Below are 57671 nucleotides of genomic sequence, written 5' to 3'. Positions count from 1 at the left end.
TTTGTAAGATAACTGTGAATTATGACGATTGATCATTTTTTGAATCATGTTCATAATTTATATCGTATTCACAAAATTAATCATTATGACAACTTCCGAAAGAAAGCAACGAGAGCGACAAGAAAGGGAACATCTCTTCTTAAAGGCCGCAGGTAAAATGATCGAAAGGTGTGGTTTTTTAAACTTACACATGGCGAAGCTTGCAAAGCAATGTCAGTATGCAACGGGGACCTTGTATCAACATTTTAGTTCAAGAGAGGACTTGCTGGCAGCCATTGTGGCAGAGCAAGTAGCTTGGCGATTAGACGTTTTTGAGTGCATTGCGTCTATGCCGCTAAATAGTCGAGATAAGATGTTAGCACTTACGATTGCGGATCGATTATTTCAGCAGAAAAACCCTCAACATGCTAAGTTAGAACAGTACGTTTTTACCGAAGCGGTTTGGGAAAATGTGTCGCACAATCAACGCCAGAAAATTTTTAGCTGCTGCAAGCCGATCGGCGATGTGGTCAGTCACATTGCGCAAGAGGCATTGAACCGTGGTGAGTTACCCGATCATGGTTATTCAGCGATGGATATATCACTGGCACCTTGGGCCCTATGTCAAGGGCACTACGTTTTAGCTAATGCTCATGGTCTCTTAGAATCATTATCGGTAGCGCCCGATTCTATGCAGTTGTATCGCAATATCACGATGCTATTGAATGGGATGCAATGGCAGCCCTTATTATCATTGGAAGATAAAGTTATTTTAAGAAAAGTTACTGATTTAAAAGCAGAATTAGAAAAAAATGCTCTATTTCGTTAGTTTTTATTCTCTCTATTTTTAGGATCAACCAGCAAGGAGTTTTCATGTTAAAACGCATGATCCTGATGTTAATCGTCAGTACGCTGATTTTTGGGGGCATTTTTGCCTACAAAGCTGTCGGCAACCATTTTATGAATCAATTTTTCGATAATATGCCGATTCCTCCAGTCACTGTGACGGCAAGTGAAGTAACAACTGACCAATGGCAACCTTTTGTTAGTGCCATCGGTAGCTTTGCTGCCATTCACAGTACCGAGCTGACGACGGAGGCGAGTGGGATAATTAATGGTATCTATTTTGATAATGGGACGCGTATCAAAAAAGGCACGTTATTGGTGACACTGGATGATTCCGTTGATAAAGCCGAATTAAAACGGCTACAAGCGGTCGAAGATCTCGCTAAGTTAGAACTCACTCGTTACCAGCGTCTGTATCGAGAAAAAAATGTATCCGAGTCAGAATTACGGTTACGTGAAAGTGAAGCCAAGCAAGCGGCTGCGGCAGTAGAAAGCCAGCAAGCACGGATTGCGCAAAAAACGATTCGTGCGCCTTTTGATGGTGTGGCAGGGATTCGCCAAGTCAGCTTAGGACAACTATTATCGCCTGGCAATACGGTGGTTTCATTGCAATCTTTTGCGCCAATCTACCTTAATTTTACCTTACCAGAACAGCAGTTACCCAATATCGAATTAGGGGAAAGTGTTCAAGTTGGTGTTGATTCTGTACCTGAGCAAACCTTTGTGGGACGAATAACAGCTATTGCTCCGTCAATACGAGAAGCAAGCCGGAGTATTGAAGTTCAAGCTACGCTAGAGAACCAAGATTTAGCATTACGCCCTGGGATGTTTGCACGAGTACAACTCAATACTGGGGAACCTATGACGGTGAGTTTAGTTCCGCAAACAGCGATTCAATTTAACCCTTATGGCAACTCGGTTTTTGTCATTGAGCAGCAAGATGACACGCTTAAGGTTCAACAGCGATTTGTACAAACGGGTGAGCGTCGAGGCGATTTGATCGTGATTGAAAAAGGGCTAGAGGTCGGGGAGCGTATCGTCACTTCTGGTTTATTGAAATTACGTAATGGTGCTCAAATTATTATTAGTGATAATGCTCGAGTTCAGCCAAGTGCTGATGTTGCGCCATCACCCGACAATCAGTAGGAGTCTTCATGCGTTTTACTGATAAGTTTATTCAAAAACCGATCCTGTCTTCGGTGGTGAGTTTATTCATCATTCTTTTGGGCCTACGTGCCATTATGGATATGAATGTCCGCCAATTTCCTGAGATCCAAAATGCGGTGATCAGCGTTAGTACTACTTATGTTGGTGCTGACGCAGACTTAATTCAAGGGTTTATAACCACGCCGTTAGAACGTGAAATTGCTGCTGCCGAAGGGATTGATTACCTCGTTTCCACTTCTGTGGCGGGCAATAGTACCATTGAAGCGTACTTACGGCTCGACTATGATCCGAATGAAGCGTTGACGCAAATTGCCGCTCAGGTGAATAAAGTTCGTTCTGAGCTACCAGAAAATGCTCGTGAGCCGGTTGTTACTTTGCAAGTCGGTGAGAGTGTTGCTGCGATGTACTTATCCTTCTATTCACAAGTGCTGGGGGATAACCAAATCACTGACTACTTAGTCCGAGTGGTCGAGCCGCAATTATCGACATTACCCGGGGTTCAGCGAGCTGAAATTCTTGGGGCACGCACCTTTGCAATGCGTATCTGGTTAGATTCGGTCAAAATGGCGGCATATGGATTGACCGGAAGTGATGTTGCTGCAGCACTAAATAATAATAATGTGCTAGCCGCACTCGGGCGAACCAAAGGTCAAATGGTCGCCATTGACTTGACGGCAGCGACTGATTTACGCGATGCCGAAGGATTTAAAAAATTAGTTGTTGGCAGTGATGGACAAAGTGTTATCCGCTTAGAAGATGTGGCTGATGTTGAACTTGGCGCAGAAAGTTATGAAAGTTCGGTCAGTTTCAATGGGTTAGCGGCAACGTTCATTGGGGTGGAGGTGTCTCCTGACGCAAACGCTTTAGATGTTATTGAATTAGTTCGTCAAGTGTGGGACCGAGATATTATTCCACAGCTCCCACAAGGTTTGTCTGCCTATATCGCTTACGATTCCACTGAGTATATTGAAAATGCGATTGATGAGGTTGTGATCTCCATTGTTTTGGCGCTTGCTATCGTAGTGTTGGTCATTTATGCCTTCCTCGGCTCGATTCGCTCAGTGATTATTCCGGCCGTTGCGATTCCGGTTTCCTTAGTCGGTACCTTTTTCCTCATGTGGCTACTGGGTTTTTCCATTAACCTACTGACATTACTTGCTATGGTACTGGCGATTGGCGTCGTCGTGGACGATGCCATTATTATGCTGGAAAATATCCATCGCCACATTGAAGAAGGGAAGAGTCGTAAAGAAGCGGCCATTCAGGGGGCACGTGAACTTGCGTGGCCAATCATTACTATGTCGACCACGTTGGTAGCGGTATTCTTACCGATAGGTTTTGTCGGAGGCCTAACGGGAGTTTTGTTTGTTGAGTTTGCCTTTACTTTAGCGGCATCGGTCATTTTATCTGGAATTGTTGCTTTAACATTGTCTCCGGTTATGTGTGCCTATATTCTCAAGCCTCACGATACCAATCATGAAAAAGAGAAGTCGTTAGAGCAATGGCTGGATAAACAGTTTGATCGTCTTCACCACGCTTATCAACGCACATTGCATAGTTTGCTTGACAGTAAGAGTGTCATACTCACCTTTGGTGCAATTGTGCTTGTTTCTTGTTATTTCTTATTTGTCACCAGCTCCTCGGAATTAGAGCCCGCCGAAGATCAAGGGTTTATCTTTTCGATTTTAGAAAGTGACAGCTACCACACGTTGGATGCGTTGAGTCAAGCAACCGGAGAGCTAAACCAGTTAGTTGATCACGTTGAGGAGATAGAAAATGTCTTTATCATTAATGGGATGGGGGGAACCAATACCGCGATTGCTGGGATCGTCTTAGCCCCGTGGGAAAGAAGGGAACGAGATACTCATACGGTGTTAGAGAAGGATATTCAACCATTCCTTGCTCAACAACCAGCACTCAATAGTTTTGCATTAGTGCCACCTTCATTGCCTTCTCCTGGTGGAGGTACTCCCGTTGAATTTATTATTGGCTCTACTCAGCCTTTTGAAGCGCTACAAGAAGTTGTCCAAGAAATTCTAGGTCGAGCAATGGCCAGTGGGCGGTTTATTTTTGTCGATAGTGATTTAAAAATTAATCGTCCGCGACAAACGGTTGAGGTTGATCGTGAAAAAGCGGCCTTAATGGGCGTTTCCATGCAGCAAATTGCAGCCGATTTAGGCAGTTTATTGTCAGGTGCTGATACCGGACGCTTCTCACTCGATAATCGTTCTTACCGAGTCATTCCACAAATAGAGCGTAAAGAACGTTTGAATCCGGATCAACTGACTAACTATTACACGCGAAATAAACAGGGTGAATTAGTACCACTATCGGCGTTAGTGACCTTAACCGAATCGGTGCAGCCGCAAGCGCTACGAGGATTTCAACAACTCAATGCAGTAAAAATCTCTGGTGTTCCTCGTCCTGGCGTACCTCTGGGAGAAGCGTTGGGTATCCTCGATAGTATATCTGCTGAAGTGCTACCTGCTGGATTTAGTGTCGATTATGCTGGGCAATCACGGCAGTATAAAAGTGAAGGCCAGCAGCTTGTTGTTACCTTCTTTTTTGCTCTGATCGTGATTTTCTTGATTTTAGCGGCGCAGTTTGAATCATTTAAAAACGCCATTATTATCATGGTCACCGTGCCAATGAGCGTGTGTGGAGCATTGATTTTTATCAGTCTAGGGTTCACGAGTATCAATATATATACTCAGGTGGGGCTGTTAACTCTCGTGGGGCTGATTGCTAAACACGGTATTTTGATTGTTGAATTTGCCAATCAGCTGCAGTTGGAAGGTCGAAGTAAGCGAGAGGCGGTCGAACAAGCGACGGCGATTCGTTTGCGACCGATTCTAATGACCACGGCCGCAACAGTACTTGCGATGATTCCGCTGCTTATTGCCACCGGTGCGGGAGCAGGCTCTCGTTATGCCATGGGGCTGGTAATTGCCAGTGGCATGACCATCGGTACTCTATTTACCTTGTTTGTTGTGCCTGCAATGTATCTATTATTGGCAAAAGATATCAATCAGCACGGTGAGCGTTTAGTCGTACAAGACTAACAACGGCTCACTTGAGTCAATACGATGGCCGCTTCATTTTGATGCGGCCATTTTTGTATAATGAGCGAGAGGAGCATCGCTATAAAATCCCAAGCGGTAATCTACCATCTTGTTGGGATATGTTGTGGTTAAAGGCGAAGAGTATGTTTGTAGTTATTGGGTGAGCGAGACGAGATCGGCTGGGCGGTAATAAACCGATTTAAGTACTTTACCTTGGCGAATAGTTTTCCCTTCCATCACCACATCTTCAGCACATTTGGCAATAATATAGTCGCCCTTTGGGACGGCCATCAGTTTAATGCCTTGTTTGGCATAGAATTCAACTGTATCGGCAAATTCTTGTTCATTACGGCAGACTTTGCTCATATTTGAACTATGAACTTCATCCCAACAAGGAAGAAAATTGATGCCACGGTTCGCCGCAACATTGAGCAGTAAATCAATCAGATAACTAATGGCAATATTATCATTTATCTGCGTATGACCAAGGTGGACGAGACGCCCCATTAAGACATAGATGCTATCGACAATAGCATCGGCTTGCTCGACTTTATTATCCGCTTCGGCAAGTTCTGTTAGTTCTTCAATCGCTAACGAGGTATGTAACGTATCGGCTTGTGCATCTAAGCTAGCGGGGTCGGCCACTGGCAGGTCAAACGTACTACGAAATTCATGAATATCGTGATAAAGGTGGTGATAAATCTCTTGAGTCAGCTTAGATAAGTACATGTTCTGATCCATATTATAAAAATAAAAAATACGCTAACGGGCTTGCTTTATGGACGAGAGACATCAGCAAGCATAGTGATGACCTTGAATCGATAAGACAATCCGCTCAATGCTAGATAAAGAGTATTGAGCGGCGTAGGTATGAAAAGGTCATCAGTAGCGCAAGTCGCTGTATCTGCCATTCCTAAGTGGTAACTAGAACACAAAAGAATGGTCGGATAAAAGTTTAGGCGCGTTTGGGGCTGTTTTTTGACCGGTAAAGCTTAGTTAGTTTATAGGTAAAGCTTAGCTAGCTCTGCCGGCTCGATCTCTTTTCCTTCAAGATTCGCATTCCAGTTCGTACCGATGAGAACACCATCTTCGGCTAAAGTGATCAACCAATCTTCAACAAAAATATCGAGCGGAATTTCTAATACTTCAAAATCGGCCCATTCTTCTACATTATGCAATTGTGCATCTTCTTTACTCGACCAGAAAGGCATCACTTCGCTGTCTTCGAATTCGGTTGATTCACAAGAGAGCCAGCCTTCTTCGTTACGTAGCCCCCAAACCAATTGATTTTCTTGCGATTGATTGATGAAAAGATCTAGGTTAGCTTGCACATCTGCCGTTAATTTGCTCATTTTATTCTCTCACTAAGAATGACGCGGCTAGGGTAGCATTTTCAAGGGTCAAATCCCATTAAGTTTTATGCTGATTACCGTTGATATTTTAGCGAAATAGAAAGGGAAAAAGTGCTTTACGCTGCTGATCGGTGAGTTGGGAAACCCGCTCAATATTAATCTCAGGAATCAACTCCGGGTTTGGATAATGCTTGAGGACTTTTTCTAGACTTTCTTCACGAATCAGGTGAAAAATAGGATAAGGCGAACGGTTGGTGAGGTTCTCGTCATCGTTAGGTTGCGTACCGGCAAAACAGTAGTCTGGGTGAAAGGTGGCAACTTGGAAAATACCTTCCCAATCTTGTTGGCGGATCAGTGCTTCAATCCAATCAATGTAAAAGTTGTAGTCCGTAAAATCGGCCAGTAAGTGAGGAACAACTACCAACGTCGTTTCTAACTCTTCGGGGTCTTTGGTATCGAGCTCAAGGAGTTGATCCAAAATATCTTGCAAAAGAGCTTCTTCGCTTTGCGCTTGGCTGACGTGAATTTTGATTTGCTTATTGCGTTGTGGTTTGGCTGCGAAAGGGCAAAGGTTTAGCCCGATCACGACATCGTTCAGCCATTGATTAACTTTTTGAGTGATAGTTTGTTGGTTGGTCGTTGAGTTCATTGGGCTGCGTTTATTATTTGTCTGGAGTGTGATTCTAGCATGTTAATGGACGGATTTATAAGTTGAAGAAGGCGGTATTTCTTGTGAGCGGGTATGCTGATGGCTGAGTGTCCAACATAAGCTAAAGAGTACACCGTAGATAATTGAGCCGCCAAGTGTCACCATTTTCCAACCCCCATGTTGCCAGCAATAGAGCAGATAGAAACCACCTAAACTGCCCCCCACATAGTAGTGGACGAGATACAAAGCTGTCGCGGTCGCTTTTGCTTGGGGAGCTTTTTGACTAACCCAAGCATAGGCGAGCGTATGAGTAAAAAAGGCCCCAAAACTAATCAAAATTAACCCTAAAAGCATAAATAGAATCGATTCAATGTTAGCCAGCCACATGCCAAGCATGCTCAATATGCCTCCCAGAGCCATACCGATGACGGCGTCAAACCGTTGCGTCCAATGGCTGGTTAATTTAGAGCTGAGCGTGCCAGCTAAATAACAGAGGAAAATGAAAGAAGCTAAGCCAATAGGAAGTGCGTAAGGTTCTGCAACTAAGCGAAAACCCATGACTGAGTACAGATTTACAAACAGTGCGAAATTGGTGGCACCAATCAGCATGGCTAGCCAAAGCGTTCGATTGGTTAAATGCCGAATCATGGCTTTATTATGATGAAAAAACATCCCTCTTTGAGGCGTGAAATGTTGCTGTTTAGGAAGAAGGATAAAAACAAGTACCGCGCCACATAACGTAAAGAGCGCCATGGTGATGACGGCTGTTTGCCAACCTAATGCATCGGTGAGTAGCCCTCCGGCAATGCGTCCGCAGATCCCGCCCAGAGAGTTTGCGGCAATGTAGCCACCAATCGCTTTATTAAAGGCTTGGGGGGAGAGTTCTTCTACCATATAAGCTACCGCAACCGAAGCAAATGCCGCTAATGCAATTCCCATTAGTGCTCGGGTTAAGACCAAAACCCATAAGTGATCGCTGATCAACATCAGCAATCCAATCAATGGCATAGCAAATAGCCCAAATAACATGACTTGGCGGCGTCCAATAGATTCGGAGCCAATGGCCCAAGGGACTAAACTGATTGAGAGAGCCAGCGTCGATGCGGCGAATAACCAATTAATCTGAGTCTCAGAAACCATAAAATGGTGCGCTAAATAGGGTAGCATCGGCTGAAAAAGGTATAAATTACAGAAAACTAAAAAAGACCCAAATGCTAAAGCGAAGGTGACTTGCTGATATTGTGGGCTGTGTAGTTCAATCATAGAGACTTACCCAAGTGGAGTGTAGTGGTTGATGTGATCAAAGTAACAGTCTTCTTTTAATTAATAAAATATATTAAAATTATCGTTGTAATATATTTGGTTAATGGTTAATGGTTAATGGAAACTCGTCATCTAAAACATTTTTTAGCTGTGGCTAAGTGGCAAAATTTTACTTATGCCGCGCAGCAGTTACATATCGCGCAGCCAGCACTGAGTATTTCAATTAAGAAATTTGAGCAGCAACTTGGGGTGAGCCTCTTCAAGCGCGATGATCGTAAAATTACGTTAACTCATGAAGGGCAAGTTTTACTGGAACATGCCAAGCGAATTGATAGGCAAATCAAAGATGCTCAACTTGCCATTGATGAGCTAAAAGGTTTGGTGAAAGGAGAGGTTCGTCTTGGCGCTCCCAGTATGATGGGTAGCTATTTTTTCCCGCAAATTGTTATGGCGTTTAAAAGCCATTTTCCACAACTGAAGATGACGGTGATTGATGCGGGAACTCAATCGATTCGGAAAATGTTATTGTCTGGTGAGTTGGATATTGGGGTGATTTTAAATCAGGATGTGCCGGATGATTTGGAGGTTGATCCGTTACTTTCTTCCCAAATGGTCGCAGTGGTGGGTTCTAAGCATGAGTTGGCAGAACAGAGTGTGATTGATTTTCAGCAATTTTTTTCGCATGAATTAGTGATGTTTAAACCGGGATATTTTCATCGTGAATTTATTGATCATATCTGTAAAAAATATCAGCATACAGCGAATATTTCTTTTGAAACCAATCTATTACCCATGATTCTTAGCATTGTTAAGCATGAATATGCGATTACCGCCTTGCTTGAATTAGTGACAGATAATGAACCTGAAGTCAGGGCGGTTCCTTTTCATCCTCCGTTGTGGCTCGATCTTGCGCTGGCATGGCGTAAAGATGCTTATCTCTCTAATGCGGATAGAACCTTTATCGAGTTCGTCAAACAGTATGTTTAACTTAGCCTTTGCTGTGGTAGATACGTTCAAAGTTACTGGCGTTCCACCCTATCATCAACCGATCGGCAATTTTCAGCACCGGAACGCTGCGAGCACCTAAGGCGTCCAGTTCTTTTCGACCACGTTCCATTTTCGCATTACATAAGCGATATTTTATCCCTTTTGTATCTAAATATTGCTGGGCACTTTTACAGTGAGGGCATTTATCTTTCACATAAAGGACAATACGTTTCATAATCAAGCTCAATGACAGAAAGAGAGCGAGTTTAGCGTTTGAACCGTAGTGATGCAATCGGCGGTGAATCGTTTTTCTCTTTTCGCTAGGGTTTGATTATTTTTAGCCGAGCACATTAATAAACTCAGTTACAGGCCATCAGGTGGATTATGCATTAGCTCTTTTTCTGTCAAAAGCATCGTAACAAGCAGATTTTGAAGTTATTTCCCTGTACACTGGGGTCAACAAAACCTAGTGTTAAATAACAGGTAATTAAGCCATTAATGTCGCTCTAATGAAGAAGTCCTCAAGCTAAAATGAATTAAGCCGATAAAGTCATTAGAGTATTTTCATGGTCAATATGAAGCAAGGGGGCAATATGGATTTTGATTTCTATCTACCCTGTCAGCCTGAGTGGCTTTGTAAGCCTTTCATCGCAATTTTTAGCCTATTGTTATTGATTGGTTTGGCCCTATTTATCCGAATTGGCTATCGAGAATACCTAAAGATTCAACGAGCCAAAAGCGTCAAGCGTCAACGTCGTGTCCATTATCGTGACCGTAAAGGTGGCAAAAATGGTCGACCGACTAACATCAAAAAATAACATTAAGAGAGATTATCGAGCAACGTTTGATACTTTTTCTCTAGTGCATGATTTCCTGCTCGCTGTTCTAATTCAATTAATAATTGTAATGATGCTTTTTGATAGCCATATCGTTGATGTAGCTGCATTAAATGGATACGTGCCGAGTTAAATTCGTTGTCATCCATTTGTAGCTTAGCCAATTGGAGTAGCGAATTCATTCGCGTGGGATCGTGTTCCAAGGCGCGTTTAAAATATTGTTTAGCTTTGAGCGCATCATTAGCTTTTAGGGCACAGAATGCCGCGTTTTCGTAACTCGCAGGGATCAAATAGTAATAAGGTTGCTCTACTGCGCGTATAAAAAACTGATCCGCTTTTGCGTAGTCTCCTTCTTTGCATAAAAATGTTCCGTAATTATTGAGCACGTTACCATTGTGGGGGTTATCGCGCAGTGCTTGTTGATACAAGCGCGCCGCTGATTTTTTTTCACCAACGGTTTCAAAGTAATGTGCCATAGACAGTTGCGAGCGATAGTAGTGAGGAGCGTGTTGCAGGGCGATTTCTAAATTTTGACGAGCTTTGATCCTACTACCGTTTTCTAAATAGCCAAGTCCAAGTTCGATGCGTGACTCTGCCATTTCAATTGGCGTACTGAGCGATTCCGCTTGTTCTTGTTCAGTAATGGTCACGCAGCCCATTAGCCCTATTGATAGAGTTAATGCTGACAGGTATTTCATGGCGTTGCTCCTTAAGACTCAAACCGAAGCTTGGTATATAAGCCATGATAGATAAATCGAACCAAGCAAGAATAGCGTAAGAAAAACAATGCGAGCCAGTTGGCAATCTTAGTGTATCCAAAGCGTGAGGCGCTGCTTTGGATACGATTGATGGAGGCTAGTCGTCTCTAGTAAATCGATCTTCACTAAAGTGTTCGAGATCGTAGGGAGTTTGTTGATATACGCAGTAGTTGAGCCAGTTAGAAAATAATAAATGTCCATGGCTACGCCAACTTGCTCTCGGCTGATTATCTGGATTGTCGTTAGGGTAATAATTAATTGGGATAGGGGGCTGTAGCCCTTCAGCTAAATCTCGCACATATTCTTGATGGAGTGTGTCGGCATCATACTCGGGGTGACCAGTGACAAATACATGGCGTTTATCTTTTGTTGTTGCTAAGTAGACGCCCGCCATCTCAGACGTGGCGAGAAGGTCTAAATCAGTCTGTTGTGCTAGGTAATCCGCATCAAAATCAGCGTAGCGAGAATGTGGAGCAAGGAATGTATCATCAAACCCTCGTAATAGGGGATGAAAGGATTGATGGATATTGTGGTAATAAACCCCAGACAGTTTTTCAGGTCGAGTCTGTTTGGGCAGGTTATAAAGTAGCTTGAGTGCAGCTTGAGCAGCCCAACAAACATATAAGGTAGAGGTTACATGCTCTTTGGCCCATGCCATTATGCGTTGTAGATGGTTCCAGTAAGCAACGTCTTCAAACTGTACTAAACCTAAAGGTGCACCGGTAATGATTAAACCGTCAAAATTACGATGTTGAACCTTATCAAATTGACGGTAAAAAGCGTTAAGATGTTCTTCGGGGGTATTTTTACTGGGCCGATCATCAATCCGCAATAACTCAATATCGACTTGAAGCGGAGAGTTAGATAATAGGCGCAAAAATTGAGTTTCGGTCTCGATTTTCTTCGGCATAAGGTTCAAGAGAAGAACTTTTAACGGTCGGATTTCTTGGGTTGAAGCGCGAGATTCAGCCATGATAAAGATATTCTCTTTGCGTAAAACATCAGTAGCTGGTAGTTGATCGGGAATTTTAATTGGCACGACATTCTCCCTGACTTTTTGTGGACGTCTATACTTCTAGACTTATAGCGTAGTTGTTGGAAAAAGTCGAGAGTAAAATATTGGTCTTAATTTAATGTATACCCCAATCACTTGGAGTTGTAGGTAGGCGACAAGTGCGTGAACCTCCATGAGCATAGACAGGCGATGTGATTGGGGTGAACGAACGTAGCCAATACCCCTGCTAGGAAGGGCATAACTGGTTAACTATTTGCACTGCCAAGTGATTTGGATAAACAAATGGATGAATTCATGATGGCTTTATCGCTTATTTTGATTCGTGGACTTCCTGGATCAGGAAAATCAACGCTTGCTAAAACATTACCGGCAATACACATAGAAGCCGATATGTATTTTATCAATGAGCACGGTGACTATTGTTATCGCCCAGAAGCGCTATCTCAGGCTCATACGTGGTGTCAACAGCAGACGGAGTATTGGTTAGCACGGGGCGAGAGTGTTGTTGTCGCGAATACGTTTGTCCGCCAATGGGAGATGGATGCATACCGTCAGTTAGCTCAAAAGTATCAAGCTCTATTGGAGATTAAAGTATGCCGAGGGCAGTTTGATAATATTCATCATGTGGATACCGCCACTGTCGCTCGCATGCGTAAACAGTGGCAAGAATAGCGTTTAATCTCGATGCACGAGCGATCCTTTACCTGTACGTTTAAATTGCCACCAAGCTAGACACCCCCACCCTAGGGTTTGTAAGCAAAGCAGTGTCCATTGTGGAGCGATCTGTCGCCATTCTGCCCCCATTTGATTCAAAGCTAAAAAACCTTGAATCCCAGGTGTGCTGGGAAATAAATTCGCTAACCATGTGATAGGTTTAGGAAGCGCTTCAATTGGCCAAATAAAACCAGCCGAGAAAACTAATGGCAAGGAGCTGAATAAAACAATGACCGTGACCAGCTCTCGTCTTGGCGTTAATGCTCCAAGCCAAATACCAATGAAGCTGGCACTTAGGAGAAATGGAAATAACAAGCAAAGAAGATCAATCGGTTGTGCTAATGTATTAACGCCTAAACGGCTAAAGCTTGCACCAAAGTAATATAGGCTTAATAGATAATAACAGGCTGAAAAGAGAAGGCTACGTATGAGAATTAAGCGAAGCGGTGACACTCGGCTCCAATATCCGTTACCTTGCTTTTGCGTCCCGACCAGTAAGCCGACAGCCATGATCAGAGTTTGGTGCAAAATAAGTACAAAAACAGCTGGAACTACATAATCTATGTATCCCATACGAGGATTAAATGCCGGTTTTTGATTTGATTTTAGTGAGAAAACATGATCGAGAGCGATACTTAGTGGTTCCCCCTCGACGATTAGGCGGGAAATTTTGACTTTCGCAGCTAAAGTTCCTCCTGCTTGCGCTAAACCTTCAACGATCGTGCCATAGACCAGAAAATAGGCCGCATCTCCGGCGTAGGCTAGCGTTGGGCTTTTCCCAAGCAGTAAGTCTTTATAAAAGTGTTCAGGAATTACTAAAATTCCGCTGACATCACCATGTAGAAAAGCCAGTTTAGCGTCCTCAATAGAAGGATCGCGCTGAACAATACGCACTTGAGGTGTTGCGTCGACCATTCGTTCAAGTTGATAACTGGTTTGACTTTTATCCAAATTCACCACGGTGATGGGCAGCTCTCTTGGTGTTTGTTGGCTATAGGGAAGCGGATAGAGGAAGGAATAAAAGACAACCCCACCTAACATCGTTAGCATGACGACAGGATTCGTGAGTAGTGCTTTAAGCTCCGCTTTCAATAGTTTAAACAAGGTCATGTTCACCCCCTGATACGGTTTCTTTATTTTGATGTTTACGGATCAAGGCAAGGGTGAGCCATAGTGGAATAAAGTAGCCGATCATTGGAACTAAATGATGCAACGATTGAAGGGCAGTTAGCCCATAATTGACCTGTGAAAGCTGTACTTCAATATAGTGACTAATTGGTAATAAGTTTCGCCAAATTAAAGCAAGGCTATTCATATCTGAAGCTGGAAAAGTAACGCCCATGAAGGCAAAACTTGGTGCTGTGAACGCACCAGCAAAGCTCATCGCTCGTGCTGGATCGAGAGTCAGAAAATAAAAAAAGCAGCCCATGATAATACAGGCGATTACGGTAATCGCTTGAGCAAAAAAGATCACAGAGAGGCTACCGTGCATTGGCCATTGCATAAATCGATAAAAACAGACAAGAAAAATAATGCCCTGTAGTAGAAAAATAATTGCATAAGGAGTCAGGGTTGCGGTTAAACGTCGTAGCGGTCGATCCTCGAGCCAGTGGTGTAGACCATATTCTCTATAATTGGCGGTTAAGATCATAATAGTTAGAACGACAATAAAGATTTGCCATACAGCAGGCACGGCGGCTGAGACTAAAAATTGGGTATAATTATTGTTTTTATTAAATAAGGGGGTCATTTGGGTTTGGACAGGAACAGCCCTTCCCATGGCACTTAGCGGTGTTTGATTACCATGAGCTAAGGTTTTTAGCCCTTCTATTTGTGCGTTAAGGGTTCCTTGAGCTTGAAGAATGGCTGAATTGATCAAACGTCCTACTAAGATGTATTGGCTAGTATAAAAAGAGGTTACTTTGGGTTGTTCTCCTCGATAAACTTTTTTATCAAACTGCGGCGGAATGATTACGTAGGCATAAATTTGACTAGTGATTAAATCATCCTTTGCTTGCGCAACGGTTTGATATTGGTGCGTAACGGCAAGGGTTGAAGATGCATCTAAATAGCGAGTCAGTTGACGTGAGAGCTGGCTTTGTGACAAGTCCACAACCCCCACCGGCAAATTGTGTAGCACTCCTTGTGAGAAAATCCACCACAGTAAGGCTCCGATGCATACCGGAACCCATGTTAAGCAAGAGAGTAGCCAATGATCATGGCGTAATAATTGCCATTGTGAAGGTAGATGATGCAGCATAGCTCAGAGCTCAACAGCGACAGTCATACCCATTCTTAAGCCTTCTACAGCCTGAGTCGGGCGAGCTTCAACTTCAAAGGTTCGTAGATCAAAACCTTGAGTGGCATCGGTAGAACGCCAAGTCGCAAAATCACCCATCGCGGCAATATGAGTGACTTTAAACTCAATGGATTGATTTAAAGCGGGAAGAAAGGCTTTGAATGTTTGCCCTTTTGCGAAGTTTTGTAGTCGATCTTCCCGCACATTAAATACTGCCCAAGAATCTTGTGTATCAATTACGGTGACGACAGGAAAACCTTGCGGTGCTAACTCTCCATCATGCAGAAGTACCTGAGAAACTTCACCGTTAAACCAGCTTTCTATACGGGTATCTGCTGCATAGGCTTCAACTTCAGCAACGGCACCTGCTGCCATCCGCTCTTTTTCTAATGCCGCGAGAATGGTTTCTTTGCGCGCTCCTTCCTTAGCCATTTCGTACATTTGAAAGGCTGCGCTTTCTGTATGTTTAGCCGCTTGCCATTGAGTGTTTGCTTCATCACGTTTCTGCTCAGAAATCACCCCGTCTTTATAGAGGTTATTTACCCGTAGATAGGTCTTTTGGGCAAGGTCTGCGGCAGCTTTGGCCGTTAACCATTGATCACGTGCGGCATGAATTTGTTGGTTGCGGGATCCCTTTTCTGCTTCTTGAACTAAAGCTCCAGCGGCTTTTTGACCTGCTAAAGCTTGTTCAAGTTTCGCTTCAATTTCCGGGCTATGTAGCGTGAATATCAACTGTCCCTTTTTGACTTCATCCCCCTTACGAACAAATACCTGATCGATACGCCCAGGAACTTTTGATGAAATGCTGTATTGTTGCGATTCAATTTGTCCCTGAATACGCATGGGCTGAGGCTGATAGGCCTGATAAAATTGGTAGCCGATCCAAGTGATAGCTGTGATGGTAGTGATAGTAAGAAGAGCCAATTTCACTGCTTTCATGATGGTTCCTTTTGTGAAGTCAGGTCTTGGGTAAATTGCATTGTTAGGGGGATAGCCATCTCTGTATAGTGTGAAAATGTGTTCATTTCACTAGAGAGGGCCAAGAGTTTACACAAGGAAATGAGATAATTAAATCCGGCGACAGCTTGTTGAGTACGGATGCTAGCGACATAGAGTTCAGCATCCACCACATCTAAAGAGGTGGCAAGACCTTGGTTAAAGGCCGACTGCCGAAGAATTAGATTTTCCCGTGCGAGGGATAAGCTAGAATCAAGGCCTTGTACTTCTTCGAGCGCTTGTTCTGCTTCCTTATAGGTTTTTTCAACCAAAACCGTAAGATCTTGTTTGGCTTGAGCGCGTAAAAAACGGACTTGTGAAACCGTGCTATTAGCCGCTTTTACCTGCTCACTTCGTCCAGTATTTTCAAGAAGAGGAATACTGACACCGATACCGACCATCCAATCTGGTTTCATTTGGCTAGCCAACGAGTCATCGTCATGTAAACTATAGTTACCAAAGGCATAAACCTCTGGATAGTATTTACCTTTTTCTGCTTTAATCAAACTGCTGGCTTGCTTCTCTTTTGCCGCGAGTAATTGTAAGCCTGGGTAGGTAGACAACGTCTGTTCAACAAAGGCGGATAGTGGTGGTAAGCTCTGGTTGATAAAAAGCGGGCCACCCGGTTCAACAAGCTGATTTTCATTTAATATCTGAGTCAGTGCACTTTGAGCGATATCGAGATCTTTTTCTGCTTTTTTACGATCAATCATCGCTTTATCTAGCGAGGCTTCTGCTTGTAAGCGTTCAACGCGTGCAATTTGCCCCTGTTGCTCAAGTTTTAATGCATTGTTTCGGTGCTGGGTTAGGCCTTGCTCTACCGCCACTCGAGTTTTGAGCACCTCTTTTGCTAACACCACGCTATAGTAATATTTCGCTAAATCTTCATAACGAGCTTGTGTCACCATCGCCAGTTGACTTTGTGCTTCTTCTTTTTTCCCTTCAGCGGCAGTCTGTGCGGCATTAATTCGCCCTCCAGTAAAAATGGGCCATATTGCTCTAATGGAAGAGCTAAATATATCGCGTTCAGATAAATGAGTGGTTATCTTAGCAGGATTAATATTCGAGTTAGAAAGTAACCCCGCAATTATCGACGCCATTGAAGAATCTACCGTTGTATTCTCAATCAGCTGCTTGCCTGATACGGAAAGTTCTTTATCCAGCCGAGTGTAGGTGGCCCCTAGTGTAATACTAGGCAAATCAAGAGCACCTGACGCATTTTGCAAATATTGATAACGTTCAACATTGGCTCTTTCTGCGGCTAATGAATGGTTACTTTGCTGCAAAATTTCCCAAGCTTGCTGGAAGGAAATGGGGGCGGCCGATACTGATGAAATACCCTGTAATGAGCATATCAAGAGAGTGAGTGATTTTGGCTTCATCTTTCCGTTCAGAATTTGGTTTAGAGTTAATACTCTATACTATAGATTTTCTACTGGCTTGAGTAGTTTTTTGTTATGACCAAAATCAGGTTGCTGATTCGAAAACTCGAACCAGCAATGTGTTTATTTACTCATTTTATGAGAAATGGTAAGGGCATAAGAAATCGGCTCGCCATACAAGGTGTTTTGTCCCTTGCATTGTGGTCAACACATCCTTTCCTGACATTTGTGGGAACGCAAGCAAGACGCGTAAACTCTGGCTGTCTTCGGCTTCTAATTCATACGCTCGGACATGAGTAAACGTCGAAAGGAGATGCTCGTTTAGCATGTCTCGTGAAAGGCATATACCTAAAGCATCTTTTTCCATTTTTACTATCCTCCTGACAATGTAAGGGTGAGCTAACTACCATGATTTAATAATTATAATTTAGTCTAGAATGGTAATAACTTTTACGCCTTAGATGATTATATAGGGTAACAATCGGATTGGGTAAAAAATAAGCAAATCTTAGTGTGATCAACCGCAAGTTTTGAAGTGCAAATTTGCAAAAAATAGTTAATAGATTTATCAGTATTTTTCGTCCTTTTTATTTATTTTATTCCTTTAAATCATTATGTTAAAAATGATGATTTTCAATGAATGTTCTTTCATGAAATGGATTTATATGGTGCGTTTTGCAGACCAACATGAACGCAAGTTTTGTGCTTAGTGTGGAAAGTACTTTTTGCTCTGTCTTTGAAATATCAGCGATAGCTAACAAAATAGAGAGTCAATATTGTGTGGTTGATTATATTTACGAAAAGTTGGGTGTATACTAAAGAGATGGAACTATATCGTCGACTTGCCTTAAAGATGTGAGCACTATGAGTAATTCAAGCAGTACTATTTTATTAGAAAGCGGCACTAACGAACTCGAAATTATTGAGTTCCACTTGGAGAAACTGTTGCCTAGTGGTGAAACAAAAACTTGTTACTACGGTATTAATGTGGCCAAAGTTCGAGAAGTGATCCGGGTGCCAGAAACCACAGATTACCCGAATGCTCAGCCTCACATGCTCGGTGTTTTTTCTTCACGCGATATTTTAACCCCTTTGGTGGATCTCGCCGGGTGGCTGGGGGTGCCAACTCGAAAAGGTGTCGATAATAAGTATGTGATTGTGACTGATTTTAACCGCATGACAAATGGTTTTCTGATTGACAGTATTAGCCGCATTCACCGCATATCCTGGAATGATGTTGAGTCACCAAGTCAGTTTCTTGAATCTGGTGAACAAGATTGTGTGGTAGCGGTAGTAAGAAAAGAAAATAAATTGATCATGATTCTGGATTTTGAAAAGATCATTGCTGACATTAATCCAGAACTAAGTATGGAAAAATATGACGTTAAAGTCGATCGTTCTGTTGATCTTAATCAGAAAATGGTGACCAAGCGTAATGCAAAAACGGTGATGGTCGTCGATGATTCAGCTTTTATTCGGAGTTTAATCCAAGATACCTTAAGCTCTGCTGGTTATAACGTTATTGCTTGTAAAGATGGTGGGGAAGCTTATGAAAAGTTGATGGATATTCAACGTATTGCTAACGAAGAAAAGCTGCCGGTCAGTGAGTTAATTAACGCTTTGGTGACCGATGTAGAAATGCCTCGAATGGATGGAATGCATTTGGTCAAGCGGTTACGTGAAAATGAGGCCTATAATAATACTCCTATCATTATGTTTTCGTCATTAATGAGCGATGATAACCGAGCAAAAGCATTATCATTAGGCGCGAATGATACCATTACTAAACCTGAAATTGGTCGGTTAGTCAGTATGATGGATGATTGCATTTTTTAACCATCTTGGTTTCAAATAGGTACTATGACGAACATATTTATTATCCTTGCATTATTGGTTATTTTCTTCGTTTTTATTCAGAAGTACGTTATTCGTCAAGAAAGTGACAAAGATTACTCTTATAAGAAGCAGGGGGCATTACTGAATGCTTCTGAAAGTACTTTTTATCATGCATTAAGAGCAGCAGTGGGTGACCATGGTATTGTGTTAGCTAAAGTAAATATGGCAAATGTCGTTACCCCTGGGAAGAAGTTAAAGAAAAAAAGCCAGTTTGCTGCCTATCAGCGAATCGCTAAAAATTATTTTAACTTTATTGTGTGTGACGCTCGTAGCTTAGAGCCAAGAGTTATTATTGAATTAGACGATGGTAAACCATTAGTTAAGGGTAAATTAGAAAGACAAAAACTTTTATTACATGTTTGCCAATCAGCTAATATCCCATTGATTGGGGCCACCATCAAATACAGCTATCAAGTGGGGAAATTGCGCCGACTACTTGCTGCGCATATTGATTTGATTGAACCTGATAAAGAAATCCGCTTTTGTAAACGCTGCGGTAGCCCTATGGTTATAAAGGTTGCCAGCCAAGGAGAATTTAAAGGGCGAAGATTTTTTACTTGTAGTCGTCAACCTCACTGCACTTATACTGAAAATTACAATGTAGTTTATGAGTTAGAAGAGGTGGAAAATCATCAGAAAGATCTTGAAAATTAAAGAGTCTCAATCTGGGATGAATCGTAAGAAACCTTGGAGGTTTGACAAATTCTAACTTGATTTCGACCATTTTGTTTCGCTCGGTATAGTTCTAAGTCTGCTAGTTTTATTAATTCATTTAAGTTATCACCTTCTCGGTATTCACAGATGCCAACACTGAGTGTGAGCTGAATCCGTTTGTTATGATGAGAGAATAAGTGGTTCGCCATAATATCACGTAATCGTTCACCTACATGTTCAGCTTGACTCAGTGAATGGTCAAATAGCGTGATACAAAATTCTTCGCCTCCGATTCTATAGACATTACTGTCACCGACAATATTAGCGAGTAAGTGACTGGTATCCATCAAGACTTTATCTCCAGCATCATGACCAAATTCATCATTGATTTGTTTGAAATAATCTAAATCAAGAATTAAAAGACATAGTGAAGATTGGTTGTCTTTATGATGTTTAAAATTTTGAAAGGCCGCATTGAGTGATAAACGATTGTGAGCTCCTGTAAGAGAGTCTCTTGATGCTAAATAAGTTAACGTATTTTCAATTTTATTTCGGTTAAACTCATAGCTGTGGGCAATAATCCAGATGCCACAATAGCAAACGATGAGATTGATCAAGGTTACTTCGCTGTTGTAACCGGTTGGATGCAATGATTGGTGAAAAATATTGAGTATTTGGATTGTGAGAACGAGTCCGGTGATGAGTTGTGCTTGCTTTAAGCCTAACAAAACATACAAAAGGACTGGGCAAAGTAGGCTCCATAAAAACAGACCATTGCCCATTGGCTGGCTGTAGGTAGCAATGCTAATAATAGTGACTAAAAAATAGGCATACCACCGAATGTGTCGACTAGAGTGTTGGTTCCGTTTTGTCAACTGATGGATATAGGCTGAATGGCAAGCAAACAATAATTCTAAGCCAGCTAAAAAGTAGAATTGTTGATAGGTAATATTGAACATGGCAAAAAATAGAGCCATAGCCGTCATAAACAGGCTTAACCGAGTTAGAACTGATGTTCTTAACGCATGCGAATTGCCAAATAACTTTGCATCCATGTTTTAAAGACTCAATTGCATATTACCTAATTCATATGCGCTATAGTACTTATTTGGTTTCAGCAATCAATAATATTTTTGAATCTAAATCACAAAAAAAGAAGTCGTTTTGGTTAGCTATTTTATTCGTGCTTGTGGATGTTTACCTTCCATTATCACTACAGTGCCATGTTTATGGCTTAATTCCGCAAGTGTGGCGAGTAAAAAAACAGCAAATTGGTGATGTAAAAGCCAATCAGTTCAAAAACATAGAAAATAGACTTGCACTAGCTAACATCAATCGCTAATATCCTCCTCGTTCTCAAGTGATGCGTCCGTAGCTCAGCTGGTTAGAGTATCGCCTTGACATGGCGGGGGTCGGTGGTTCGAGTCCACTCGGACGCACCAAAGAGAATGTTACTTTTGCGTCTGTAGCTCAGCTGGTTAGAGTATCGCCTTGACATGGCGGGGGTCGGTGGTTCGAGTCCACTCAGACGCACCAGTTTATGTAACAAAGCCCGCTATTTATTGGCGGGCTTTGTCGTTTTTGGCGAATCGGGAGCGGTTGGATCTATTATAACTAATAGAGACGTATGAACACTATTGTGTTAACCCACAAGGCTCGATTCTCAAACTTGTGGGTTGATTCCGGTCGTTTAATTACGCTTTGGCGACGTTCACTCTAAACAGCACAGCATAAAAGAGCGGGATCACGACTAAGGTCAGAATGGTGGCAAACAGCAAACCAAACATAATGGTGACCGCCATACTCTTAAAGAATGGGTCTACCAAAAGTGGAGCCACACCTAAAATCGTGGTGAATGCGCCTAGCAGAACTGGGCGTGCACGGCTGACCGCCGCATCAATGATTGCGAAATAAGCTTGTTTACCTTCGCGAATTTCCGCATCCGCTTGGTCAACCAACACAATCGCGTTTTTCACCATCATACCAATCAAGCTTAGGAAACCGAGGATCGCCATAAACTCGAATGGGGTTTGAAAGGCGATAAGGCCAATGGTGACACCCACGACGGCAAAAGGAGCCGTCATCCAGATCACGAGTGGCTGACGCAGTGCGTTAAACATAAACACCACTGCGAGAATCATCGCCGCGAAGCCGTAAGGCGCGGAGATCGCTAAGCCTTCGTTGGCATCTTTCGAGGCTTTGTATTCACCGTACCAAATCAGCTCATAGCCAGCAGGTAGTTCAATCTGCTCGATTTTTTCGCGCACATTATTGAACGCATCAGCCGTCATCACACACAGCTGTCACTAAGGTGCCGAGCAGTATCGCACAACTGACTGCGAAATATTTATCAATAGTTGATGGCTCTGACGTGGTGTTACAACAGTGGATTATAGACGCAATGGAGGATGGGCGTATTCGACATGGTGAAAGCAAACTCATTGCAATGATGATGATCAGTCAATTTCATGGTTGTTTTTTATGGCCGCAGTTAATTGCTAACTATGAACTGCCTGATGCGACCAGTCAAATTAAGTTACTAGATGAAATCACAAGAGTGTTTCTTTGTGCTTATGCGGTTAATGAAAGCCACGAAAAAGGGATTTAGTCGAGGGTCGGAATCATTTGCAACCAGGTACTGGGAAAGTGTGAACCGTATAACGATATGTGAGGCTCATTCACTACACACTATGGAATATGATTAATTTTCTTGGCTGAACTGATGATAACGTTGACTTTACCATATGATCGAGAAATTGAATTACTCGAACCAGATTTAAAGGCTCAATTACAAGGTCACGAACTGCATTTTTCTTATTGTGGAGACAAGGCTAAGCCCTTAGCTGAGCAGTATAGGCTGTTTCGAACAGTATTGAATGTCGATATGGATGCTCGGGTGATTGGTGATGGCTTTCAAATGTTGTGTCAAACATCGGGGACGTTGAATTGCCCTATCGATATAGGCCGTTGTCCAGATAATAGCCTTAGTTATCGAATTTATCCGAACCATGCTAATAAGCGTTATTACAACTATTTTGTGGTTGAGAATAGAGATGGATACCTGTTGTTTGGTTTTACCTCTTGCCAGCGATTTGCAGGCTATTTTGAATTGATCAATGAGTTAGGAAAAACTTATTTAGTCGCATCAATTGATGGGGAGCGCATCGATCCCAGTAAGTGGACTGATCATACTTTAGAGTCGGTCGCTATTTTGCAAGACGCCTCCTTATCGACCATCTATCAACAGTATGCCGAGCTTATCAAAAATCATCATAAACCACGTGATGGAATAACCAAACCAGCGCCCATTGGCTGGTGTTCATGGTATGCATATTATGCTGATGTGAATGAACAGAATATCAGGTCAAATCTTGCTGTCATGAAAGGTGAGTTGGCGGATTTAGAGTGGGTGCTATTGGATGATGGGTATCAAGCTTTTATGGGAGATTGGTTGACACCTTCAGCAAAATTTTCCGGTGGGGTGAAAAATCTTATCCAGGAAATTAAACTGGCTGGAAAAAAGCCTGCAATATGGCTTGCTCCATTTATTGCTCAACCAGAATCTAAACTTTTCCAGCAACATCCCGACTGGTTTGTCAGTAATGCGCATGGACAGCCACTTGAAGCTGAAAAGATCACTTACGGTGGCTGGCGCTGTACGCCTTGGTATGTATTGGATGGTTCTCATCCGCAGGTTCAGGCTTATTTAACTCACGTGATCAAAACCATGCGAGAAGAGTGGGGCGTTGAGCTGTTCAAGTTGGATGCTAATTATTGGGGAACGCTAAAAGGGAATCGTTATCTATCGGGAGTGACTGGGGTTGAGGCTTATCGGATGGGGATGCGAGCGATAGCTGACGGTGCTGGTGATGCTTGGTTATTGGGGTGTAATGCGCCGATGTGGCCATCGCTCGGTCTGGTGGATGCAATGCGAGTATCTGATGATGTTGAACGTCATGCTTCTCGTTTTGAGCAAATTGCGAAAGAAACTTTTTATCGTAGTTGGCAGCATCGTCGGTTATGGCAAATTGATCCAGATTGTGCGACTTTTATCTCATTACCGAACCAAGCAACTGAGCATGCCAGTTATGAATTTCACCGCAATGTTCTTTTGGCCTGTGGCGGTTTCTTATTATCGGGTGATCCGCTGCCGGAATTGTCTCCTTTTGCTCAAGCAAGTCTTCAGAAATTAATTGTTCGCCAGCAACAGACTCAAGCATCGTCGACATGGATGTCTTTGGCGATGAATCATGCCCGATTAACTTTAACCCCTCACCATCAATTACACTGTTTATTTAACTATCAAGAGGAGGCGGGTACATTTGTCTTGACGGCGACTCAACCTGTTCATTGGTATGATTATTGGAGTGGTAAGGCGCTGTCGATAGAGCCGACGTCAGTATTTGAAATTACGCTGGCGAATCGATTAAGCAGTTGCGCGATTATTGCTTCTGTTGAGCCTTTTTTTAGTGATTGAATGGAATTTATGCCGATTTGACGTTGTCATTGCTTGGTAAGGTGAATTCAAAACAAGCTCCACCCAAACTCGAGCTCGAGGTTACTATCAAATGCCCATGATGTTGACGGGCGATTTGTTCAGCAATCGCTAATCCTAATCCAAAACCACCACTGGCCTTATCTCGCGCCGATCCGACGCGATAAAACGGTTTAAAAATATGTGGCCAATGGGTTTCCGGGATCCCGGGACCATCGTCTTCAATCGTCACTGTCCAATCAATATAATCACAACTGACACTGATTTTTACTTGCTGCTTGGCATAGCGAGAAGCATTGCGTACCACGTTGGAAATTGCCCGGTTGAATAAATTACTATCGACTAGTGGCGTTGGCCATTGCTGTGGCGCTTGCAATTCAATGGTTACTGGCGACTCGATTTGCCATTTTTCGATTTGCGTTGGCAGCCATTGCGCTAGGTCGAGGCTAATGAAGGTTAATGGCGTCGTTTCCATTTTACCTAAGCGAAGCAGCTCGTTAATCATCTCTTCGAGTTCGTGGATGTCATCTTCGATGCCAGCAATGTATTTATCCTTTTTTTCTGGCATATCTTGCAGCATATCAAGCTGGCACTGAATCCGAAACAACGGGGTGCGCACCTCATGGGCAATCGCGTTGGTGAGCATTTTATGACTTTCAATCAGATGAGAGATTTTATCTGCCATAGCATTAAAGCTGCGGTTAAGCGTTCCCAATCTCATTGATCCCGTCTCTTTTGCTCGAATGCTTAAGTCACCTTTGGCTAAGGCTTGCGTTACTTGTTCGAGGTGTTTGAATCGCCACATAAATAGCTTCATCATCACCATGCTGTACACGGCAAAGCAACCCATTAAAACCAGGACAAAAACCCAATCTTCGATCTCTGAGGCAATCCAAATCTCAGCTTCTGGATCGCGATAGATATGATAGATGGTATCGGTTGGTTCAAAAATAAAGATAGAGCCATCGTCATCATTACTATAAACGTGATGATTAGCTAATTGTTCTTTCACTTGAGGCGTCAGTAACGGCGAGTCTTTAGACAGTGGCTCAATGAGAAGCCAGTTAGCCTTGATCATCGACTGTAGTTTTTCTTGCGCGATTTCAATGCCCTGTTGATCGGCAATAAACTCTAAAAGCTCAAGGGTACTTTGGATTTGTTGACTGTGCGCCACTAAGTCAAGATCAGGAGAGAGCCAGTCATCAATAGTGACATAACTGACTAAAGTAAACATAAAAATACCGACCAGAGCGAGATACAGCTCTAAATAAAGACGTTTCATAGTCTCCCTTTATGACCAACTTTCTGGGACAAATAAATAACCTTTACCACGTAAGGTTAAGATACGTTTTGGGACCGATGAGCTGTCGCCAAGTTTACGGCGTAAAATGGCCACTTTATTGTCGATGGTTCTATCAAGACCATCGTACTCAATACCACGAGTTTCTTTGACTAAATACTCGCGTGACAGCACTTGCTCAGCATGGCTCGCCAGTAACCACAAAAGGTCAAATTCACTGTCGGTAAGTACAATATCTTCACCAGAGAGAGAGCATTGACGAAGCTTATGGTTGATACTGAGCTGCCCAAAATGAAGCTGATGATCGTTGTCTGGATGCGCTAACTCGGTTTGTTGCTGGCGACGTAATAGCATGCGGATTCTCGCCAATAATACCCGAGGTTTAATCGGCTTATTAACAAAGTCATCGGCGCCTAGCTCAAGGGCGGCGACATGGTCGATATCATCATCACTGGCGGTTAAAAAGACAATTTTCCCTTTGTAGTCGTTACGAATCTCTCGGCAAATCGATAAGCCGTCTAAACCGGGTAGCATCAGGTCGAGAATCACTAAATCTGGCTGAATTTGCAAAATCAGGCTGCTCGCTTGCAGGCCGTCGTGAGCTAGATGAACCTCAAACTCATTATTTTCCAAATAGCTAGTCAGCAGCTCTGCGAGCTTTACATCGTCTTCAATAAGTACAATTTTCATAAGTGAATCATCAGTTAAAAATAGCGTGGATACAATAGGGGCGGACAAAACGGTACATTACGTGGTGCTGTGTACGGCTTGCATACATACGCGTACAAAACATGAGTTGTGTCACAAAAAGTAAGTAACTATAGTTCGGGTCAATACGTTAATAGTACGAGTATCATCCCATGAATTCTATACAACCCTATGAAAACCGTACGCGTTTAGTCGGCCTCGACTTTTTACGCGGCTTGGTTATTTTTATGGCCATCTTTGAACATTATACGGGGTATTTAAACTATTGGTATGTGGATTTTTTCCCTAAAGAGAGCGATTTTTATGAGACATTATATCGTTCACACTTACCAATGTTGGGGCAACTTGTCCCGATGGACAGTTTTACCGGACAAGTCTCAGCATGGTTGATTCCTTGGGTGAGTCAAGTCTATTTAGCGTTAGCGGCCTTTAATCTTTCGGCGCGATCATCTGAGCATATGCGAGCAACACTGGTGAAAAAACTGGCTCTGTTTTTGAGCATTATTTTTGTGTTGTACATTGAAGGTTTTATTATTGCTCCTAACTTTGGTGAGGCAATTTCATTTTATCCGGTCATGCTATGGATGACGTTACTGGCTTTTTTCTCTATTGTTTACGCCTTTTTTGGTATTCGCGGCATGTTGGTGTTGACCGTATTGAGTACCATCGTCAGTCAGTTGGGTGTGACATCATTACTAGAGCATGCTGAACTATGGATGCAAACCCATGTTCATCCCGGTTATGAGTTGGATGCGCGGTTAGATCTGTTTATGGCCAGTGGGTGTTTTGGTTTCCTCTACGGGTGGGTGTGGCATCATTACGCTGAAAAACGTGATGCGCTGAATAAACTTGTATTGGGTATTGCGCTGGTGGCTTTATCGCTTTATTTCTTGAATGGTCAAGCCGCGACGATTGATTTGCATGATGTCTATGCCGAAGAGCATGCCTTAGCAGAAGATACCATTGGTCGTCTCGGGATTTGGGGCACGGAATTTTTGGTGATTGGTTTAATTTTAACACTGCATCAAGCGGGAATTCGCTTAAGCTGGCGACCACTCAATTGGATTGGCATGTACTCACTAACCGTGTTTATCTTCCATAAGTCGATTTTTATCTTCTTATGGGGTCCGTTGCTTACTTGGGCTTCAGCAAAGATGGGAACGACTTTACCCAATAATTTCTTGCTGATCTTTACTCTATGTTCATTATCGGTTGGCATCATTTATCTGTTCAAGCGTTCGGGCATTATTTGCCATCTGATGGGCGATCATCAAGATCAGATGTGGAAAGACGTTTACCGTAAGAAGAGGTTATCGGATGCTTAATCCAACGATGATTCTCGCTTACCAAGCTATCATCGTGCTCACGCTGACCCTATGGGTCGGCGTGGTGCGTTGTGATGAGTTTAGCCTTGGGGCCAGTTTTGGTATTGATAGCCCTGCGGTGAGTTCATCAACCAAATGGGAGTGGTCACCGAGCATTGCTTACGAAAAAGAGACGGAGTTTGGACTGTTTTTTGCTCAGGGAGGTGAAGCGGGGCTGGCTTTACCTATGCCTTATTGGGACAAGGCTTATTTTACCGTTGGCCCAGTCTTATTGAGCGAAGAGCAGGGCTCATCACGAATCGGTTCAAGTTTGCGTATCGGGTATTTATTTACTGAATCACTGTCGGCCTCATTAGCATGGCAAAAGGATTGGTCAAATGCTGTCGGATCACAGTGGCTGATTGATGGCTCCTATCAGCTTAATGATGAGTGGAGTATCAATGGCTGGTCTCGCTATGCGGACAAACATAATCAAGCGTTACGTGATGTCTCTGGGACTTGGCGTGATGTCGGCATCAGTGTTGAATGGGAAACGCCTTTTTTATCCGATTGGGTGAGCTCGGTGGAGGTTGGCGTTAATCATCAAGTCGATAGGAATTTCACCGAGCCAGTGCTGACTTGGAGTGTACGTTATCTGTTTTGGTAATCATCCTTTACCACAATTCATCCCGCATACTTTGTCATTGAGGTCAATCGGTGTTAATGCACTTGCTTATGGGGTTAGATTCAGACAAAACCATACATTTCATGACTGAATGATTTTGATATTTATCTTTATAATAAATACTGTTAATCACTAATAGGATCGCTGTTTACTATGTCGAAAACATTGGCACTTTCTCCGATTATGGGCTTGATGGCTTGCCTTGGGCTTCACTCCCCTCACGTGTTAGCGGAGCCTGTCGCTTGGGATCAAGCGGGGCAGGTTTGGCAAACACAGCAATCTGCGCATTTTGTGGTCCATTTTCGTAGTGAACTCGCCAGTAGTGCAGCACGAGCATTAGATATTGCTGAGCAGGTTCATCAAGAGCTTGCGATTCAGTTTTCACAAATGCCAGTGGAGAGAACTCATCTCACACTTGTCGATGATTATGATTACTCTAACGGATGGGCTACGCCACTGCCTTACGCACAGATACGTCTGATCATCAATCCACCTAGCGATGTGAATGGCTTAGAAGGTAATGATGAGTGGCTGCATTTACTGATCCGTCATGAATATACCCATATTATTCATATGGAAATGAATGATGGTGCTGTTACCATTGGACGAGGCATTGTCGGCCGTCATCCTCTTTTATTCCCACATGCTCTTACCCCCTCGATGCTATTGGAAGGTTTGGCGGTCTATATGGAAAGCCAAAACGATCATGGTGTGGGTCGATTACACAACAGTCACTTTGCAATGCAGATGCGTATGGAAGTGGCGAGTGGTGAGTTAGCCGATATTGAACAAGTGGTGGTGGCGAATAAGCGTTTGCCCTTTGGCAGTAACTATTTGTATGGTGCTTATTTTGTTCAGTATCTAGCCAAAACCTATGGTGAAGAGTCTGTTCAGGCCTTTTTAACCGATTACAGTGGCTATTTGGTTCCGGGACTTTTCTTAAATCTCAGTGCTAGACACATTTTTGGGAAAGATTTTTTCGCGCTTTGGGAAGAGTTTCGTGCCGATTTGAACACGCAGTTTGCCGATCAACTGACTTCGAATGAGGCGTTTACTTACCATGAGTTCGATGCTCAGCCATTTGAGTATTTGTTAGCCCATGACAATGACACGTTGCTCGCTTGGCGTCGAAATGGCGACGATCGCGCTAACCTTGCTCAATGGGATGATAAGCATGGTCAATGGCAAAGTCTGGTCAGTACCAAAAGCTTAACCAGCATCGACTCGCATCCGACGCAAGGGCTAGTGGTTTCGCAGATCAATTCGTATGTTGATGGGCGTGTTTTTAATGATCTGTATCGTTATGTTGATGGTCAGTGGCAGCGTTTAACTGAGCAGCAACGCTTTGCGCAAGCACGCTGGAGTAACGATGGGCAAAGCATTTTTGCGGTCCGTCATCAGCAAGGTCTGGCTGAGTTATGGCAAATCGAATTAAATGGCAAGCAAACGCAATTGTGGCAGGGTGAACCCAATTGGGTATTAGGCGATATGGCCGTGTCACCAAACGGTGATATTTATGCCACAGTGAAAGCGCCTTTTCAGTCGTGGAATATTATGCGTTTTGATCAGCCAACGCAAAGCTGGATGGCGGTCACTGAAACCGCCGCTACTGAACATCAATTGAGCTTTACTGCGCAAGGCGATTTACTGTTCAGCGCCGATTATACTGGGCGTTATCAGATTTATCGTCTTGATTTGCAAACCAATATCGTTGAACAATTAACCGCAGAAATCGGCGGTGCATTTTCACCGCAATCGGGGCCTGAAGGGATTGTTTATCAAGCGTATGAGCATGATGGTTACCATCTGCGCCGTGTAGAGAATCCGCAAGGACTTGCCGATATACCGCTATCGACGCTACCGGTGGCTAACACCGTGAATGCGGCTCCGATAGCCACGGTCACTGCGACAGAGAAAAGTCAGCCCACAGGATATTCGCCATTATCGACGTTAGCGCCACGTTATTGGGTGCCGGTATGGCAGTCTGATGATAATCAATCGTTATTTGGTGTTGCTACTAGTGGCTCCGATGTATTGGGTCGCCACCAATATGAGATCATGGCGGCATGGGACAGTAAAAATGCGTTTGCTGCTTATCAACTTGGCTATCAATACGATAACCGCTGGCAAGCGACATTAAGTCGTGAACATGAGTTTAAATTTAACGCATTAACGGGTAAAGACGATCGGATTGTTCGTCAGGATGATTTCACTCTGCAGCGTAACCATTTATGGCATGGGTTTGATGACCACTTAAACGTTGGCGTTGGAACCTATTGGCAGAAAGAAGCGTTGGTCAAATCTCCTCAAGGTTCTCACTATGCGGACGCGAGTAATGAATGGCTGGCCGGTGGTGCGATTCAATGGGATAACCGTGAAGGCTTATTGAATATCCCCGGTTACGCTTGGGGACATTACGCTGACTTAGTGTGGGAAACCAATATTGACGGTGACTACTCAGGACAGAAGTGGCAAGCACAGTGGCAGGCGAACTGGGATTTACCCGGACGTTTACGCTTAACAACGCATGTGGCCGCCGGTTATGCCGATGCTAAAGCTAAACCTTTTGAACTTGGTGGTTATACGGGTGACGAAGCACAACTTTATGGCCGAAATGAACTTAAACTACGCGGTTATGGTTCTGCGGCGCAAGTGGGCCAGCAATATGCCACACAAAGTATTGAGCTAAGCCGTTTGCTGTATCGCGCTGAGCGAAACTGGGGCTTATGGCCGATTGGTTTAGGTGACATTTCTGCGACCGCATTTGTTGATTCTGGTTCCAGTTGGAATTCTCAGCAAAGCTACAGTGCATTAACGGGCATCGGTGCTGAGTTACAAGTCGATGCGATCGTTTTGTATGGTAATGCGTTACCGATTCATATTGGATATGCCCATGGTTTAGACAGTAAGCTGGGCAAAGATGAAGTGTACATTAAGCTCGCGGCTGAGTTTTAAGAGAGAAAAGAGCCTGTATGCAAACAGGCTCTTTTCTCATCAGTCATTCATCTTTTGTCACTATTTTCATTCATTCGATACATGTTTTTTCTCGGACATAGCATCTAAAATTGATATAAATCAATTTTAGATGCTGTCTAATTTAGATAGCGTCAATGTTGATACCCAGTAGGGCTAATCAAATTGAGGAAAAAACGATGTTAGATACCCTCATGTTGTCGCGGCTCCAGTTTGCAGCCAATATCAGTTTTCATATCTTATTTCCTACGATAACAATTGCGTTAGCGTGGATCATGGTGTTTTTCAAATGGCGTTTTGTTCGTACTCAAGCTCAATTATGGCTTGATCTATACTATTTTTGGGTCAAGGTATTTGCGCTTACTTTCGCTCTTGGGGTTGTCTCTGGTATTACCATGAGTTTCCAATTTGGTACCAACTGGCCGGGTTTTATGGAAAAAGTCGGTAATGTTGCCGGACCATTACTGGGTTATGAAGTGATGACCGCTTTCTTTATGGAAGCCACTTTCCTTGGTGTGATGCTGTTTGGACGGGGAAGGGTTCCAGAATGGGTGCACACCTTAGCTACCGTACTGGTTGCGATTGGTACTTCACTTTCTGCTTTTTGGATTTTGGTTCTCAATAGTTGGATGCATACGCCAACGGGTTATGAATTAATCGATGGTGTTGTGCATGTGACTAGTTGGAAAGAAGTAATTTTGAACCCTTCCATGCCTTATCGTCTCGCCCACATGTTACTTGCTTCGTTGCTCACTGCCAGTTTTGTTATTGCTGGGATCTCGGCTTATCAGTACCTGCGTAATTCACAACTTAACGCCGCCAAAGTGGGCATGAAAGTGGCGATTATCCTAGCTGCTGTCAGCATTCCGGTGCAGATTTTGGTCGGTGATTTACATGGCTTAAATACGCTTGAACATCAGCCTGCAAAAATTGCCGCGATGGAAGGAGTCTGGGAAACAGAGCAAGGCGCGCCGTTGTTGCTTTTTGCTTGGCCTGATGAAGTGGCACGCAGTAATCATTTTGAAGTCGGGATCCCTAAATTAGCCAGCTTCATTTTAACCCATGACTTAAATGGTGAAATTCAGGGCTTAAATGAGTTTGCGCCAGATCATCCTCCGGTCAAGCCTTTATTCTTTGGTTTTCGGATCATGGTGGGTGTCGGGATGTTGATGCTCTTGGTGAGTTGGTTCGGTGCTTGGCGATTGCTACGCCAACAATCACTACCGAAAGCTTACTTATACACTTTAGTCGCGATGACCTTTTCTGGTTGGGTAGCAACCTTAGCGGGTTGGTATGTGACAGAAATTGGTCGTCAGCCTTGGTTAGTGCAAGGGGTATTACGAACCTCAGATGCGGTAACGACGGTGGCGAGTAGCTCTGTAGCCACGTCATTAGTGATGTACTTAATTGTCTATGCGGTCTTGCTGGTGGCTTATATCCATACCCTGTTTTATTTAGCCAGACAGTTTTCATCGCCCACCGAAACAGTCACGACTAGTGAGCAAAAGGTATCACCATGATCACACATCTACCTGAGATTTATCTATTACTGCTGGGCTTTAGTGTCTTTATGTATGCCGTGCTTGATGGCTATGATTTAGGCGTTGGCATTTTATTACCGCGTAATAATGAGCCGCAACGCGATCGAATGATCGCTTCGATTGGCCCTTTTTGGGATGCCAATGAAACGTGGCTAGTGTTAGGTATTGGTATTTTATTAATCGCGTTTCCTGCCGCTCATAGCTATATCCTTACCGAAGTTTATATGCCGGTCGCCATTATGCTGATCGCCTTGATTATGCGAGGTGTGGCGTTCGATTTTCGTGCCAAAGCGAACGCCGATCACAAAAATCATTGGGATTTGTGCTTTAAAACGGGTTCATTGCTCGCGGCCCTGACCCAAGGTTACATGATTGGTCGCTATGTGATGAGTTTTGAACAGTCCACACAAGCGTATGCCTTTGCTCTGCTCAGCGCGTTGTGTGTCACAGCGGCTTACGTGTACATTGGTGGCGCATGGTTAGTTTTAAAAACTGAAGGTGAGTTACAAAAACGCGCGGCATATTGGTCTCGCCGCGCTGGCTGGTTAGCGGCATTAGGTATTTTAGCGGTCAGTGTGGTTAATCCACTGTTTAATCCGATGGTGGCTGAGCGTTGGTTCAGTTTTCCTGAGATGTTACTGTTGGCTCCGGTGCCATTGGTGGTGCTAGCAACCATTTTTATGGTTGATCGTTATTTAAGACGGGTGCCGGTAGAGAATGATATGGGCGTGCAATGGCCATTCTTTGGGGTAATGTTGATTTTTGCTTTAAGCTTTCTTGGTTTAGCTTACAGCTTCTTTCCGGATGTGGTGCCTGGGGTGATGACAGCGCAAGAATCAGCCGCGTCTACTGCCAGCTTGTTAGTGGTCGGGATTGGAGTCGTGATTGTTATGCCAATGATCTTGCTTTATACCTTTGTTGTCTATCGGATTTTTAAAGGTAAGGCGACAGACTTAAGCTACAAGTAATAGCGTATAGTGGCATTGGAAAAATAATGGCCTCGAAAGAGGCCGTTATTTTATGGTGTCTAGATAACCTTGCAGGCAAAGCCTTTCAGATAAAAACCTTCCGGGTATGCGGTATCAACGGGATGATCCGCCGCTTGTTCGAAGCGTTCGATAAACTTGACATCGCGACCGGCATCCAGCGCTGCATCGGCAATGATTTTTTGAAACAGGACTTGATCCATTAAACCCGAGCACGAATAGGTGAGTAGGGTGCCACCCGGTTTTAAAATTTGCATCGCTAGCATATTAATATCTTTGTAGCCACGACAAGCACCGTTCAGCTGAGCTTTAGACTCGGCAAACTTCGGTGGGTCCATGATCACCACATCGAATTGTGTGCCTTGCTCTCGGTATTCGCGCAGCAGTTTGAATACATCCGCATTGAGAAACACCGCGCGTTTTTTGCTGATATCAAATTCATTGAGCTCGGCATTCATCTTCGCATTATCGAGTGCTGGCTGTGACACATCGGCATTAATTACCCGCTTAGCGCCACCTTTTAACGCGTATAACCCAAAGCCACCGGTGTAAGAGAAGCAGTTGAGTACTTCTTTATCTTTAACGTATTTCATCGATTGCTGACGGCTATCGCGTTGATCAAGATAAAAGCCAGTTTTATGGCCACCAACAATATCAACACGAATTTTAATGCCATTTTCTTCAATCACCACCACCTCTGGTGGAACTTCTCCGTGCAATACACCAACGCGCTCTTCTAAGCCTTCTTTCTTACGCACGGCAACGTCTGAGCGTTCATAAATATGACAATCGGCAAAGCAGTGTTTAAGGGCCGTGATCAAGTGCGGTTTTTGGTATTCAGCACCGGCACTGAGTAGCTGACAGACTAAATAGTTATCATATTTATCAATCGTGATCCCGGGCAAGCCATCCGATTCGGCAGCAATTAGGCGATATCCAGTGATGCCGTCACGCTCAATCAATTCGTCGCGCAGTTTTTGAGCCTGCTGAATACGTTTGATAAAAAAATCACTATCAATGCTTTCATTGTTAAAGCTCCATACACGAGCACGAATTTGAGAGTGGGGAGAGTAAGCCGCTTTCGCTAACCATTGTCCATCATGCGTGTAAATATCGACCGTTTCACCAAGTTGTGGATCGCCTTCAACTTTGCTAATGCCACGAGAAAAAACCCAAGGATGTTTACGACGTAAAGATTTATCACGACCTTTGACCAGATAGATTGCTGGAGTCATAGAGCTACTCATATGTTTCATACAAAAGAGCGCGTATTGTCATGTAACTGACGATGAAATGCAAACAAGGATCACCCGTGATATATACTATAGTTGTTGATTGTTTTTTATCATTAAGAGCTTCAGCAAGGAGGTGTTATGGTCATCCAATGTGAAAAATTTACAGTCACAGGATTAGTACAAGGCGTTGGTTTTCGTTATCACACCGCTCACCAAGCGCTCAGCTTGGGCTTAACCGGATACGCTAAAAATTTAAATGATGGTGATGTTGAGGTGATTGCTTGCGGTGAATCAGGTAAAATAGGCGAATTTTTTGAATGGTTAAAACAAGGGCCGAACAGTGCCAGAGTGGATCACGTTGATCGCATTACATCGATCATTGACACTCCTTGTCAAGGTTTTCACATACTTTAGAGACTAAGCCGCTAGGGCACTTCGTGGCCCTCTTGATTACAAGCACTTGGCTGGTTTTGGTAAACCGGCGAGTTTGGTCGCTTGTTTGGCTGGGCCTTTGGGAAACAGTTTAAAAAGATACTTGCTGTTTCCTTTCTCGGGGCCGTGCTCTTTCTCCATGGCTTTGACTAGCATTCTAATCGCCGGCGAGGTATTAAACTCGACATAAAATTGCCGTACAAAATGAACTACTTCTAAATGAGCATCACTAAGTATGATGCCTTCTTCTTTCGCTAAATGGGGAATCATACCTTCTTCCCAAACCGTATGATCAAGTAAGTAGCCTTGTGAATCTGTTTCGATACTTTTACCGTTATATTCAAACATCGCGAGTTGCCTAAACTTAAAGTGAGCATAGGGTAATAGAGAGAAAGAGAGAGCTCAAGAAAAATAAAAGCCCGAAAGCGATTTTCGGGCTAATGAATCATGTGGTTAGCGCAGAAGGATTAGTCGCGCATAATACCAAGGATGCTTAATAGGCTGATGAATAGGTTATAAATCGAGACATACAAGGTGATAGTTGCCGAAATATAGTTGGTTTCACCACCACGGACGATTTGTTGTGTTGTGAGTAAAATTGCACCAGTAGAAAATAGTACAAACATTCCGCTCATCGCTAAATACAACATTGGCATTTGTAGGAAAATGTTAGCAACCATACCAATGAGTAGTACGACAAAACCTGCCATTAACAGACCACCTAAGAAAGAAAGATCTCGTTTGGTGGTGAGTGCATAAGCGGATGCGCCCATAAAGGCAAGAGCCGTGCCCCCAAGAGCAGTGAGGACGACATCTCCCATTCCTGCGCCGATATACAAATTGAGAATCGGCCCAATGGTATAGCCTAAAAATCCAGTGAATAGGAAGGTAAAGACTAAGCCTAAACCATTGTTACGGTTTTTCTCTGTCAGGAATAATAGCCCATAAAAACCGACTAACATAATCAGTAGGCCAGGCCTTGGTAAGTTCATTGCCATAGAAATCCCAGCAACAACCGCTGACCATAATAATGTCATGGAAAGCAGCGCATAGGTGTTTCTGAGCACTTTGTTGGTTTGTAAGGCACCGTCATAAGACGAGGTGCGTGAATACATTGGACTGTTCATACTCTTCCTCATAGAAGCTGTAGTTAACTATGTAGACAGTAATGGGGTGAAAAGTTCACTATTTCAATCCCATATCTGTGTTTTTGTTTACGAGAATAATAATCAAAAAGCGCGAATTAAGTGTGAACAAGTTGTAACATGATATTACTTGCGTTCGCTATTCATACTAGAACGGGACGCTCGCGCTTGTGAATAGGTAACCTTATTCTACGTTAAAATAGACGTAATAATAAGAAACTTTTAGCGTATTGGCGGGGCGTACATAATTCCTCCGGCGTTCCAAAGAGCATTAAGTCCACGTGGAATGGCTAGAGGAGAGTCTTCGCCGACATTACGTTGAAAGCTTTCATCATAATTACCGACTTGTTTAATCACTTGATAAGCCCAATCGCTATTGAGGCCCAGTGGTTGTCCAATGTCGCCTTCAACGCCAAGTAGTCGTCGTATTTCAGGGTTGGTTGATGTGCGCTTTTGGTCGACGTTGGCTGAGGTAATGCCGAGTTCTTCGGCGTTAATCATCGCGGCGAGTGTCCAGCGAGTGATATTTAACCAGCGGTCATCGCCTTCTCGTATAACGGGGCCAAGAGGCTCTTTGGAAATAATTTCCGGTAGAATAATCGCCGAATCGGGTTTGGCTAAGTTAAGTCGTAACGCATAGAGCCCAGATTGATCCCCGGTGATAGCAACGCAACGTCCTGCATTGAAGGCGCGGGCGATTTGTATTGCGGTATCAAAAACCACGGGTTGGTAACTCATGTTGTGATGGCGAAAATAATCATCCAAGTTCAATTTGGTGGTGGTTTCTGATTGGACACAAATCGGTTGATTATGAAGTTGACTGATTTGGGTTATGGTGGATTTTTTATTAACCATAAATCCTTGCCCATCATAAAAATTAACGCCAACAAAGTTGAGTCCCATTGTGGTATCTCGCTCAAATGTCCATGTGGTATTGCGAGAGACCACATCAACCAGCCCCGATTGTAGAGCTTGGAAGCGTTCACGAGCGGTTAACGGGATAAATTCGACTTTATTTTTGTCACCTAATACTGCGGCAGCCACGGCGCGACAATAGTCCACATCTAAACCTTGCCACTGACCTTTGCCGTCGGCATCGGAAAATCCAGCCAAACCAGTACTGATGCCACAAGTGAGCTTCCCTTTGGTTAGTACTTGATCTAACGTTGATGGCGATGCAAAAGCGATATGAGTTGTGAACAATAGCGATACAGTACAAGTCAAAATAGCCAATCGTTTTGCCATAGGAATTTCCCTCTTTGAACTAAAGTGCTTGGTCAACTTGCCGATCATTATAAGCGTAGATAAGAGAAGCCACTTCTACCAAGTCAAATTAATGTTAGATTGCTTCAATAACCTCTCTACTGTTGGTATTGTTTTTTTGTTAGCATGGCGTGACCGAATCAAATAAAAAGGTAGCAGACCAACAATGCGCTATTTCCCCTTGTTTCTTGATTTACTGAATAAAGCCGTACTGGTCGTTGGTGGTGGTGAAGTGGCATGTCGAAAAATTGAAACGCTACTGCGTGCAGGTGCTTATGTTACGGTTGTTTCTCCACAAATAGCGTCACCAATTCAAGTATGGGTTGAACAGGGGCGTTGCCAATGGGTGAAAAATTTTTATTCTTCACAGTTCGTTACCAAAGATTACCGACAGGTGTGGGCGACCACCGATAATCCTGAACTTAATCATCAAGTCTATCGTGATGCGACTGCGGCCGGTATTTTAGTTAATGTGGTCGATGACCAACCGTATTGCGATTTTATCACGCCCTCAATCTTGGAGCGAGGACGCATTCAAATTGCTATTTCGAGCGGTGGCGCTTCTCCGGTATTAATCCGTAATGTCCGAGAAACACTGGAAGCCGTTTTACCACAAAATCTTGCATTATTGGCCGATTTTGGGGCCTCAAAACGTAATTCGATTAAAGAATATTTACCCACCGTCGATCTCCGACGTAAATTTTGGGAACATTTTTTTGCGCAAAATGCCGTGAAAAATGCCACCAGTCGTGAAACATTAGAAAAGTGTTATCGAGCTGCACTTACGGAAGAAATTAACGAACGTGGCGAAGTCGTTTGGATAGAATATGGTGCAGATGTTGAACTTTTACCCCTAAAAGCATTGCGTTATATGCAGCAAGCAGAATTGGTTTTATTTGAGCAGGCATGCCCTTATGACTATGTTGATCTTTGCCGACGTGACGCTGAACGTGAAAGTTTTAATCATCCTGGGCAATTGAGTAAACGCCTAGTTGTGGCGAAACAAGCACAGCAAAGTGTCGTAATATTGGTCTCTGCTGATAAGCATGAATATTTATTATTACAGGGGCAAGAGCGAGTATTAAAACAAGCCAGAGAAGGGTAACAAGGGTAACAAGGGTAACGATACCGCGTTACCCCATCTGTGAATACGGTTAGCGTAGAGCAAATTGTTCAATAGCGACTGCAACGCCATCTTCATCGTTGCTCAAGGTAATATGATCGGCAATCCGCTTGGTTTCTTCCATAGCATTGGCCATGGCAATGCCGAGCCCGGCATACTGTAACATATGATGATCATTTTCAGCATCGCCCATACAGATCACTTCTTTGGCATCAATGCCTAAATGGTCGGCTATCGCTTTAACGCCGATACCTTTATTGCTTTTCGGGTTAAGAAATTCAAGGAAGAAGGCCGCACTTTGTACAATAGTATAATCTTGATGTAATGAAGAAGGTAATTGACGGATTGCGGCGGTTAATACTGGAGGTTCAGCAACCATCATCGCTTTGATAATAGGATGGTCATCAGATAATTGTTCGAAGTCCATCTCAGTAATTGGCAAATGATTAATCGTTGCTTCAACTTCTGTATATTGGCTGGTTTTTGGCGTAATTAACCCGTGAGTTTGACTAAAAGCGTGGGTATTAACCCCAAGTTCTTGAGCTAAGCGAGCCACCATTTTTGCTGAGCGGCCATCAATGATTTGTTGATAAATAATATCACCGGTTCCCACATTCTGTACTATGGAACCATTGTAGTGAAGTACATAGTCATCCTGTGAGGTAAGGTCTAACTCTTCCAGTTTACTGCGCATCCCGGCCAGTGGGCGGCCAGACGCCAGAACAACGTAAATGCCCTGTTCACGAGCTTTTGCAATGGCTTGTTTGGTACGTGATGAAATCTGTTTTTGGCTATTAAGCAGGGTGCCATCCATATCAAGAGCGATCAATTTGTACATGTGTTACCTAACGTGGCTGAATCGGACAGATTAAAGTATGACAAGATACGTGTTTTCTCTGCAAACTAAAAGTAAACGTGTGTAACTATTGAGCGTACAATCAAATTCTAACCTTGTTTTTTTCTTTTATTCATCCGGTTTTAAATTGACCAGACGAAACGCATCCATTAAGGTCTGCGACCTGAAATTGATAATGATAGATTAGGCACGTTGATTTTGTATAAAGTAAACGAAATATTTGAGACCATTCAGGGTGAAGGCGTTTTTACCGGGGTTCCTGCTGTCTTTGTCCGCTTACAGTATTGTCCGGTTGGCTGTGCTTGGTGTGACACTAAACAGACTTGGCATGCGCTCGAGCAAGATCAGCGTAGCATGGAACAAATCATGGTAAAGCAGGGGGATAGCCCGACATGGTGTTCGGTGTCTACTGATGAAATTATTTCGCAATATCATCGGCAAGGTTTTTCAGCCAAACATATTGTTATTACTGGTGGTGAGCCGTGTTTTTATGATCTGTTGCCATTGACGCAGGCGTTTGAAGCTATTGGGTGCCAATGTCAAATTGAAACCAGTGGCACCTTTGAGGTTCGAGCCACCGAGCATACGTGGGTGACTGTTTCACCGAAAATTGCCATGAAAGGTAAATTACCGGTGCTAAATACGGCGTTAGTGCGAGCGAATGAAATCAAACACCCAGTGGGAACAGAAAAAGATATCGAACAGTTAGATGCTTTGTTAAGTCAAGTGGTGCTACCAACCTCGACGGTCATTGCTTTGCAACCACTAAGTCAAAAGCCACGAGCGACGCAATTATGTATTGATACATGTATTGCTCGTAATTGGCGGCTATCGATTCAAACTCATAAATACCTAAATATTGCATAGAGGATAACAACATGAGCAAAGCTGTTGTGGTGTTCAGTGGTGGGCAAGATTCAACGACCTGTCTCGTTCAAGCGCTAAAAGAGTATGATGAAGTACATGCCATCACGTTTGACTACGGTCAGAGGCACCGGCTGGAAATTGAAGTGGCGCAAAAGTTAGCGATGAAATTAGGCGTGAAAGCGCATAAAGTGATGGATGTCACTTTACTCAACGAATTGGCTATCAGTTCTTTGACGCGTGATGAGATTCCAGTTTCGCATGAACGACAAAGTAACGGCTTACCTAACTCTTTTGTACCTGGACGTAACATCCTGTTTTTAACGTTAGCGGGTATTTATGCTTACCAAATCGGGGCTAATACCGTGATTACTGGTGTTTGTGAAACCGATTTTTCTGGTTATCCTGACTGTCGTGATACCTTTGTTAAAGCAATGAACCATGCACTTGTTCAAGGGATGGCAAAACCATTAACCATTCGGACACCGTTAATGTGGCTCAATAAAGCCGAAACATGGGCGCTGGCCGATCAGCACCAAGCTTTGGAATTGATTCGCCATCAAACTTTAACTTGTTATAACGGAATCATGGGGGACGGGTGCGGAGCTTGTCCATCTTGCGATTTGAGAAAAGCGGGGTTGGAGCAATATTTGGCAAACAAAGCCGTGTGGACCAAGTCGTTACTTACTAAGGTCTGTTGATCTTTCGCGATTAAATTTTGTTCGAAAGGTCAACTGCCCCTAAACAATCTAGTAAAAAGAAGCAATCACGGAAATTTGCCACCATAAATAGCGAATCCCCTGTATGTAAAAACAGTATTTTTGCTTGACAAAGAAACCAACTGTACTATGCTGGATATATAACCAGTGGTAAAGGAGGTCATCTATGTTATGGGAGACATTAGAACGAGTTAACCGCCTGCGCCAACAGGCGATGTCAGATCCAGAATTTGTGGCGTCAGCCAAAAATCATGAGGAGACGTTAAAGTTTGTCGAACAAGAATTTGAACCTAAACGCAGAGGCAAAGCTAAGTCTGTAAAAGACAAAAAATTAGCCGATATTTATAAACAAACAGAATTTAGTTATAACCCTTCTGGTATCAAACATTGAATATGGTACGCCACATTATTTATAGTGTGGCGTACTCTACTTTCGGTGATCAATCTGTTCTTTTCGTGAGATGATGCGTCAAAAATCGGCTTTAACCACGTAGTAAGGGTTTGTTGGCTGGTTAATATGCTTAAGTTCAGAGCGAACTAAGCGATTCCATAACGATTTATCAAAGGTCGCTTTGGGAATCGAAGGATAAAGCGTATCAAGCTCTTCATAAGCATAACGCAGAAACTCTTTTTTCTTAATCTGGTTATATATTTTGAGTACTTGATTATGATGCTTTATCCATTCGAGCTTAAAGGCACGTAAAGCTGGCTCTGCTTGCTCGAGAGGCATGCGAGATAAATAGATTCGTTTGTAGGCAACCTTTCTGTCTATCATTGTTAACATGGTGGTTTGGATATAACGACCATGATGTGTAATCGAAATATCTTGTTCTGAAAAAGGGGACAGACACCAACCTTTTGGTAAAAACGTGGCGCTTTTATACTGTTGATTACGGAGTTTTATTGCGTCATATAAAACAATATCTGATGTGCCACGAAAGGTTGCTTGCCATTTCGCTATACGAACTTGAATTGAACCCGGTAGGCGGAATACGTGCATAAATTTATCTTGCGTCATAGCGATATATTGATCCAGTAAGTTGTTCTAACGATGAAATAAATCTTACCCAGTATTTTATATAGGGTGAAAATACGTTAATACTGACCGAGCCAAACTGAGCACACTCGTATCCCTTACTAATTGGAACAGCACGGACAGCAACTCCGAGCCATTTGGGTCTATCCCTTGCTACTTGAAGCTACGGGGCTACGTTCGTTCACCCCAATCAAATAGACTGTCTATGCTCATGGGGGACTCGCTCACTTGCCGCCAACCGGCAACGCCAAGTTGTTTGGGTATAGAAGATTATTATGATGTGTTGAGTGTGGAGCGTTATTCTACACGTAATATGTTTCAATACCCAAGTAACTTTGACATTCTTCTTGCTAGGGTCTGTTGACCTTTCGCGATTAGATTTTGTTAGAAATAAAAGCGTTTGTAGCTCCTTTCTACGGCGTTATCGGCTTCTCAGGTAGAATAACTACATTTCAAAGCCTCTGCCTTGTATAAAGAAGCCACAAACTGCTGCAAAAATCAGCTCGAAAGATAAACAGACCCTAGTTAACTCTTCAGTTTTAGATGGTTCGAATATATCTCTTTAATGGCTTAGTAAGATGAGTCCACTAGGTAAGGTATCACCAAAGATTCGTTTTGATTCGCTTATAGAGAGTTCCCCAATATGATCGATTAAATTGAGCCATGATACGGGTGTTTTACTCTGTGTCAGCTTCGTTATAACTTTTTGGCGAATATCATCATTGATATCCAACGTTCTATCGCCTGTTTTTCGGCAAATCATGACACAAGCAAAGGCAGCCATCGGTTCCGCTTGCCAGTCTTGCTCAAGTAGCTGAGGTAGCCATGGTTCCACTTGCTCCCTTGGAATTACCGTATGTTGGCTACCATAAAGTGGTGTTCGAGAGGCTAATCTTCCTACCGCCCACCAATGAGCTTGTGAAAATGGGTGCTGGTGGCAAGCTTTACTTAAAAACCAATCTGCCAATAGTCTCTTATCTTCAACCTCTAAGTGCTCAAGAGACGCCGCAAGGCGAACCATGGCTTCGTATCCCATCTCTTGCCCGGCCTTCATGGTTTGTGGGTTTTTTGCTGCGCCCGGATGAAGATATTTAGCAATATCTGCTAGAATGGTTTCCTGTTGCTCTTGGTTGAGCCCTCCGGCGATACGACGCCAGAACACCCACCAATCACTCCAACCTTGATGATTTTGAAATTGAATACCTTGTTGATAAAGTCCCCACACTTGTTCGATGCGCCATGCATCCGTTGCAGCACCGAAACCCGGACGGAGGGTAAAACCTGCTAAGCGCAACCAATTTTTCTCATGTTGTTCTGATCGACGGCGACGTTTACGTCCTTGCGCCAAGGTATCAAATAGATGGCGCAAGGTTATGAAATCCCATTCATCGCGCTTGCCTAACCTTTTTTCGAGTGTTTTAGTTAGAGTTTTTATCTCCTTTCCATCGTCACTATTTTTTTTATTGCCACTGTAAAGACGTGATATCAGCGCTTGACACTCGGTTAAATGAGTTGAACTTGCTGGTGGTTTTGTGTCTTGTGTTTTTTGGTTACGCACCTCAAACTCTAAAGCCCAGCGTTTTTGATCATCGTCAAGGCTAACACATTCCATTTTTAACGTACCGACCTCGGTTAATTGGCAGGCGAGTTGAACGGCCACTCGCTCTTTTTGGTTTGCTTTTAATTCTGCGCCGTCACTTTCTAAAGTAACAATATAGGGAGGGAGAGGGGAAAACATATCCGGATCAATCTTAACCATAACGCCATTGTTAACCGCTGTTTTTTGCGCTAGCGTGTCATGAGTTGAAGTAAGTAAGTTAAAGCGTACCGGCTCGCCAAGGGTTAATGAAAATTGTCGGCCCGTTAAACGGATTTCTTGTCCTTCTTCTGTCCCTTTGGCTAGAAGACACAACGCATTACCCATTTTGTTTTTTTCTGGTAGATGAAGAAAATAAGAGCGAGCCGCTCCGCCGCCAATTTTAAGTTGTGCCCCGCGGCGAGCTTTTGCAAAGGCGACTGCACCAAGGGCTACTGACCAATCAGGATGTGGGTTATCGAGCAAGGTAATGGGTGCTTTTCGCCAATGTTCTAATAACTGGATCAGGCGATTGGTGATTAAATCGCTATTGAAAAGCCCACCATTTAATAACAGGCCAACAGGGATGGCAGGCTGGGTACTCTCTTGCTGATGCAACGCTGAGAGAGCGACAGACTGATGCTGATGGAGAAATTCGGCAAGGTGTTTACTGATTGCAGGATCGGCAACATAAGGAAGCCCAAACTCAACCACCGCCCGTCGTCGTTTGTCCGGACGTTGTGAAAAATCGCTTAAGGGAAAAAAACCATCTAAAGCAATATCGAGAACTTCTTGTTGAGTTAAGCTAATTTTTCTTGTACCGCCTAGTAGTTTTGAACCACTGCCAAGCATGGTGATGTTCGCGACTTCCGGAGCATTGGTGGCTAACAAGTTTTCCTTGGCCTGACGGGTTTGCTGGATGAGTTTAGTTAAGTTTGCCGCATTTAATTTCTGGTGTTGGTTCAATTGTTGTTCTGCCAAGTGCGCTAAAGCTAGATCAAGGTTATCACCTCCGAGCATCAAGTGTTCTCCGACACCGATACGATTGAGTGTTAATTCATCTTGTTGAAACTGTGCCTCAATCAAGCTTAAATCTGTTGTCCCCCCTCCCACATCACAGACTAAGATAAGTGGTAGCGTTTTTAGCTCTTGGAAGGCCGTTTTTTGGTGTCTGGCGTACCAGTCGTAGCAAACCGCCTGGGGTTCTTCCAATAGTTGGATTTTGTTTAGCCCAGCTAGCGCAGCCGCTTCTATGGTGAATTTTCGAGCGGTTTCATCGAAAGAGGCAGGTACTGTGATGATGACTTCTTGATTTTCTAATCGATCACTCGGATGGCGATAGTTCCAAGCTTGACGGATATGATTTAGGTAACTGGCACTGGCAATAATAGGGGAGACTTTCTCGACATCATTGCCCGCAGCCCAGGGTAATATGTCAGCAGTTTGATCAACGGTGGGATGAGATAACCAACTTTTCGCGCTTGCGACTTGACGTCCGGCAACTTTTGAACCTAACTCTCGGGCCCACTCACCGATAATGACTTGTTCAATGTCGCCGGTTACCGCTTGATGATCCCAAGGGAGTGTGAGATCTGAGCTGGCAACTTGCCCTTGTGCGGGATGATAACGAAAAGAAGGAAGTAACGGTTTGCGGACGACTTCACCGGGCCCCACCAATTGATCAACAGGAAACAAGGTGATTTCAGATTGTGACAAGTTGTCAGTAATTTCACAGAAAGCGACGACAGTATTGGTTGTACCCAAATCAATGCCGACCAAAAAGCGAGGAGAGCCCATAAGACATACCTTTCATCAGTTAAACAACGACATGGGTGAAGATGCCGTATTTCCCAGTTCGACTGATGTTCAAAATATGGCCAAAATTGGTATGCCCCAATCACGCTATCGGTGATGTGGGGCAACTTATCAACGATGCCAATCGTTAAGCATCAAGTCATATGGGAAGGGGTTATTTTAGTGTTGAGTTGGAGAATGATTCTCTTCACGGACATTAAACTCAACATGCCATTTTTGACCATTATCGGCAGCGATGGCTTCTAAATAGAGTGTGCCTAATTCAGTCACTCGAGCCGCAAGTGTTACAGGCACAATATCACCTTCACGACGACCTTCCGATACGGGAAGCGTCACTTGAATTTCTGGTAATTCTGTTAATTCACCGTCACTCCAGTAATCAAGATGTGTTCCGGCCTTATCTTCTCGGCGTACAGTTGAACCAAAAAATTGGAAATTAACCGGTTGACCAATGACTAAACCAAATGGTTGGCTCGCCATATCAACATTAGATCCTTCTTCCATACCGAAAGGCGCTATGCAAACGGCTTCGACAGGGGGAGCCATGCCTGGGATGGCTGGCATGGCACTTTCGATCCCCACATAGTAACTAGAAGCGATGCCTCCACGGATACGCACTCCTTGTCCTTGACGTACCCGACCATAATAAGCGGCACCACAAGCGACTGCGAGATCAAGATCGACGCCGGTTAAGCGTTTGGTCACCGGTGCATTAGCAGCGGTTAACCAGTGATTAATCGTTTGTTCAAGACGGTCTGCTAATAGTGCAGATTTCAGCACTCCACCATTGAATAACAAGGCACTAGGCTTGATAAAATTATGAATTGGATCCGTTGGTTGGTTCTCCATCCCTGGGATACTGCCCATAAATGGAGCAAATTCATCAGTAAGACCGGTTTGAGATTCGCTTTGTGCCGTCGCTTGTTTAGATAAAAAAGCCGCAATATGACGCGTGATCCCTGCATCCTGTGCATAGGGAAGGCCCATTTGAGTTAATGCACCACGGTTTCGTTGTTGTGGGTGTTGATCAATCGTTACCGTAGGAAAAAAACCTTCAACTAAGGTTTGTTGCACCTCTTGCTGAGTTAATTCGGTTTTCAAGGTTGCCCCAAGTAGTTTAGAACCCCGGCTAGGTACGATGATAGGAACCGACGCTAGGTCAGGATCATTGAGTAACGCCTCTTTTGCATCTCGACAAGCATGGGTCATGGCTTGAACTTGCCAAGGTTGTAATTCTTTCCCTTCTTTTGCTAGCTTGATTTTTAAACAGTAGGCGAGGGCAAGATCCATATTATCGCCACCGAGTAGAATATGTTCACCGACCGCGATGCGTTTTAAGGCTAGGTTACCGGCATCTTCAGTGACTTCAACCAAAGATAGATCCGTGGTTCCACCACCGATATCGACCACGAGGACTACGTCACCAACACTCACTTGCTGACGCCATTGATCGTGACTGTTATCAATCCAATGATAGAGGGCAGCTTGAGGCTCTTCTAACAACGTGAGATGAGCAAAACCGACATTTTTGGCCGCTTCTGCGGTTAAATCGCGTGCCGCCGGATCAAACGAGGCCGGTACTGTGATGGTCACCTCTTGCTCTGCCAAGGGGGCACTAGGATGGGCGTGATTCCAAGCGGCTTGTAAATGTTCAAGGTAGCACTCAGTTGCCTTGAGGGGAGATACTTTTTCTACTTCTTCAGGGCTCGCGACGGGTAAGAAAGCATCACGACGGTTGACCCCTGCATGACATAACCAAGATTTCGCACTCGTCACCAACCGAATTGGGGTTTTCGCTCCAAGATGACGGGCAATAGCACCGACTAAAGCGCTTGGTTCATTTGTCCATGGTAGTACGCGAGCAGATGCATTCATTTCATGTTCATGAGGCTGATAGAGAAAAGAAGCCAATTGTTGGCGCGTTTCTACCGTTCCTGGTGCCGTGAGCTGCGGAATAGGCATCACTTGCACACCCGCTTGTTCATCTTGAGTATCAACGTATGACATCACACAATGCGTTGTGCCTAAGTCAATTCCCACACTAAATTTTGCGTTGGTTTTATTCGTTGGTGAGGCCATTGGGTTCATTATAGCTCCACCTCAGCTGGGGTAATGATAGAGACATCATGATGTTGAGCTAATTGCGGCAGGTGCATGGCTGTTGCTTTCCAGCCTTTATGGATCAGGGTACCTGTAAAAGGTGCATGACCAGTTACATTTCCGATTAAGCGAATCGATTGAGGGTTAAATCCCTCTTCAATAGTCACGCGTGTTTCTTCTGCTTCTGAGCAGATCGGCTCAAGAGTAAGGTATTCGTTGAGGACTTTTTGACCGCCAGAGTGAATCACTCGAGCTGCAGCGCCAACCTCTTCATCGGAGAAATGGGTTAAATCTTCTTGCAAAAAGTCAATGAGACGAGCTTCTTGTTGCATAATAGAGAGTAATTGCATGGCAGAATCGGTCGCAGCGGTCGCTAATTTAGATTGGACTTCAACGACTTTTTCAATCACTTTCTCCACTTCAACAATCTTTTCAACCTCAATAATTTTTTCGACGGGTTTCTCTATTTCAACAATCTTTTCAATGGGTTTTTCAATTACTTTTTCTACTATCTTAGACTTTCTGCTGAGAGAGAAAAGCAATAGAAAAAGCGTGGATGCTGCTAGGCCAGCATGGAACATATCGAATGTGCTGGGAATCATAGTTAAATCGAAGTTCATGATGAATTCTCGGTCGTTTGGTCAATGAATAAAAGCCATTAAGCTGGGTCATTAACGGTCAGAATGCGTTAGAAAATTAGGGCTAATATTACCATATTCAAGTCGCAAGGCATGGATAAATAGCAAGGTGGGCTAACTTTTGCCTGCGTTTGATTGATTTTTGATCATCTAAGCAGGCTTATGACGAGGATTACGGGCTACAGGTAATAGAGAGCATCGAATTTTTTTTCATTATTCGGTAGGATGCCATTTTTGTATCAGTGTATAAGACAATCAAAACTGAGAGATGGGGCGATGAATTATAACCGAGTTGTGTGTTTTGACTTAGAAATGTGCTGTTGGAGTGACAATGGCGTCGGCACAACAGGCGAAATCATTGAGATAGGTTTAGCAGAGATTGATCTGAGAGCAAATCAGATAGTGAAACGAGCGCAATATTATGTAAAGCCAGAGCACGATGAAATATCTGCATTTTGTGCTGAATTAACAGGTATTACGCCACGAAAAATTGCCAAGCAAGGTCGTCCATTAGCCAACGTGTTGCAATCTATGGTAAAAAATTTTGGCGGCAACAATAAAATCTATGCTTGTTGGGGAAGGGATGATCGAATTTTGTCTCAAGAGTGTCAAAGCAAAGGGTTAGTGATGCCTTTTCAAGAATGCTTAAACTTAGCAACTCTTTACCGCATTCAACATCGGATGAAAGACCAACGCATCGGACATCGGGCCGCTCAAGAATTAAAAGGCATTGACTGGGAAGGCCGACAACACTCTGGATACGTTGATGCATATAATCTTGCCAAGTTGGCACTAACCATGCTTTAAGTACGGATGACTAGCGGGTTACAGGGGGCTCAACCACCAGTAATTTTGCACGGATAAATTGGCTGTGATCAACGTAAAGCAGTTCTGCAGTTTTGCGAATTACGGCCTCTTCTAGCGGATCAATTTCACCATCACTATGAGCGACTTCCCACATCGCTTTAATCAATTCGAAACGCGTTGCTTGATTTAAACTGCGTAATTGAGAAGTAAATTCATACAATGATGCCGATTGACGAACCTGTTGTTCCGATCGCGTCACTAATCGTTGCGCTTCCTCTTGATCAATACCCAACAGCCGTTCCAATAAAGTTAATTTGGCTTGCCGTTCTGTAGGACTGATTTGGTGATCGGCTCCGGCAACTTCACTGAGTAAACAAGCGATGGCAAAGTTAGGGTTCACCGTTTGTTGGCTAAGATCTTGTCCATCAAGTAGTTGCTTAAACAGGGAGGTGATTGCGTTAAACATAGCTTTTCTGCTTTAATATTGTTTCATCGATTAGAGAGCGTTATTGGGATTTTGTTCCCTTTTTTCAAGCCGAAAGTAAAAGCAAGAAAGGGCATTGATGATTTTTAGAGTTGTTCACTAATCATTTCAATAAATTCGGCGCTGGTCAGTTCATGAGCAGCAAGAAGCATTGCGACCAAAGCTTCAATTTTCTCTCTTTGGCCACTCTCTCCACGAAAAATTTGTGCTAGTTGGTAGCGGATAAGGTCAATTTCATGTTCAACAAAACCTCGTCCTTCTTCTTCCCCTTCGTTTTCTTGTGGGGCGTTGTCAAATTGTAAAAATAGCAGCTCATCATCCAGTTGAGTGCCGACTAACTGTTCTGGCAGCCAAGATTCACCCATCACAATGTCTGGGTCAATATCGCTAGGAATATCATTTAATCGTTGTTTGAGTTCAGAAGCTTTCACAATTTTTTCTAGTTAGTCATGCTTATGGCTATTTTAGCGGTCATTGGTCAAGAAAACTAAGTTTTCTATCATCAATCAGACATGATAGGCGAAATAATCAACAACCCCTAGGTCTTTATTGACAATTTTATGTTGGCTAAGGCCATGATACGGCTTGAACGTTAAAGATGTGAGTAAGCGTCTCACGCATCAAGAAGTGGCTAAATATCGATAAAACGTGAGAGGGGATAGCTTCATCCCCCTCTACTGGTATGCTGAGTTAAAGTACCATTTCAGCTAACTGAGCTTTGGCTGACGCAATGCCCTGCGTGGCAGAATCTTCTCCCATGTTGAGAGCTTCTGCGTAAGCGAACTGGACATCAGTGATGCCAATAAAGCCCAAGATCGTCTTTAGATAAGGGGTAACATGATCGGTATTACCATCTTTATGGATGCCACCACGGGTGGTGATCACCACGACTTTTTTGCCGGTGATTAATCCTTGCACTCCCGATTCGGTATATTTAAACGTCACCCCGGCACGAGCAATCAAGTCAAACCAATTTTTGAGCTGTGTTGGAATGGTAAAGTTATACATGGGAGCCGCAATGACAATTGTTTCGGCAGCGTTGATTTCAGCAATCAAAGTGTCAGATAACGTCACGACGTTTTGCTGTTCTTGAGATAAATCTTCTGTAGCGCGTAGTGCGGTGGCGACAGAAAAATCCAGCACAGGGAGAGGCTCTGCTGCTAAATCGCGAATCAGCACTTCATTAGCTTTAAATTGGCTTAAATAAGTATCCAGTAATTTGCTTGATTGAGAATATTCACCAAGGATGCTGGATTTTAGCGCAAGTATACGAGACATATTTTTTTCCTTTTCTGTTCTATTTTGTTTCAATGAGTTGACGAGGCAAAGGTCAACGAATCGATAACGCAAGATTAAGCCTGACGCTTGGATAACATAAGCGGGCAAATTTGCTTAACTTATTCAAAATTTTTGAAGGTAAAATCTCGTGATTTATACCTAACAGCAAATGTAGATGGTCAGGTCACTTGCTGACAACTCTGTGATACAATTCGTTCAGTTTTATAGATAAATAAGAATAGGTAATGCTTTGACTCAGTCACAGCCTCACTCAATAGCGCCAAGCGACGCAAAAGCAAATAGCGCTAAATCACTGCAACAAGCCCTTAAACAATGTTTAATTAAAGATCGTTTTCGATTGAATAAACGGATTACTGGCGCGAGTAAAATTGCTAAAGAATCAGCCCGTCATGCTGTCTTTGATCAGATAGCATTAGACATCGCCCGCTCTATGTTGGTCGTTCAGCAGCGCATGGAGCAAGAGGTGACAATTGATTATCCTGAACAGTTACCGGTTAGTCAAAAACGTGATGAAATAGCGAAAGCTATCGCTGACCATCAAGTGGTGATTGTTGCGGGGGAAACTGGATCGGGTAAAACCACTCAGTTACCTAAAATTTGTGCCGAACTTGGGCGTGGAAAATATGGGTTAATCGGTCATACTCAGCCACGCCGCTTAGCGGCTCGTTCGGTGGCAACTCGAATTGCCCAAGAGATGGCAACTGAGTTGGGTGGTTTTGTTGGCTATAAAGTCCGATTTAACGATCAAATCTCTGAACAGACACAGATTAAACTAATGACTGACGGTATTTTGTTGGCGGAAATTCAGCATGACCGTTATCTCAATCAGTACGACACCATTATTATTGATGAAGCCCATGAGCGTAGTTTAAATATTGATTTCATTCTTGGCTATCTCAAACAACTGTTACCGCGTCGTCCAGATTTAAAAGTGATCATTACTTCAGCAACCATTGATCCGGAACGCTTCTCTAAGCATTTTTCTAATGCTCCTATCATTGAAGTTTCTGGTCGTACTTATCCTGTTGAGACGCGTTATCGACCTTTAGCTGGTGATGAGGATAGCGACCGTGATCAACTGGAAAGTATCTTTGATGCGGTTGATGAACTGTGTGCCGAAGGCTTGGGCGATATTTTGATCTTCATGAACGGAGAGCGGGAGATTCGTGATACGGCTGATGCTCTTTCCAAACGTAACTTACGAGATACGGAAATTGTACCTTTGTACGCTCGTTTATCCGCTGGAGAACAGAATAAAATTTTTCAGCCACACAGTGGGCGACGTATTGTGCTCGCCACCAATGTGGCGGAAACTTCGCTAACCGTTCCCGGGATTAAATATGTCATTGACCCAGGGACGGCAAGGATCAGTCGTTATAGTTATCGGACCAAGGTGCAACGTTTACCGATTGAGCCGATTTCTCAAGCCAGTGCGAATCAACGAAAAGGCCGTTGTGGGCGTGTAGAAGCGGGGATTTGTATCCGCCTTTATTCAGAAGAGGATTTTCTATCTCGTCCAGAATTTACCGATCCTGAAATTCTGCGAACTAACCTCGCTTCGGTTATCTTACAAATGACTGCGCTTGGATTAGGTGATATTGAAGCATTTCCTTTCGTTGAAGCGCCCGATAAACGCAATATTCAAGATGGCGTTCGTCTATTAGAAGAATTAGGCGCGATCAACAGCGAAGTCACCGATCCGAAGAAACGTTTAACTGAAATGGGGCGTAAGCTTGCCCGTCTGCCGATTGATCCTCGTTTGGCTAGAATGGTACTTGAAGCGCCGCGATTAGGTTGTTTGAAAGAGTTAATGGTCATCGCATCAGCGTTATCTATTCAAGACCCGCGTGAGCGGCCGAGTGACAAACAGCAAGCTTCCGATGAAAAACATCGTCGTTTTTTTGATGAAGAATCCGATTTTTTAACCTTAGTGAATGTATGGAACTACCTGCAACAGCAACAAAAATCCTTAAGCAGTAATCAGTTCCGTCGTCAGTGTAAGCAAGATTATCTCAATTACTTACGAGTTCGAGAGTGGCAAGATGTTTATTTCCAAATCCACCAAGCCATGCGAGAAATGGGCTATAAACTCAACGATGAGCCGGGGAATTACCAAGCAGTACACAGCGCAATTTTAGTCGGTTTATTGTCTCATATCGGAAGTAAGGACGCAGAAAAACATGACTACCAAGGGGCGCGTAATGCTCGCTTCCATATTTTTCCTGCATCAGGATTGTTTAAAAAACAACCCAAATGGGTGATGAGCGCAGAATTGGTTGAAACCTCTAAGCTGTGGGCAAGAATTGTGGCGAAAATTCAGCCAGAATGGATTGAGCCGTTAGCAAAACATTTGATCAAACGTAGCTATAGCGAACCCCATTGGTCGAAAAAACAAGCGGCCGTGATGGCTTATGAAAAAGTTATGCTGTATGGGATTCCCATTGTGGCGAAGCGGTTGGTCAACTATGGCAATATTGATGCGACTTTAAGTCGTGAAATATTTATCCGCAGTGCGCTCGTTGAAGGGGATTGGGAAACAAAACATGCGTTTTTCAAACAAAACCGCTCACTGTTATTGGAAGTTGAGGAGTTAGAACATAAATCTCGTCGCCGAGATATTTTGGTTGATGATGAAGAGCTGTTTCAGTTTTATGATCAGCGAGTTGGAACGGAAGTGGTTTCTGGACGACATTTTGATGCGTGGTGGAAAAAGGCTCGTCAAACTCAGCCAGATTTACTCAACTTTGAAAAAGAGATGCTTTTTAAAGGAGATGCTAGCCACATTACCGAGCTCGATTATCCTAATTTTTGGTATCAAAATGGTATTAAATTAAAACTCAGTTATCAGTTTGAGCCTGGTGAGGATAGCGATGGGGTGACGGTTCATATCCCACTTCCGATCCTCAACCAAATTGAGTCGACGGGTTTTGACTGGCAAATTCCGGGATTACGCCACGAATTGGTGGTAAGTTTAATTAAGTCACTACCTAAAACGCTGCGTAAAAACTTTGTCCCCGCCCCCAATTATACCGACGCATTTTTGGCGCGAGTCACGCCAATGGAGTTGCCATTACTCGACGCGCTAGAAAAAGAACTGCGTCGGATGACCGGGGTGGCGATTCAGCGCGAAGACTGGAATTGGGCGCAAGTGCCAGACCATCTTAAAGTGACTTATCGAGTGGTCGATCATCGCCATCGCAAATTAAATGAGAGCAAAGATTTATATGCACTTAAAGAGGCTTTAAAAGAGCAAGTGCAGCAAACTCTTTCACAAGTTGCCGACGACGAGATTGAGCAGAAAAATTTACATACTTGGTCATTCGGTGAGTTACCCAAGGTTTATCAACAAAAACGAGGCGGCTTTGATGTTAAAGCTTACCCCGCATTGGTGGATAATAAAGAGAGCATCGAGATTAAGTTGTTCGAAACAGAGTATGAGCAGCAGTGTGCTATGCAAGCGGGGCAGCGGCGCTTAATTTTACTCAATGTGCCTTCACCAATAAAATATTTGCATGCGAACTTACCCAATAAATCCAAATTGGGATTGTATTTTAATCCTTATGGCAAAGTATTAGATTTGATTGACGATTGCATTGCTTGCGGGGTTGATAAACTGATAGAAGAGCAAGGCGGGCTCGTTTGGCAACCAGAAGCATTTGAGGCATTAAAAGAGCACGTTCGTGCTGAATTAGGTGATACCGTTGTCGCGATTGCTCAACAAGTTGAAACGATTTTAACCACGGCTTATAACATTAATAAACGCCTTAAAGGGAAAATCGATTTTACTATGGCATTTGCGCTATCTGATATCAAAGCGCAAATGGAAAGCCTCATTTTTAAAGGCTTTGCGACCGAGAGTGGTTACCAACGGTTGCCGGATATTTTACGTTACATGAAAGCCATTGAGCGGCGGATGGAAAAATTACCCATTGACCCGAATAAAGATCGGCTGCATATGTTGAAGATAGAATCGGTAACAAATAACTATAAAGCATTGCTGAATAAAATACCCAAAGGGCAGGCTGTTCCTGATGCTGTGAAAGATATTCGTTGGATGATTGAAGAATTGAGAGTGAGCTATTTTGCTCAGCAATTGGGGACGCCTTACCCCATTTCTGACAAGAGGATCATGCAGGCGATTGACGCTTGTTAATGAGGGTTTAGTCAGAAATTTAGTGACCCGATAAGCTCGCTGCTTGAGGTCCCTTAGGGATGACTCTATAATTTCTGAAAAGTGGTATACCTGCTAACTATCAATGACGGCACTGTTAATGGATACAGCAGTGGTTATTTTTAGTGGTGGGGAAAAAAGAGGCTTGCATAATGCGGTCTTCTAATGATGAAAAGGTTTATTATGAAAAAAACTCTTCTTGCACTGGCGTTGATCGGTGCATCTTCAACAGCAATGGCTGATGCGTTGGTTTACGGTGGGGCGTCTGTGGGGCAATCAGATTATCGTGGGGAATCAAGTACGGCTTATAATGTGCATGTCGGTACTGGTATCTTGCCTTTTTTTGCGGTTGAAGGTGGGTATAGTGATTTTGGCGAATTCAAAATTAATGGCGTTGATACTTCGGCAACGACAATGTATGCGGCATTAAAACCGAGCATAGATTTTGGTCCTTTGCATGTCTATGCACGCGGTGGTATCCACTCTTGGAAAACCGAAATTGGCGGAAGCAAAGATGACGATGGTTTCGATATCATGTATGGTGTTGGCGCAGAATATTTCATTATGGGGCCTTTTTCTATCGGCGCTGGCTATCACCGTTATACCCTTGATAAACATGATGTTAAGGTACTTTCTTTCAACGCGACATTCCATTTCCTATAAAAAATTGGCTTAACATAATCTTAAACCTCACCTTTATTTTTGCCGAATGATGGTGGGGTTTATTGTTGAATGCCCCCGTCGTCTATTCGGCTCGTTTATTTTGTTATGTCAGCCAGTGATGAAAAGCGACTCGTGACCAGTGAGAAATAATATAGTCAATTAAGGCTTGAGTTCTTTCTGGTAGAAAACGCCGTTGAGGATGTAATAAATAGACATCAGAACCTTCCATTTGCCAATCAGCAAGTAATGGTATTAATTTACCTTGATGCAGTTCTTGAGTTATTAACCCTTTGGGCAGGCGAGCAATGCCCATATTTAAAAATGCCGCATTGACAATGGTGTCCAGCTCCTCTGACAGGGCAAGATCATGAACGTTTTTTGCGCAATGCGAGGTTAAGTTTGACCTGACGTGCGGGCTGTGATCTTATGCTCCTTTTTTAAGGTGTTGCCATGAATATTAATACCATCAAAGAGCACTTCAGCATCATCCGTGACGAACGGCAAAGCGCAAAAGTTGACTACCCTCTGTTTGATATTTTGTTTGGTTCAATCTGCGCCGTGATAGCCGGTGGTCAAGGCTGGACCGACATTCGTGAATATGTTCTTGGTCACCATGAGTGGTTTCTTAAACAGGGGCTGTTTGAAAACGGCGTGCCTGTTGACGATACCTTTGCTCGTCTGATCGCAGGTATTGACCCTGCCGAGTTTCGCGACTGTTTCCTGGGCTGGATGAATGCGGTACATACCTTGACGTGTGGTGAGGTGGTTGCCATTGATGGCAAGACTTTGCGCGGCTCCTACGATAGAGATGACAGACAAAGCACCATCCATATGGTGAGCGCCTACGCGAGTGCCAACCAACTGGTATTGGGCCAACTCAAAACTGACAATAAGAGCAATGAAATCACCGCAATTCCGGAATTGATTAAGATGCTCGACTTGCGCGGAGCCCTCGTGACGATTGATGCGATGGCCTGCCAGATCAAAATTGCCAAGGTAATTACCAACAAAGGCGGTGATTACTTGTTGGCAGTAAAGGGGAACCAAGGCAAGTTGTCGGCAGCCGTACAGGCCGCCTTCGCCCCACACCGTCGTGCTCCGATTGAAAAAAACACCTATCACATCGAGAAACAGAAAGGCCGTGTTGAAGCACGAACTTGCCATGTACTCAAGGCCTGCGAGTTGGAGGGTGACTTCTCTACGTGGAGCCGACTAAGCAGTATAGTCATGGTTGAAAATTACCGAGCCGCAAAAGGCAAAGCACCAGTGTTGGAGTACCGCTACTACATAAGTTCAGCTGACCTGACTCCGGAGCAAGCTGGAAATGCTATTCGAGCCCACTGGGGCATTGAGTCAATGCATTGGATTTTAGATGTGAGCATGCGGGAAGATGCTTGTCAGATTTACCGAGAAAACGCAGCTGAAAACTTGGCAGGGTTAAGACACATGGCGCTTAACATGCTAAGAGCTGAGCCAACCAAAATTAGTGTGCCAATGAAGCAGAAGCGTTGCATGATGAACCCCGGCTTCTTGGAGCAAGTCTTGTTAGCTGGATTTAAGTTGGCGGCTAAATTCTAACCATTCATGCGGACGCCCTG

General features: G+C 43.6%; 52 protein-coding genes, 2 tRNA genes and 2 pseudogenes. 27 read left to right on the top strand and 29 right to left on the bottom strand.

All coding sequences use genetic code 11. The features are described 5' to 3' along the window. Positions 1-85: 85 nt before the first annotated feature. From CAG57_RS08425 to CAG57_RS08415, 3 genes are read left to right on the top strand one after another with little or no spacing between them, the layout of a single operon-like run. Entirely contained in the window at positions 86-808 is a 723-nt protein-coding gene (locus tag CAG57_RS08425) for a TetR/AcrR family transcriptional regulator (protein WP_161427426.1), read from the top strand. A 44-nt stretch (positions 809-852) separates the two neighbouring features. Continuing rightward, positions 853-1971 (top strand): efflux RND transporter periplasmic adaptor subunit, encoded by a 1119-nt coding sequence (locus tag CAG57_RS08420; protein ID WP_161427425.1) that lies wholly within the window; start codon positions 853-855, stop codon positions 1969-1971. Between the two features lie 8 nt (positions 1972-1979). Continuing rightward, the gene (locus CAG57_RS08415) at positions 1980-5054 is read left to right on the top strand and encodes an efflux RND transporter permease subunit (RefSeq protein ID WP_161427424.1); all 3075 of its coding nucleotides are present in this window, start codon (positions 1980-1982) and stop codon (positions 5052-5054) included. Between the two features lie 153 nt (positions 5055-5207). Here CAG57_RS08415 and CAG57_RS08410 read toward each other — a convergent pair whose 3' ends face one another. The 4 genes from CAG57_RS08410 to CAG57_RS08395 form a co-directional block, all read right to left on the bottom strand. Further along, positions 5208-5783, bottom strand: a complete 576-nt coding sequence (locus CAG57_RS08410; protein ID WP_099612526.1) for a nucleoside triphosphate pyrophosphohydrolase family protein — start codon at positions 5781-5783, stop codon at positions 5208-5210. A 272-nt stretch (positions 5784-6055) separates the two neighbouring features. Further along, positions 6056-6406, bottom strand: coding sequence for a DUF2750 domain-containing protein (locus tag CAG57_RS08405; RefSeq protein ID WP_099612525.1), 351 nt, complete (start codon positions 6404-6406; stop codon positions 6056-6058). An 88-nt stretch (positions 6407-6494) separates the two neighbouring features. Beyond that, a complete protein-coding gene (locus CAG57_RS08400) occupies positions 6495-7055 on the bottom strand; it encodes a DUF1415 domain-containing protein (RefSeq protein ID WP_161427423.1) in 561 nt (186 codons plus the stop codon). A 42-nt stretch (positions 7056-7097) separates the two neighbouring features. Continuing rightward, positions 7098-8318 (bottom strand): MFS transporter, encoded by a 1221-nt coding sequence (locus CAG57_RS08395; RefSeq protein ID WP_161427422.1) that lies wholly within the window; start codon positions 8316-8318, stop codon positions 7098-7100. Positions 8319-8435: 117 nt separating this feature from the next. On the opposite strand from CAG57_RS08395, the gene CAG57_RS08390 reads away from it, so the two are divergent. Further along, complete coding sequence (locus tag CAG57_RS08390; RefSeq protein WP_099612522.1) at positions 8436-9305, top strand: LysR family transcriptional regulator; 870 nt, start codon at positions 8436-8438, stop codon at positions 9303-9305. Position 9306: 1 nt separating this feature from the next. Here CAG57_RS08390 and CAG57_RS08385 read toward each other — a convergent pair whose 3' ends face one another. Next, entirely contained in the window at positions 9307-9540 is a 234-nt protein-coding gene (locus CAG57_RS08385; RefSeq protein ID WP_161427249.1) for a glutaredoxin family protein, read from the bottom strand. Between the two features lie 358 nt (positions 9541-9898). Here CAG57_RS08385 and CAG57_RS08380 point away from each other — a divergent pair, with 358 nt between their 5' ends. Further along, positions 9899-10123: a hypothetical protein gene (locus CAG57_RS08380; protein ID WP_161427251.1), complete on the top strand. Its 225-nt coding sequence runs from the start codon at positions 9899-9901 to the stop codon at positions 10121-10123. A gap of 2 nt (positions 10124-10125) precedes the next feature. Here CAG57_RS08380 and pilW read toward each other — a convergent pair whose 3' ends face one another. Both pilW and metA read right to left on the bottom strand, forming a co-directional pair. Then, positions 10126-10839, bottom strand: a complete 714-nt coding sequence (pilW, locus tag CAG57_RS08375) for a type IV pilus biogenesis/stability protein PilW (protein ID WP_161427248.1) — start codon at positions 10837-10839, stop codon at positions 10126-10128. A gap of 157 nt (positions 10840-10996) precedes the next feature. Further along, entirely contained in the window at positions 10997-11938 is a 942-nt protein-coding gene (gene metA, locus CAG57_RS08370) for a homoserine O-acetyltransferase MetA (RefSeq protein WP_099612518.1), read from the bottom strand. Between the two features lie 273 nt (positions 11939-12211). Here metA and CAG57_RS08365 point away from each other — a divergent pair, with 273 nt between their 5' ends. Beyond that, a complete protein-coding gene (locus tag CAG57_RS08365; protein WP_099612664.1) occupies positions 12212-12586 on the top strand; it encodes an ATP-binding protein in 375 nt (124 codons plus the stop codon). A 3-nt stretch (positions 12587-12589) separates the two neighbouring features. Here CAG57_RS08365 and CAG57_RS08360 read toward each other — a convergent pair whose 3' ends face one another. The 5 genes from CAG57_RS08360 to CAG57_RS08340 form a co-directional block, all read right to left on the bottom strand. After that, complete coding sequence (locus CAG57_RS08360) at positions 12590-13738, bottom strand: ABC transporter permease (protein WP_099612517.1); 1149 nt, start codon at positions 13736-13738, stop codon at positions 12590-12592. Further along, a complete protein-coding gene (locus CAG57_RS08355; RefSeq protein ID WP_099612516.1) occupies positions 13725-14888 on the bottom strand; it encodes an ABC transporter permease in 1164 nt (387 codons plus the stop codon). Before CAG57_RS08355 ends, CAG57_RS08360 begins: the two co-directional genes overlap by 14 nt. Positions 14889-14891: 3 nt before the next feature. Next, positions 14892-15866 (bottom strand): HlyD family secretion protein, encoded by a 975-nt coding sequence (locus tag CAG57_RS08350; protein ID WP_099612515.1) that lies wholly within the window; start codon positions 15864-15866, stop codon positions 14892-14894. Further along, positions 15863-17305: a TolC family protein gene (locus CAG57_RS08345; protein WP_161426807.1), complete on the bottom strand. Its 1443-nt coding sequence runs from the start codon at positions 17303-17305 to the stop codon at positions 15863-15865. The genes CAG57_RS08350 and CAG57_RS08345 overlap by 4 nt, the downstream gene beginning before the upstream one ends. Positions 17306-17441: 136 nt before the next feature. Then, the gene (locus CAG57_RS08340) at positions 17442-17672 is read right to left on the bottom strand and encodes a hypothetical protein (protein WP_161430523.1); all 231 of its coding nucleotides are present in this window, start codon (positions 17670-17672) and stop codon (positions 17442-17444) included. A gap of 497 nt (positions 17673-18169) precedes the next feature. Between CAG57_RS08340 and CAG57_RS08335 the strand changes: the two genes are divergently transcribed. After that, complete coding sequence (locus CAG57_RS08335) at positions 18170-19141, top strand: chemotaxis protein (RefSeq protein WP_161433871.1); 972 nt, start codon at positions 18170-18172, stop codon at positions 19139-19141. Between the two features lie 24 nt (positions 19142-19165). Then, positions 19166-19855: a DUF2726 domain-containing protein gene (locus CAG57_RS08330; RefSeq protein WP_099612512.1), complete on the top strand. Its 690-nt coding sequence runs from the start codon at positions 19166-19168 to the stop codon at positions 19853-19855. Here the strand turns inward: CAG57_RS08330 and CAG57_RS08325 are convergent. After that, complete coding sequence (locus CAG57_RS08325; protein WP_161433869.1) at positions 19852-20910, bottom strand: GGDEF domain-containing protein; 1059 nt, start codon at positions 20908-20910, stop codon at positions 19852-19854. The genes CAG57_RS08330 and CAG57_RS08325 overlap by 4 nt on opposite strands. Before the next feature lie 35 nt (positions 20911-20945). Here CAG57_RS08325 and CAG57_RS08320 point away from each other — a divergent pair, with 35 nt between their 5' ends. The 3 genes from CAG57_RS08320 to CAG57_RS08310 all read left to right on the top strand — a co-directional run bounded on the left by CAG57_RS08320 (position 20946) and on the right by CAG57_RS08310 (position 21391). Then, the gene (locus CAG57_RS08320; RefSeq protein ID WP_099612510.1) at positions 20946-21197 is read left to right on the top strand and encodes a hypothetical protein; all 252 of its coding nucleotides are present in this window, start codon (positions 20946-20948) and stop codon (positions 21195-21197) included. Between the two features lie 23 nt (positions 21198-21220). Then, positions 21221-21297 (top strand) — tRNA-Val (locus CAG57_RS08315). 17 nt (positions 21298-21314) lie between these two features. After that, positions 21315-21391, top strand: a tRNA-Val gene (locus tag CAG57_RS08310). Between the two features lie 158 nt (positions 21392-21549). Here CAG57_RS08310 and CAG57_RS08305 read toward each other — a convergent pair. After that, positions 21550-22149: pseudogene (locus tag CAG57_RS08305) on the bottom strand (efflux RND transporter permease subunit); the annotation flags it as partial. A gap of 17 nt (positions 22150-22166) precedes the next feature. On the opposite strand from CAG57_RS08305, the gene CAG57_RS08300 reads away from it, so the two are divergent. Both CAG57_RS08300 and CAG57_RS08295 read left to right on the top strand, forming a co-directional pair. Further along, a complete protein-coding gene (locus CAG57_RS08300) occupies positions 22167-22463 on the top strand; it encodes a TetR/AcrR family transcriptional regulator C-terminal domain-containing protein (protein ID WP_161426904.1) in 297 nt (98 codons plus the stop codon). Between the two features lie 114 nt (positions 22464-22577). Next, positions 22578-24332, top strand: a complete 1755-nt coding sequence (locus tag CAG57_RS08295) for a glycoside hydrolase family 36 protein (RefSeq protein WP_161426905.1) — start codon at positions 22578-22580, stop codon at positions 24330-24332. Between the two features lie 7 nt (positions 24333-24339). Here the strand turns inward: CAG57_RS08295 and CAG57_RS08290 are convergent, their stop codons facing one another. Together CAG57_RS08290 and CAG57_RS08285 are read right to left on the bottom strand one after the other, a co-directional pair. Next, positions 24340-25632 (bottom strand): ATP-binding protein, encoded by a 1293-nt coding sequence (locus CAG57_RS08290; RefSeq protein ID WP_161426906.1) that lies wholly within the window; start codon positions 25630-25632, stop codon positions 24340-24342. 9 nt (positions 25633-25641) lie between these two features. Beyond that, a complete protein-coding gene (locus CAG57_RS08285; protein WP_161426907.1) occupies positions 25642-26340 on the bottom strand; it encodes a response regulator in 699 nt (232 codons plus the stop codon). 170 nt (positions 26341-26510) lie between these two features. On the opposite strand from CAG57_RS08285, the gene CAG57_RS08280 reads away from it, so the two are divergent. The 5 genes from CAG57_RS08280 (at position 26511) to CAG57_RS08260 (ending at position 33829) form a co-directional block, all read left to right on the top strand. Beyond that, a complete protein-coding gene (locus CAG57_RS08280; protein WP_158138508.1) occupies positions 26511-27683 on the top strand; it encodes a hypothetical protein in 1173 nt (390 codons plus the stop codon). Beyond that, positions 27676-28329: a hypothetical protein gene (locus CAG57_RS08275; RefSeq protein WP_154168044.1), complete on the top strand. Its 654-nt coding sequence runs from the start codon at positions 27676-27678 to the stop codon at positions 28327-28329. The genes CAG57_RS08280 and CAG57_RS08275 overlap by 8 nt, the downstream gene beginning before the upstream one ends. A 171-nt stretch (positions 28330-28500) precedes the next feature. Beyond that, positions 28501-31302 (top strand): TolB, encoded by a 2802-nt coding sequence (locus tag CAG57_RS08270; protein WP_161427306.1) that lies wholly within the window; start codon positions 28501-28503, stop codon positions 31300-31302. Positions 31303-31499: 197 nt separating this feature from the next. Further along, complete coding sequence (locus CAG57_RS08265) at positions 31500-32840, top strand: cytochrome ubiquinol oxidase subunit I (protein WP_161427307.1); 1341 nt, start codon at positions 31500-31502, stop codon at positions 32838-32840. Further along, positions 32837-33829 carry a cytochrome d ubiquinol oxidase subunit II gene (locus CAG57_RS08260; protein WP_099612498.1) on the top strand — a complete coding sequence of 331 codons (993 nt, stop codon included), beginning with the start codon at positions 32837-32839 and terminating at the stop codon, positions 33827-33829. The genes CAG57_RS08265 and CAG57_RS08260 overlap by 4 nt, the downstream gene beginning before the upstream one ends. 59 nt (positions 33830-33888) lie before the next feature. Here CAG57_RS08260 and CAG57_RS08255 read toward each other — a convergent pair whose 3' ends face one another. Beyond that, positions 33889-35082 (bottom strand): class I SAM-dependent methyltransferase, encoded by a 1194-nt coding sequence (locus CAG57_RS08255; protein ID WP_161427308.1) that lies wholly within the window; start codon positions 35080-35082, stop codon positions 33889-33891. A 138-nt stretch (positions 35083-35220) separates the two neighbouring features. Between CAG57_RS08255 and yccX the strand changes: the two genes are divergently transcribed. Continuing rightward, positions 35221-35496, top strand: coding sequence for an acylphosphatase (gene yccX / locus CAG57_RS08250; RefSeq protein WP_099612496.1), 276 nt, complete (start codon positions 35221-35223; stop codon positions 35494-35496). A gap of 36 nt (positions 35497-35532) precedes the next feature. Here yccX and CAG57_RS08245 read toward each other — a convergent pair whose 3' ends face one another. The 3 genes from CAG57_RS08245 to CAG57_RS08235 all read right to left on the bottom strand — a co-directional run bounded on the left by CAG57_RS08245 (position 35533) and on the right by CAG57_RS08235 (position 37904). Continuing rightward, positions 35533-35862 (bottom strand): TusE/DsrC/DsvC family sulfur relay protein, encoded by a 330-nt coding sequence (locus CAG57_RS08245; RefSeq protein WP_161427459.1) that lies wholly within the window; start codon positions 35860-35862, stop codon positions 35533-35535. Between the two features lie 119 nt (positions 35863-35981). Further along, positions 35982-36641, bottom strand: a complete 660-nt coding sequence (locus tag CAG57_RS08240; RefSeq protein WP_099612494.1) for a Bax inhibitor-1/YccA family protein — start codon at positions 36639-36641, stop codon at positions 35982-35984. 240 nt (positions 36642-36881) lie between these two features. After that, on the bottom strand, positions 36882-37904 hold the full coding sequence (locus CAG57_RS08235; RefSeq protein WP_161427460.1) for an amino acid ABC transporter substrate-binding protein: 1023 nt from the start codon (positions 37902-37904) through the stop codon (positions 36882-36884). A 184-nt stretch (positions 37905-38088) separates the two neighbouring features. Here CAG57_RS08235 and CAG57_RS08230 point away from each other — a divergent pair, with 184 nt between their 5' ends. Further along, positions 38089-39027 (top strand): precorrin-2 dehydrogenase/sirohydrochlorin ferrochelatase family protein, encoded by a 939-nt coding sequence (locus CAG57_RS08230; RefSeq protein ID WP_099612492.1) that lies wholly within the window; start codon positions 38089-38091, stop codon positions 39025-39027. 49 nt (positions 39028-39076) lie between these two features. On the opposite strand, the gene yidA is transcribed toward CAG57_RS08230, so the two are convergent. After that, the gene (gene yidA / locus CAG57_RS08225) at positions 39077-39883 is read right to left on the bottom strand and encodes a sugar-phosphatase (protein WP_099612491.1); all 807 of its coding nucleotides are present in this window, start codon (positions 39881-39883) and stop codon (positions 39077-39079) included. Positions 39884-40099: 216 nt separating this feature from the next. On the opposite strand from yidA, the gene queE reads away from it, so the two are divergent. From queE to CAG57_RS08210, 3 genes are all read left to right on the top strand, one after another. Continuing rightward, positions 40100-40768, top strand: a complete 669-nt coding sequence (gene queE, locus CAG57_RS08220; RefSeq protein WP_161430793.1) for a 7-carboxy-7-deazaguanine synthase QueE — start codon at positions 40100-40102, stop codon at positions 40766-40768. Between the two features lie 11 nt (positions 40769-40779). After that, positions 40780-41466, top strand: coding sequence for a 7-cyano-7-deazaguanine synthase QueC (gene queC / locus CAG57_RS08215; RefSeq protein WP_161430796.1), 687 nt, complete (start codon positions 40780-40782; stop codon positions 41464-41466). A 184-nt stretch (positions 41467-41650) separates the two neighbouring features. Next, a complete protein-coding gene (locus tag CAG57_RS08210; RefSeq protein WP_099612488.1) occupies positions 41651-41875 on the top strand; it encodes a hypothetical protein in 225 nt (74 codons plus the stop codon). Between the two features lie 78 nt (positions 41876-41953). On the opposite strand, the gene CAG57_RS08205 is transcribed toward CAG57_RS08210, so the two are convergent. From CAG57_RS08205 to CAG57_RS08190, 4 genes are all read right to left on the bottom strand, one after another. After that, positions 41954-42502: an MSHA operon transcriptional regulator gene (locus CAG57_RS08205; protein ID WP_161426990.1), complete on the bottom strand. Its 549-nt coding sequence runs from the start codon at positions 42500-42502 to the stop codon at positions 41954-41956. 580 nt (positions 42503-43082) lie between these two features. Further along, positions 43083-45893, bottom strand: coding sequence for an Hsp70 family protein (locus CAG57_RS08200; protein ID WP_161426989.1), 2811 nt, complete (start codon positions 45891-45893; stop codon positions 43083-43085). Between the two features lie 177 nt (positions 45894-46070). After that, positions 46071-47999 carry an Hsp70 family protein gene (locus CAG57_RS08195; protein WP_161426988.1) on the bottom strand — a complete coding sequence of 643 codons (1929 nt, stop codon included), beginning with the start codon at positions 47997-47999 and terminating at the stop codon, positions 46071-46073. Further along, positions 47999-48631 carry a DUF2760 domain-containing protein gene (locus tag CAG57_RS08190; protein ID WP_161426987.1) on the bottom strand — a complete coding sequence of 211 codons (633 nt, stop codon included), beginning with the start codon at positions 48629-48631 and terminating at the stop codon, positions 47999-48001. The genes CAG57_RS08195 and CAG57_RS08190 overlap by 1 nt, the downstream gene beginning before the upstream one ends. Positions 48632-48925: 294 nt before the next feature. On the opposite strand from CAG57_RS08190, the gene CAG57_RS08185 reads away from it, so the two are divergent. Further along, positions 48926-49456: a 3'-5' exonuclease gene (locus tag CAG57_RS08185; protein WP_099612483.1), complete on the top strand. Its 531-nt coding sequence runs from the start codon at positions 48926-48928 to the stop codon at positions 49454-49456. Between the two features lie 10 nt (positions 49457-49466). On the opposite strand, the gene CAG57_RS08180 is transcribed toward CAG57_RS08185, so the two are convergent. From CAG57_RS08180 to CAG57_RS08170, 3 genes are all read right to left on the bottom strand, one after another. Beyond that, positions 49467-49922: a tellurite resistance TerB family protein gene (locus tag CAG57_RS08180; RefSeq protein ID WP_099612482.1), complete on the bottom strand. Its 456-nt coding sequence runs from the start codon at positions 49920-49922 to the stop codon at positions 49467-49469. Positions 49923-50026: 104 nt separating this feature from the next. After that, on the bottom strand, positions 50027-50371 hold the full coding sequence (locus tag CAG57_RS08175) for a hypothetical protein (RefSeq protein WP_161426986.1): 345 nt from the start codon (positions 50369-50371) through the stop codon (positions 50027-50029). 259 nt (positions 50372-50630) lie between these two features. Further along, positions 50631-51218 carry an FMN-dependent NADH-azoreductase gene (locus CAG57_RS08170; RefSeq protein WP_161426985.1) on the bottom strand — a complete coding sequence of 196 codons (588 nt, stop codon included), beginning with the start codon at positions 51216-51218 and terminating at the stop codon, positions 50631-50633. Between the two features lie 250 nt (positions 51219-51468). On the opposite strand from CAG57_RS08170, the gene hrpA reads away from it, so the two are divergent. Beyond that, positions 51469-55392: an ATP-dependent RNA helicase HrpA gene (hrpA, locus tag CAG57_RS08165; protein ID WP_161431071.1), complete on the top strand. Its 3924-nt coding sequence runs from the start codon at positions 51469-51471 to the stop codon at positions 55390-55392. 201 nt (positions 55393-55593) lie between these two features. After that, positions 55594-56073, top strand: a complete 480-nt coding sequence (locus tag CAG57_RS08160) for an outer membrane beta-barrel protein (RefSeq protein WP_161431073.1) — start codon at positions 55594-55596, stop codon at positions 56071-56073. 103 nt (positions 56074-56176) lie between these two features. Here the strand turns inward: CAG57_RS08160 and CAG57_RS08155 are convergent. Beyond that, positions 56177-56428: pseudogene (locus tag CAG57_RS08155) on the bottom strand (LysR substrate-binding domain-containing protein); the annotation flags it as partial. Positions 56429-56523: 95 nt separating this feature from the next. Here CAG57_RS08155 and CAG57_RS08150 point away from each other — a divergent pair. Beyond that, the gene (locus tag CAG57_RS08150; protein WP_161426925.1) at positions 56524-57651 is read left to right on the top strand and encodes an ISAs1 family transposase; all 1128 of its coding nucleotides are present in this window, start codon (positions 56524-56526) and stop codon (positions 57649-57651) included. Positions 57652-57671 lie beyond the last annotated feature (20 nt).

The sequence above is a fragment of the Vibrio sp. V30_P3S12P165 genome (assembly GCF_009904905.1).
GTDB classification, from domain to species: domain Bacteria; phylum Pseudomonadota; class Gammaproteobacteria; order Enterobacterales; family Vibrionaceae; genus Vibrio; species Vibrio fujianensis.
The sequence above is the reverse complement of the archived record's forward strand: the minus strand, read 5'-3'. Positions and strand labels throughout refer to the sequence as shown.

What these genes read in the sequence shown, in the direction of transcription:
- CAG57_RS08265 (WP_161427307.1), top strand. Translation starts at nt 31,500, where the DNA reads ATGTTAGATACCCTCATGTTGTCGCGGCTCCAGTTTGCAGCCAATATC.
- CAG57_RS08335 (WP_161433871.1), top strand. Translation starts at nt 18,170, where the DNA reads ATGAGTAATTCAAGCAGTACTATTTTATTAGAAAGCGGCACTAACGAA.
- yidA (WP_099612491.1), bottom strand. Translation starts at nt 39,883, where the DNA reads ATGTACAAATTGATCGCTCTTGATATGGATGGCACCCTGCTTAATAGC.
- CAG57_RS08345 (WP_161426807.1), bottom strand. Translation starts at nt 17,305, where the DNA reads ATGAAGCCAAAATCACTCACTCTCTTGATATGCTCATTACAGGGTATT.
- CAG57_RS08400 (WP_161427423.1), bottom strand. Translation starts at nt 7,055, where the DNA reads ATGAACTCAACGACCAACCAACAAACTATCACTCAAAAAGTTAATCAA.
- CAG57_RS08320 (WP_099612510.1), top strand. Translation starts at nt 20,946, where the DNA reads ATGCGCTATAGTACTTATTTGGTTTCAGCAATCAATAATATTTTTGAA.
- CAG57_RS08425 (WP_161427426.1), top strand. Translation starts at nt 86, where the DNA reads ATGACAACTTCCGAAAGAAAGCAACGAGAGCGACAAGAAAGGGAACAT.
- CAG57_RS08355 (WP_099612516.1), bottom strand. Translation starts at nt 14,888, where the DNA reads ATGCTGCATCATCTACCTTCACAATGGCAATTATTACGCCATGATCAT.
- CAG57_RS08235 (WP_161427460.1), bottom strand. Translation starts at nt 37,904, where the DNA reads ATGGCAAAACGATTGGCTATTTTGACTTGTACTGTATCGCTATTGTTC.
- CAG57_RS08390 (WP_099612522.1), top strand. Translation starts at nt 8,436, where the DNA reads ATGGAAACTCGTCATCTAAAACATTTTTTAGCTGTGGCTAAGTGGCAA.
- CAG57_RS08210 (WP_099612488.1), top strand. Translation starts at nt 41,651, where the DNA reads ATGTTATGGGAGACATTAGAACGAGTTAACCGCCTGCGCCAACAGGCG.
- CAG57_RS08340 (WP_161430523.1), bottom strand. Translation starts at nt 17,672, where the DNA reads ATGGAAAAAGATGCTTTAGGTATATGCCTTTCACGAGACATGCTAAAC.
- CAG57_RS08275 (WP_154168044.1), top strand. Translation starts at nt 27,676, where the DNA reads ATGCTTAATCCAACGATGATTCTCGCTTACCAAGCTATCATCGTGCTC.
- CAG57_RS08160 (WP_161431073.1), top strand. Translation starts at nt 55,594, where the DNA reads ATGAAAAAAACTCTTCTTGCACTGGCGTTGATCGGTGCATCTTCAACA.
- CAG57_RS08245 (WP_161427459.1), bottom strand. Translation starts at nt 35,862, where the DNA reads ATGTTTGAATATAACGGTAAAAGTATCGAAACAGATTCACAAGGCTAC.
- CAG57_RS08255 (WP_161427308.1), bottom strand. Translation starts at nt 35,082, where the DNA reads ATGACTCCAGCAATCTATCTGGTCAAAGGTCGTGATAAATCTTTACGT.
- CAG57_RS08150 (WP_161426925.1), top strand. Translation starts at nt 56,524, where the DNA reads ATGAATATTAATACCATCAAAGAGCACTTCAGCATCATCCGTGACGAA.
- pilW (WP_161427248.1), bottom strand. Translation starts at nt 10,839, where the DNA reads ATGAAATACCTGTCAGCATTAACTCTATCAATAGGGCTAATGGGCTGC.
- CAG57_RS08240 (WP_099612494.1), bottom strand. Translation starts at nt 36,641, where the DNA reads ATGAACAGTCCAATGTATTCACGCACCTCGTCTTATGACGGTGCCTTA.
- CAG57_RS08385 (WP_161427249.1), bottom strand. Translation starts at nt 9,540, where the DNA reads ATGAAACGTATTGTCCTTTATGTGAAAGATAAATGCCCTCACTGTAAA.
- CAG57_RS08405 (WP_099612525.1), bottom strand. Translation starts at nt 6,406, where the DNA reads ATGAGCAAATTAACGGCAGATGTGCAAGCTAACCTAGATCTTTTCATC.
- CAG57_RS08380 (WP_161427251.1), top strand. Translation starts at nt 9,899, where the DNA reads ATGGATTTTGATTTCTATCTACCCTGTCAGCCTGAGTGGCTTTGTAAG.
- CAG57_RS08185 (WP_099612483.1), top strand. Translation starts at nt 48,926, where the DNA reads ATGAATTATAACCGAGTTGTGTGTTTTGACTTAGAAATGTGCTGTTGG.
- CAG57_RS08415 (WP_161427424.1), top strand. Translation starts at nt 1,980, where the DNA reads ATGCGTTTTACTGATAAGTTTATTCAAAAACCGATCCTGTCTTCGGTG.
- CAG57_RS08280 (WP_158138508.1), top strand. Translation starts at nt 26,511, where the DNA reads ATGAATTCTATACAACCCTATGAAAACCGTACGCGTTTAGTCGGCCTC.
- CAG57_RS08420 (WP_161427425.1), top strand. Translation starts at nt 853, where the DNA reads ATGTTAAAACGCATGATCCTGATGTTAATCGTCAGTACGCTGATTTTT.
- CAG57_RS08350 (WP_099612515.1), bottom strand. Translation starts at nt 15,866, where the DNA reads ATGAAAGCAGTGAAATTGGCTCTTCTTACTATCACTACCATCACAGCT.
- CAG57_RS08200 (WP_161426989.1), bottom strand. Translation starts at nt 45,893, where the DNA reads ATGGGCTCTCCTCGCTTTTTGGTCGGCATTGATTTGGGTACAACCAAT.
- CAG57_RS08330 (WP_099612512.1), top strand. Translation starts at nt 19,166, where the DNA reads ATGACGAACATATTTATTATCCTTGCATTATTGGTTATTTTCTTCGTT.
- CAG57_RS08290 (WP_161426906.1), bottom strand. Translation starts at nt 25,632, where the DNA reads ATGAAACGTCTTTATTTAGAGCTGTATCTCGCTCTGGTCGGTATTTTT.
- CAG57_RS08180 (WP_099612482.1), bottom strand. Translation starts at nt 49,922, where the DNA reads ATGTTTAACGCAATCACCTCCCTGTTTAAGCAACTACTTGATGGACAA.
- CAG57_RS08295 (WP_161426905.1), top strand. Translation starts at nt 22,578, where the DNA reads ATGATAACGTTGACTTTACCATATGATCGAGAAATTGAATTACTCGAA.
- yccX (WP_099612496.1), top strand. Translation starts at nt 35,221, where the DNA reads ATGGTCATCCAATGTGAAAAATTTACAGTCACAGGATTAGTACAAGGC.
- CAG57_RS08190 (WP_161426987.1), bottom strand. Translation starts at nt 48,631, where the DNA reads ATGAACTTCGATTTAACTATGATTCCCAGCACATTCGATATGTTCCAT.
- CAG57_RS08260 (WP_099612498.1), top strand. Translation starts at nt 32,837, where the DNA reads ATGATCACACATCTACCTGAGATTTATCTATTACTGCTGGGCTTTAGT.
- CAG57_RS08395 (WP_161427422.1), bottom strand. Translation starts at nt 8,318, where the DNA reads ATGATTGAACTACACAGCCCACAATATCAGCAAGTCACCTTCGCTTTA.
- CAG57_RS08410 (WP_099612526.1), bottom strand. Translation starts at nt 5,783, where the DNA reads ATGTACTTATCTAAGCTGACTCAAGAGATTTATCACCACCTTTATCAC.
- CAG57_RS08205 (WP_161426990.1), bottom strand. Translation starts at nt 42,502, where the DNA reads ATGACGCAAGATAAATTTATGCACGTATTCCGCCTACCGGGTTCAATT.
- CAG57_RS08285 (WP_161426907.1), bottom strand. Translation starts at nt 26,340, where the DNA reads ATGAAAATTGTACTTATTGAAGACGATGTAAAGCTCGCAGAGCTGCTG.
- queC (WP_161430796.1), top strand. Translation starts at nt 40,780, where the DNA reads ATGAGCAAAGCTGTTGTGGTGTTCAGTGGTGGGCAAGATTCAACGACC.
- CAG57_RS08270 (WP_161427306.1), top strand. Translation starts at nt 28,501, where the DNA reads ATGTCGAAAACATTGGCACTTTCTCCGATTATGGGCTTGATGGCTTGC.
- CAG57_RS08230 (WP_099612492.1), top strand. Translation starts at nt 38,089, where the DNA reads ATGCGCTATTTCCCCTTGTTTCTTGATTTACTGAATAAAGCCGTACTG.
- CAG57_RS08170 (WP_161426985.1), bottom strand. Translation starts at nt 51,218, where the DNA reads ATGTCTCGTATACTTGCGCTAAAATCCAGCATCCTTGGTGAATATTCT.
- CAG57_RS08195 (WP_161426988.1), bottom strand. Translation starts at nt 47,999, where the DNA reads ATGAACCCAATGGCCTCACCAACGAATAAAACCAACGCAAAATTTAGT.
- CAG57_RS08360 (WP_099612517.1), bottom strand. Translation starts at nt 13,738, where the DNA reads ATGACCTTGTTTAAACTATTGAAAGCGGAGCTTAAAGCACTACTCACG.
- CAG57_RS08325 (WP_161433869.1), bottom strand. Translation starts at nt 20,910, where the DNA reads ATGGATGCAAAGTTATTTGGCAATTCGCATGCGTTAAGAACATCAGTT.
- CAG57_RS08365 (WP_099612664.1), top strand. Translation starts at nt 12,212, where the DNA reads ATGGCTTTATCGCTTATTTTGATTCGTGGACTTCCTGGATCAGGAAAA.